Genomic DNA, 57671 nt, shown 5'->3' on the forward strand with positions numbered 1-57671 from the left:
TTGAATATTGATTTCATTTTATAGCTTGATAAATTTTCTAACAATTCTATATGGGATTGAACTAAACATTCAAAAATCTATTCAATAAATTCTAAATTTCAAAGAATTTGTAAACAAATAGCCACTATTTATTGCTCCATATTTAGCAATTTACACTCTCTAAAGTGATTCAAAAAATAAAAAACTCAGCCCTCGAAGGGACTGAGCTTTTGAAAACTTATTTAAGAAATAATAAAATCTAAATTTCTCGTTTAGTTTATTTCCACTGATATCCCACAGATACAGCACCACCAATATTGCTACGACTATCTGCGGAAGCGCCCATTTTCCAGACAATTTTATTGCTATCAGTAATCGCACTGATGCCTACGGCAACTGCAGTTTCACCACGATAACCAGAAAGACCCGCACTCATCATGCTCATACCTGCTTCAGTCGGTTGCGGTAAATTCCCTACAGCCATTGCACCTGCAATTCCTGCATAAGTATCATTACGTAAATCTTCCATATTTTTATTGGTGTTATAGAACGCTTGTTCTAGATTCGTTACTCGAGCATCAACAGCACCTAAAGCATCTCCTACATTGTGATAAGTTCCACCAGCAACATTATAAGTAGGTGCAGCAATTGTACCATCTGGATTTAGCGCTGAACCTCCACCTAAATATTGCGATACATGGCTGTTGGTTTGGTGCAGTTGTGAGCCATTGACTGCATCCGTAGAATCTTTACTGATTGTCCCATTGGCCAAACCACTGACTTTATTGGTGGTACCATCAATAGCAACTTTACCCACATTGACCTGATTCGCCATCACCTGATTGGCTGTGACTTGGTTTGCGGTTACTTGATTGGCTGTTACAGAGTTCAGTTTAATATCATCCGCCAAAGCCACTTGATAGTTATTTGAACCATTTGCATTGGTAGTACTGCTCACTACAGTATTTTTACCTGCAGATACACTGGTTTTAGAACCTGCAACCTGCCCCTGTATTGAAGCAATCGCATCATGTACATTGTCCTTACCCGTGTTACCAATGTTGCTGGTGCTGATCGTACCATCAGCATTGACTTTAGCATTTCCACCTAAGGCTGTTGCGACACTTTCAGCAGTACCATGCAACTGGCTACCATTGACTGCTTCACTTGAAGTTGCACTGACTTCACCATCTGCCAAACCAGTAATTTTATTGGTTTGTGCATCTGCTTTAATCCCACCGACTGTCACAGAATCAAAACTCACATCCGCTTTGGTCGCCACTTGATAGTCTGTTGAACCATCTGCATTGGTGGTTTTGGTCACTGTGGTATTTTTACCTTGAGAAATTGTACTTTTTGAACCCGCCACTTGTCCCTGTAAAGAAGATATGGCTTGGTTGGTCGCATACAATTGTGAACCGTTGACTGCATCTGTACTGCTTGCACTGAGTTGCCCTGCTGCAACATTGATGATTTGTCGTTCACCACCGACTTTCCCCACACTCACGACACCATTGGCTGCTGACCCTACGCCTGCAAAGGCATAATCTTGACCAAGAATCGTCACTTTAGACTCTGAAGTCGCTGCTCGATCAGTAGATTCATGACCTAACGCAACACTGTTGGCTTGAGTTGTGGTGATATTACTACCGAATACAGACGTATTGTTTTGAACCACCTTATTGTTATTGCCAATCGCAATTGCATTTTCACCTGCTGCACTCGCGCCTACACCCATGGCTACAGCATTTTTACCTGTGGCTCCATCATTGTTGTAGTTACCAGCTTGTGTTCCACCATCATTGACACTGACATAGTGGGTTTTGCTGTCTGCAATGGCTTTATTGGTTGCATAAAGTTGTGAACCATTCACCGCATCTGTACTGGTCTTACTGACCTCACCTGCAGTCAACCCTGTTATTTTACCGGTTGCACTGTCGGTGATCACCGTGCCCACTGTGGTCTTGTTAAAGTTGACTTCTTTGGCTGTTGCAATGTTATAAATGCTTTGACCGTTGGCACCTTTGCTTTCGGTCACAATCATGTTGTCACCTTGAACCACTTCGGTTTTTGCTGTCGCTGCCGATTTACCTACTTCAGTAATCGCTTGATTTGTTGCATAGAGTTGTGAACCGTTGATTGCATCTGTGCTACTTGCACTGACTTCACCCGCAGCCACATTGATGATTTGACGCTCAGCACCTGCTTTACCGACACTGACCACACCATTGGCAGCAGAACCTGTACCTGCAACCGCATAATCTTGACCATTGATGGTCATTTTGTTGACAGCTGTTGCAGTACGATCTGTCGATGCGTTACCCAATACAACACTGTTGGCTTGCGTGGTGGTGACAAAATTGCCCAGTACCACAGTCTGATCCTGATCAATTCTGTTTACAGCACCTACAGCTGTAGAAAAATTACCTGCAATCGCATTGCCTGCACCTAATGTTGTACTAGCACCACCAGACACTTCACTGCCTTTCCCAACGACTAAGCTATCTAGACCTAGTGCACGAGCACCATAGCCCATCGCAATACCAAAGTTGCCGGAAGCATTCGAGATATCCCCCAATGCGATAGAAGAAGTTCCTTTTGCAGAGGTATCTGTGCCAATTGCGACTGAATTTAAACCCGTTGCAGCATCATTGTTATAGTTTCCTTTTGTATTTCCATTGTCGTTGATACTGACATAGTGGGTTTTGCTGTCTGCAATAGCTTTATTGGTTGCATAAAGTTGTGAACCATTCACCGCATCTGTACTGGTCTCACTGACTTCACCCGCAGTCAAACCTGTTATTTTACCGGTTGTACTGTCGGTGATCACCGTGCCCACTGTGGTCTTGTTAAAGTTGACTTCTTTGGCTGTTGCAACGTTGTAAATACTTTGACCGTTGGCACCTTTGCTTTCGCTAACAACGATGTTATCACCTTGTGCAATTTCGGTTTTTGCTGCCGCTGCCGATTTACCTACTTCAGTAATCGCTTGATTAGTTGAGTACAATTGTGAACCGTTGACTGCATCTGTACTGGTTGCACTGAGTTGCCCTGCTGCAACATTGATGATCTGACGTTCACCACCGACTTTCCCCACACTCACGACACCATTGGCTGCTGATCCTACGCCTGCAAAGGCATAATCTTGACCAAGAATCGTTACTTTGGATTGGGAAGTCGCTGCGCGGTCAGTCGATGCGTTACCCAATACAACACTGTTGGCTTGCGTGGTGGTGACAAAATTGCCCAGTACCACAGTCTGATCCTGATCAATTCTGTTTACAGCACCTACAGCTGTAGAAAAATTACCTGCAATCGCATTGCCTGCACCTAATGTTGTACTAGCACCACCAGATACTTCACTGCCTTTCCCAACGACTAAGCTATCTAGACCTAGTGCACGAGCACCATAGCCCATCGCAATACCAAAGTTGCCCGAAGCATTCGAGATATCCCCCAATGCGATAGAAGAAGTTCCTTTTGCAGAGGTATCTGTGCCAATTGCGACTGAATTTAAACCAGTTGCAGCATCATTGTTATAGTTTCCTTTTGTATTTCCATTGTCGTTGATACTGACATAGTGGGTTTTGCTGTCTGCAATGGCTTTATTGGTTGCATAAAGTTGTGAACCATTCACCGCATCTGTACTGGTCTCACTGACTTCACCCGCAGTCAAACCTGTTATTTTACCTGTTGCACTGTCGGTGATCACCGTGCCCACTGTGGTCTTGTTAAAGTTGACTTCTTTGGCTGTTGCAATGTTATAAATGCTTTGACCGTTGGCACCTTTGCTTTCGGTCACAACCATGTTGTCACCTTGAACCACTTCGGTTTTTGCTGTCGCTGCCGATTTACCTACTTCAGTAATCGCTTGATTTGTTGCATAGAGTTGTGAACCGTTGATTGCATCTGTGCTACTTGCACTGACTTCACCCGCAGCCACGTTGATGATTTGGCGTTCACCACCGACTTTACCGACACTGACCACACCATTGGCAACAGCCCCCGTACCCGCAACGCTATAATCTTCACCATTGATAGTGATTTTATCCACGGCTGTTGCAGCACGATCCGTCGATTCATTACCTAATACAACACTGTTGGCTTGAGTGGTCGTGACTTTGTTACCCAGAACTTGGGTATTTTCCTGCTCTACTTTATTAGCATTACCCAATACTGTACTGTTTTTGGCATTGGTGATTGCATTGTTATAACCTGCTGCTAAAGACTGAGTACTGTCAGTTATTTTGTTAAAAGCACCAATGGCAGAACTATATTCACTTGCAGTTGAGATATCATTAGCTACACCAAGACCTAAAGCACGGCGTCCTTGAATCTTATTGTTGGCACCTAAAACAGAGGATCGCTCTCCCTCAGCCTCATTCCAAACACCAAATGCGGATGACCATTGACCTTTAGTTTTATTTTCTGCGCCAACTGCAATTGAGCGATAGCCTTCAGCATTGTTATAGCTTCCAACAGCAACACCGGAAAAGTCTTTTGCAATATTATTGGAACCTAAAGCTACAGCCTCATTACCTGTAACAGTGTTATTGCTACCAATTGCAGTACTTGCTACCGCAGTATTGCTGAGGACATTACTGTTACCGATTGCGATACTATTTGCTGCATCCGTAGTTACACTCCCAATGGCAACGGCATTATCCCCACTGGCTTTCGCACCTACACCGATTGCCAATGAATTTTTACCCGTTGCTCCATCATTGTTGTAGTTAGCACCTTGCGCACTATTGTCATTGATACTGACATAGTGGGTTTGGCTATCAGCAATCGCTTTATTGGTTGCAAATAACTGTGAACCATTCACCGCATCTGTACTGCTTGCACTCACTTCACCAGCAGCCACATTGATGATCTGACGTTCACCACCCGCTTTACCGACACTTACAATACCATTGCCAGCAGAACCAGTTCCAGCAATTGTATAGTCTTTACCGTTAATGGTCACTTTATTAACGGTTGTTGCAGCACGATCAGTCGACTCATTGCCCAGCACCACACTGTTATTTTGCGTCGTCTTAACGCTATTGCCTAGAACAAAAGTATTGCTATTGGCAACAGTATTACTAATACCCATCACAGCAGAAGTTCTACCTGTAACAGTATTCGCCTGACCAAAGACATAAGCAACACTGCCGTTCTGAACCGTATTGTATCGTCCAACAACCCCTGATGAGTCACTCGTTACATTGTTATCAGTCCCTAGTGCTGTACTGCCATTTGCTAAAACCTGATTTCCTAGTCCAACCGCTGTAGCATTAATATTTGCCACATTATTACCATTACCAAGTGCAAGCGTACCAGCACCTGAAACTTGGTTACCAAATCCTAAGGCTGCTGCACCACCGCTGGTTAATGTATTGTTGTTTCCAATGGCAAGACTTGTACCACTTGAGGTTAATATCTGATTTTCATTCCCTAGAATGCTACTATTTTGCTGTTCAGAACGATTGTTTGCACCAAAAACATGCGCATTGTTTGCTAAAGCAACATTATTGGTGCCTATAGCAGTTGAACCACCATTTGAAGCGGTAGCACCACTACCAATCGCAATACCACCATAATTTGAAGTCGCATTTGTTCCTATAGAAACGCTATTCTCATTTTCTGCTTTTGAACCAATCCCAATGGCAATCGAGTTTTTACCCTTTGCGCCATCATTGTTGTAGTTAGCACCTTGCGTACCATTGTCATTGACACTGACATAGTGGGTTTCAGCTGCGGCTTGTGCCGCTTTAAGTTGTGCAATATTAACAGCATCCGTATCTGCTGTACCTGCCGCGACATTAGTAATTTGACGATAGATTTTTTTATTCGCATCACCTACTGAAACAGCACTCATTGCACCTGAAAGTTTAGCGATATTAGAACCTGCAACAGTTATACCTTTGCTACTGGGATCATATCCTAAGGTACCAGCATCCCGGTTCGCTATGGAATATGTGCCTAGTGCCACCCCATCATTATAGGCAACAGCCTCTTGCCCTATAGCCGTACCGTTTCGCCCCATTACTTTTGCGGAACCACCTATTGCAGTACCAGTTGTTGTAGAAGAAGCGAAACTACCTATAACCGTGCTGCCTCCTTCAACACCAGCGCTTGCTCCTGTACCAATTACAGTTGCTATTGCACCTTTATTACTTGCTCCAGAACCAATGACGATAGAAGCTTGCGCACTTTCATCATTTCTTGCACCGCTTAAAGCTGGTGCATAATCACTTTGATCAATGGCACCACCAATAACAATTGAACCACCTGAGTTTTTTCCACCACTATAAGCACCATCACCAATTGCAATTGCACCTTTCATGGTCGTAGTCGTAGTACTGTCCTTACCTAATGCAATACTACTTGTTGCAGAAGCATTTGCGCCTTTACCTATCGCGATTGCATTGTTTGCATTGGCTTTAGCACTACTGCCTAGACTAGTGGCATCGTTGACGTTATCTAAATCTTGTCCTGATTGAACACCAAGTGCAATATTGCGAGAACCATTAACTTTTGTGCCAGACTGGCTACCAATCGCAATGTTATCATTACCATTTACTGTACGACCTGTCAGTGCCCCCAGAGCAAGGTTGCCACGCCCTGCTACTTCGTAACCTGCTCCCCAAGCCATTGCCACGTTATCGTTACCCGAAACCCCATTACCAGCATTCAGACCCATAGCAGTATTTCGGTCCCCCGTCACACTACGACCAGATCCCTGACCATAAGATACATTGGCACTGCCTCGTACAATACTGCCTGAATCTAAACCTGTTGCGACATTACCAGCACCAATGACATCATCCCCTGCTGTGCGACCTAAAGCAACGTTATGGTCACCTTTGACTGTTCCACCAGCCGATATACCAACAGCAAGGTTCGTTTCACCTGTAACGCTTACACCAGCACTCGCCCCCAATCCAATGTTGCCGCCCCCTGTAACATCACGACCCGCATAGTCACCTAAAGCGGTATTTCTTTCGCCTTTGGTATTAAAGCCACTGTTCGAACCAATTGCTGTATTCCAACGACCATCATTGTTGGCACCTGCGTTCATACCGATGAGTACATTTGCGTCTCCATCCGACACATTGCCACTACCTGCATTTAAACCAATGACAACCGCACGTCCACCCATCGCCTGCGCACCAGAACCAATGGCAATGTCATTTCCAACTGTTCCTGTAACTGCATCTACACCTACAGCAACCGAATTTTGACCTTTTGCTCCGTCATTATCGTAATTGCCCGATTGGGTACCACCATCGTTGACACTAATATAGTGATCAGGATTCGCAGCAAAGGACATACCAGATACAGTTAATGCGGAAACAGCCAATATGGCTCCGGCAACGACAGCTTTACCAGTAGAGCGTTTACCGCGAACCTTTGAAGTTTCAGAAATCGCGCACCATGTTCCTAGTGATTCGTTCCAAACGACTTTATATGTTTTATTCATTGATAATTACCGTAAGTTTTTAGCATATTTATGAGACATGGTTAACATTATTTATACTCATTGCAATGTTTTTCATAACGTATGCAAAAAAATCAGCTATATCCGAAAATGGTTGATTTTTTAGAATGAATAATTGACTTTTGGGTACAATTTTTGAAGCAAAAAACCGACTTTTGTTTGATCACCAATGATTTTCCATTTTTCAAAGCTTCTTTGAGAATCATCAACTTCTTATTATTTTGGCTTGAAAATTATCGTCATTTATGAGGAATAACATTTTAGACTTAACCTATTTATTATTTTGTGCCCCATCCAATGAGTTTGTGATTTTCATAGAGACAGAAAAACAAAAAAAGTCACAATTAATGATAATAACGCGATTGAAATCATCATCTTGTTTTGTATTTTCTGACCTCAATTGGTCATTATTTTTATTGAAAGTTAATTAAATTCATTCATTTTTCAAATCATCCTTATCGACAAAGATGAATACCTTGCTTCGCTACATTCTGATAACATAGCGCTATTTTTAAAATCCGATTTTATTGAGAGTTTGAATGTCTACGCTTACCACGTTAAAAGAGCTTCTTGCCCAACGTATTCTCATAATTGATGGCGCAATGGGCACCATGATCCAACGCCATAAGCTGGAAGAAGCAGATTATCGTGGTGAGCGTTTTGCGGACTGGGCATCCGATCTCAAAGGCAATAACGACCTTTTGGTGCTGACACAGCCAGACATTATCCAAGGTATTCATGAAGCATACCTGGATGCTGGAGCAGACATTATTGAAACCAACAGCTTTAATGGTACTCGTGTATCCATGTCTGACTATCATATGGAAGACTTGGTTCCAGAGATTAACCGTGAAGCTGCCCGTATTGCCAAACAAGCTTGTTTAAAATATTCAACACCCGATAAACCACGTTTTGTAGCAGGCGTATTGGGTCCTACATCACGCACCTGCTCGATCTCGCCCAACGTGAATGATCCTGCTTTTCGTAATATTACTTTTGATGAACTCAAAGAAAATTATATTGAAGCCACATATGCACTAATTGAGGGTGGCGCAGACATTATTCTGATCGAAACCGTATTTGATACCTTGAACTGTAAGGCAGCGATTTTTGCAGTAAAAGAAGTATTTAAACAGCTTGGTCATGAGCTGCCATTGATGATCTCAGGTACCATTACAGATGCTTCGGGTCGTACGCTAACAGGTCAAACAGCAGAAGCTTTTTGGAACTCTGTGCGCCACGGCGACTTGTTGTCAATCGGCTTTAACTGTGCTTTAGGTGCAGATGCCATGCGTCCGCATGTCAAAACGGTTTCAGACGTCGCAGATGTTTTTGTATCAGCGCATCCAAATGCAGGCTTACCCAATGCTTTCGGTGGCTATGATGAAACGCCTGAACAAACTGCTGCATTTTTAAAAGAGTTTGCTGAAAGTGGATTGATTAATATCACTGGCGGCTGTTGTGGTACAACGCCAGACCATATCCGTGCGATTTATCATGCAGTTAAAGACATCAAACCTCGTCAAGTACCTGAAACCAAACCTGCTTGTCGTTTAAGTGGTTTAGAGCCATTTAACATTTATGATGACTCTTTATTTGTCAATGTCGGTGAACGTACCAATGTCACCGGCTCTAAAAAGTTCTTACGTTTAATTCGTGAAGAAAACTATGCCGAAGCTTTAGATGTTGCTCAACAACAAGTCGAAGCTGGTGCACAAATTATCGACATTAATATGGATGAAGGGATGTTGGATTCAGAAAATGCCATGGTGCATTTTTTAAATCTGGTGGCATCCGAGCCTGAAATTTCTAAAGTTCCCATCATGATTGACTCGTCAAAATGGGAAATCATTGAGGCAGGCTTAAAATGCGTGCAAGGCAAGCCCGTTGTAAACTCGATTTCTTTAAAAGAAGGTTATGACGAGTTTGTCCATAAAGCACGCCTATGCCGTCAATACGGTGCAGCGATTATTGTCATGGCGTTTGACGAAACAGGTCAGGCGGATACAGCTGCGCGTAAGCGAGAAATCTGTAAACGTTCTTATGATGTCTTGGTCAATGAGGTCGGCTTTCCTGCTGAAGACATTATTTTTGACCCGAACGTGTTTGCCGTAGCAACAGGGATTGAAGAGCACAATAACTATGCTGTGGACTTTATAGAAGCCACAGGTTGGATCAAACAGAATTTACCGCATGCCATGATTTCTGGCGGTGTCTCTAACGTTTCGTTCTCTTTCCGTGGCAATGAACCTGTGCGTGAAGCCATTCACTCCGTATTCCTGTACCATGCCATTCAACAAGGCATGACCATGGGGATCGTCAATGCTGGTCAAATGGCGATTTATGATGACATTCCTCAACAATTAAAAGATGCGGTTGAAGATGTCATTCTCAATCAAAATCAGGGAGACTCTTCATCAGAAGCGGGGGCACAAGAAGCGACAGAAAAATTACTTGAAGTCGCAGAACAATACCGTGGTCAAAGTGCTGCTCAAAAACAAGTTGAAAACTTAGAATGGCGTAATGAATCTGTTGAAAAACGTCTTGAATATGCGCTTGTTAAAGGCATTACCACCTTTATTGATGAAGATACCGAAGAAGCCCGTTTAAAATCAAAACGTCCATTGGATGTGATTGAAGGTCCATTGATGGACGGGATGAATGTTGTTGGTGATTTATTCGGTTCGGGCAAGATGTTCTTGCCACAGGTGGTGAAATCTGCACGGGTGATGAAGCAAGCCGTTGCGTGGCTAAACCCGCACATTGAAGCTGAAAAAACTGGAAGCCAATCCAAAGGCAAAGTGTTGATGGCAACCGTAAAAGGCGATGTTCACGATATTGGCAAAAATATTGTGGGCGTGGTGCTTGGCTGTAATGGCTATGATATTGTTGACCTTGGTGTCATGGTGCCATGCGAAAAAATTCTACAGACCGCAATTGATGAAAAAGTGGATATTATCGGTCTATCTGGTTTAATCACCCCATCCTTAGATGAGATGGTGTTTGTCGCTAAAGAGATGCAGCGTAAAGGCTTTAAAATTCCGTTGCTGATTGGAGGAGCGACCACATCAAAAGCGCATACTGCGGTAAAAATTGACCCACAATATTCAAATGATGCAGTAATTTATGTAGCGGATGCTTCTCGTGCAGTGGGTGTTGCGACCACATTACTGTCCCAAGACATGAAGCCTGCATTTGTTGCAGAACATCGTGCAGAATATGAAAAAGTACGTGAGCGTATTGCCAACAAACAGCCCAAAGCTGCCAAGTTGTCTTATGCTGAATCGATTGAGAATGGGTTAAAAATTGATTTTGCGACTCATCCGCCGGCAAAACCAAACTTTATCGGTCTACAAACCATTACCAACTATCCGCTTGAAAAATTAGTCGATTATTTTGACTGGACGCCTTTCTTTATTTCATGGAGTTTGGCAGGCAAATTCCCGAAAATTCTACAAGATGAAGTGGTCGGTGAAGCTGCAACTGATTTATATAATCAAGCTCAAGCCATGCTCAAAGACATTATTGAAAATAAACGTTTTGATGCTCGTGCAGTATTCGGGATTTATCCTGCCAATCGTTCGGCAGCGGACTCAGTTGAAGTTTATGATGAGTCTGGTGCAAATGTCACCCATACTTTCCATCATATCCGTCAGCAATCCGATAAAGTCACGGGGAAACCTAATTTATCCTTGGCGGATTTTGTGGCGACTCAAGCGCAAGCTCAGGATTACTTGGGAGGCTTCACGGTTTCAATTTTTGGTGCCGAAGAAATGGCACATGAGTTTAAAGCCAAAGGTGATGACTACTCTGCCATCCTTGCTCAGTCCTTAGGTGACCGTTTTGCTGAAGCATTTGCTGAACATTTGCATGAGCGTATTCGTAAAGAATTCTGGGGTTATCAAGCTGATGAACAACTGTCGAATGAAGAATTGATCAAAGAAAAGTATGTCGGTATTCGTCCTGCACCGGGCTACCCTGCTTGTCCTGAGCATTCTGAAAAAGCATCTTTGTTTGATTGGTTAGGTACAACAGATAAGATTGGTACTCAACTGACCAGCAGTTTTGCCATGTGGCCACCATCAAGTGTCAGTGGTTTTTATTATGCGAATCCTCAATCTGAATACTTTAATGTTGGTAAAATTGCATTAGATCAGTTGGAAGACTATGCAAAACGTAAGAACTGGACTTTGGATGAAGCAAAACGTTGGTTAGCACCGAATTTGGATGATTCGATTGCTTGAGTTTTTCTTTTTTAATCTCCCCTAACCCCTCTTTGAAAAAGAGGGGGGATGTCATGTGATTTAATGAATTACGTTACAGCTCCGCTCTTTTTTAAAAGGTAGGAACGCACTGAATTTAATACCATCATTAACTTCGCGCGAAGTCCCCCTTTTTAGAAGGGGGATTTAGGGGGATTCCAATTGTAGAGAAATCACATCAAGGACAACCCGAACCACTGCATCAATCTCCCCCATCACCTGCCTATTATCAAATCTCAGCACTTTCAATCCCAACTGTTCCAATGCGTGGTCACGAATCCGATCTGCCTCTAGCCCCTCATCTGTATAGTGCTGACTACCATCGCACTCAATCACCAAATTTGCAGAAGGACAGTAAAAATCCACAATAAAGTTTAAAATCGGTTTCTGCCGATAAAACTGTACACCTAAAATTTGCTTGTTACGGATTTTTGACCACAAAAACTTTTCAACATCTGTCATATTGTTCCGAAGATCACGGGAAGCTTGCTTCAAATTTTTATTATAAGGTTTCATTGTTCTAATTTACTTGATTAAACTATCCTCCCTCAATCTAAAAAGATTTCAACTAAAAAGGGAGGAATTGAATCACTAAAAATCAGCGATCACTTTCTAAAATTAGACAACAACGTATTGGTAATGGCTTTATTATTTTCAACTACTCTGGTCTTTTTGGCCTTAGCAGACTGGTCTTCTACACGTTCAATTTTAGTTGCTTTGAACTTACCATTATTTTCAACCACGATAAACTTAACTCGTTCGTTACGCTTCGGTTCACCCTCAGCAAGCGGAAAATCAGAAATATGAAAGAAGATATCCTGCTCAAGCCCACCAATAAATCCAAAGCCTCTTTCAGCATCGTATTGTTTAATTTTTCCTTGTTGGAATTCAGGCTTCATACATATTCCTCATCGTGGTACACAATCTGCATATTATAACCTGATCTTGATGAATAGATAAAATACGGCCTATCTGTCAACGAAACATAAAAAAATAGCCACAAAAAAGCCCGCTTTTCAGCAGGCTTTCAATCACACTTAAAATTTAATGGGCATGTCCTGCGCCTACATTACCTTTCGGCTTTGGGCATAACCAGATAATTAATCCTGCAAAAATAAACACCATCGCAAAAACCAAAAACACATGATTGACTGAAAGCGTTAAAGCTTCCTTATCCACCAGATTGGAAATCGTCCCCAAAGCCATTTCTGGACTAAAACCGCTATTGACTAAATTGCGCTGAGTTTCTTCGACATGCATGGTCGACACGATTTCACTCCGTGCCAACTTGGTGTGGTCATCCCAAATCGTCACAGCCAGAGAAGCACCAATTGCTCCCGCCATGGTTCGCATAAAGTTCATTAGGCCCGCAGCAGAAGCGACTTCATCCGGACGAACCACACCCAAGGCAATATTAGACAAGGGAATAAAGAAGAATGGAACAGCAAAACCTTGAATAATCTGTGGCCAAGCCAATGCCATAAAATCTGCATCAGTGGTCCAAAATGAACGCATCAAGGTCACGCCACCCAGAACCATCAAACCAAAACTCGACAATGCTCTTGGGTCATATTTGGTTGCCATTTTTGCCACAATCGGTGACATCATCAAACTACCGAAGCCCATCGTTGCAGTGAGATAACCTGCCCAAGAAGCGGTATAGCCCAAGTTGATCTGTAACCATTGTGGAATTAGAACAATACTGCCGAAAAACGCAGCAAAGGCAAACGCTAGCGAAATTGTAGCAATGGTAAAACCACGGTATCTGAAAATCTGTATATTGACGATAGGATGTTTTTCGTAATATTCCCAAATAAAAAAGGCAATAAATCCAACCACCAAAATCACAGCCAAGATACAAATAAAGGTATTATTAAACCAATCTCGCTCATGCCCTAGATCCAGCATGAGCTGTAATGCACCAATCCAGATAATCAGTAAAGTTAAACCTATCGTATCAATCGGCAATTTTGCAATCGGGGTTTCTGCTGTTTTCATCAAACGCATGACACCCAAAGCACAGATCACCCCCACTGGGATGTTGATAAAGAAAATCCAGTGCCATGACCAGTTATCACTGATCGTTCCTCCCAGAATTGGACCTAAAATTGGACCTACAACTGTGGTCATTGCCCACATCCCCATGGCTTGAGAATGCTTTTCAGGAGGAAAAATACGCATCAACAGTGTTTGGCTGAGTGGCATGATTGGACCACCAAACAAACCTTGACCAATACGACAGATCACCAACATCGCCAAACTATTGGATAAACCACATAAAATGGAGAATGTAGTGAAACCGATCAAACTGATGGTAAATACCCGCACAGCGCCAAAGCGCCCAGCCAGCCAACCTGTTAAAGGCACACAGATGGCTTCAGCAACGGCATAGGACGTGATGACCCAAGTTCCTTGTGAACTTGAAACCGCTAGGCTTCCCGTAATATGGGGTACAGAAACATTGGCAATGGTCATATCCAGTACGACCATAAAATTGGCAAGGGCTAAAAAGAATGCAGCGAGCAGCAAGCGCCCGCCCTTCAGCTCATTTTGAAATGTTGCTGTATTCATAAGCGACTACTTCGCTGATGAGGTATCAACCTCAGCATTCATGGACAAACCCACACGTAACGGATGTTCAGCCAATTCTTTAGAATCAAGTTTGATCCGCACGGGCAGACGTTGAACCACTTTAATCCAGTTACCCGTTGCATTTTGTGCAGGAATCAAAGCAAATGCAGAACCTGTCCCCCCAGAAAAACCAATCACTGTACCGTGATATTCAACATTTTTTCCATATAGATCAGAAGTTAAAGTTGCCTTTTGACCAACTTTGACATTTTTTAACTGGCTTTCTTTAAAGTTTGCATCGACGTATAGATCAGCAATTGGAACAATCTTCATCAAACTTGCACCAGGTGCAACACGCTGCCCAATTTGAATACTGCGGCGTGCCACAATGCCATCTAGCGGCGCTTTAATTTCAGTACGCTGTAAATCTAAAAGTGCCTGATCAAGTTTTGCCTGAGCCACCAAGACATCAGGTGTTGAACTCTGTGAAGTACCACGAATCAGAGCTTCGTTGGCATCCAGGTTACTTTGTGCTGCTTTTCGTTTCGATTCAGTTTGCGCAAGCGCAGCTTTTGCCACATCAACGCTGGCCTTGGCATTATTTAAAGCGCTTTGCGCTTTGCTAAATTCTTCCTTCGAAATTGCACCTGTTGCACTTAACTGCTGACGACGAGCAAATTCTTGTTGGGCCTGTTGATAAGCGACTTCGGCTTGTGCCACTTGTGCTTTAGCACTATTTATATCGTCCGTACTGACCAAAATTTGCGAGGACAATGAACTGCTATTTGCAGAACTTTGTGTATATTGACGTTTGGCTTTCGTCAGCGCGGCTTCTGCTTCAGCAACCGCAATCTTGGCATCACGATTGTCAATAATTGCCAATACATCGCCTTTTTTGACCTGCTGCGTATCACTGACTAAAACTTCCGCCACCTGTCCACTGACCATTGAGGTGATTTCAGCTGTTTCAGCACCGACGTAAGCATTGTCCGTTTCAACCGTATTACTAAACACTAAAGCCCAAATTGCATATAAGATTGCTGCTGCAACAACAATAATGGCAAAAATCTTCAGCATTTTTTTACGTTTTTGTTTGGCTTCCAAATCTGTGCGTGCTTCATTTTCATCATTTGGGGAGACATTCGTCGTTTGCGCTTCAGTCATCGCATATTCCTAGCTTACTTGGACCTGTCAAAACATCAGTGCACTGTAAGGATATAAACTGAACAATAGCTTAATCACTTTTTGGGGTTTTGCTTGATGGTTGAAGAAGTCAAGGTCTTAAAATTGTGGTGCTCAATTTTACAGGTAAAAATCATATTATGAGAATAAAAATATTACTCTAAAGTTTATCTTTATAAAATATACGAATGTTATTGATATCCATATTTTTTTCAAAAACAACTAAGCCATCCAAATATGCTTTCCGATGACTTATCTTGACATAAAGAATACAAAAGTGTACTGATTAGTACACTTTTACATCGTGATCAATAGGCATAGGATGCGATTGCAGTTGCGATCGCCTTACCTTCATTGTTGACCATGGTCATACGCATGGTGCAACCCTTGCGTCCCATTCTTAAGGTTTCAGCTTTTGCAATAAAATATTCACCACGCCCCGGGGCTAGATAATCTACACGCATATCCACGGTAGCCAGTCGAGAGACTTTTTTGAGTGTGTCGGGTAACTGGTCAGGTTCAGCTCGTTTATACAACTCCCCCATTGCAACAATTCCACCAATACTGTCCAAAAGTGTTGCAGCAACACCCCCGTGTAAAATTTGAAACGCAACATTGCCGATCAAGTACGGTTTCATTTCGATATAACCTTCAATTTCGTCATTGACAACACGCATTTGCATATTGTTATGCGAAAAATAAGGCGAACCATTAAACGCTTTGGTCAACTGATTAAGGACGACATTTAAATCTGCTTTCGCACCTAAATGTAAATTTCCAGTCCACTTTTTTTGTGATTCGCTCTGCGCAGAATCGGTTTTTGGAGAATCACTCATCATCATTTCGAAACCAATAATGAGAAAAAACGTCAGCTTTTTCCCAAAAAATATATGAAAGGGCTACAATATGTGCCTAGTTTAATACTGAACATCGAGATTGTTATGACTTATACGTTCAATCGTCCTGCTTTCCCAGCCACTCGTATGCGCCGTATCCGTAAAAACGATAAACTACGCGCGATGGTCAGAGAAACTCAACTCACAGCAGACCATCTCATCTATCCAGTATTCGTACTTCCAGGACAAAACCAGACCCAAGATGTACCAAGTATGCCAAATGTTCAACGCTTATCAGCAGATTTATTGCTGAAAAAGGCGGAAACATTATTAGAACTTGGCGTTTCAAAACTTGCCCTATTTCCAGTCACACCACAAGAAGACAAAAGTTTAACAGCTGAAGCGGCATGGCATGAAGACGGATTAGTTCAAAATACCTTACGTCTTTTGAAAAAAGAGCTTCCTGAAATGGTGCTGATCACTGACGGCGCTTTAGATCCTTATACCACGCATGGTCAAGATGGCATCATCGATGAAACGGGCTATGTGTTGAATGATGAAACTGTACAGTGCCTGATCAAACAAGCCTTAAGCCATGCTGAAGCGGGTGCCGATGTGATTGCACCAAGCGACATGATGGATGGGCGTATTGGTGCTATTCGCCAAGCATTAGAAAGTAACGGTTTTATTTACACCAACATCATGGCGTATTCAGCAAAATATGCATCAAGCTTCTATGGTCCATTCCGTGATGCGGTTGGCTCATCGTCCAACCTAAAAGGTGGTAATAAGTACAATTACCAAATGGATGTCGGCAATCGTGCAGAAGCTCTCCATGAAATTGCCCTCGATATTCAGGAAGGCGCCGATATGGTGATCGTCAAACCCGGTATGCCATATTTGGATGTTGTTCGTGAAGTCAAAGACACTTTCGGTATTCCAACTTTCGTTTATCAAGTCAGTGGTGAATATGCCATGCTGGCTGCTGCGATTCAAAATGGTTGGTTATCCGAGAGTGTCATTATGGAATCATTGATGTGCTTCCGTCGTGCCGGAGCAGATGGGATCTGGACCTATTATGCTGAAGAAGCGGCACGTCAATTAAAAAAGATGAAGTAAATTCACTCTCTTCTCGTTACCATACATAATATGATACGCATGAATGTCATCCCCTGTTGTCCAAGACAGGGTTGCATTTAAAACGTAACGTTTTTGCGACGAACATCTTCACTTATTGGTTGTGAACGCGTTCAGGGGATGACAATGGTTTTCTTGCGAAGTTTCGCTTCTCATTTTGCCGCAACAAAAGTAGGTCGAACCGAAGCCTAATCTGGATATATGAATCATTTTGGTATGACGTCATCGTACAGAAATATACTTTGGACGACCGTAAATTTCGAATTTCATTACATTTACAGAATACACAATGCATATTGCCATTATCGGTGCTGGAGTAAGTGGCTTACTCAGCGCACTTGAACTTATTGAACAAGGCTGTACAGTCACCCTATTCGATCAACAACATGCTGGGCAAGCGGCTTCTTGGGCAGGCGGTGGTATTCTTTCGCCAATGTACCCTTGGCGGTACCCTCGAGAAGTCAATCATCTGGCCCAATATGGCAAGCAACTTTATCAAGATTGGAATAAAAAGCTGCTTCCTCAAACAGGCATAGATTTCCAGATTCATGAAACTGGCATGTTGATTTTCGATGAAGCCGATTTTGAGATTGGACTCAATTACAAAGACCAATACCAAGAACCCATGCAGCATTGTGAATACCTAACCAGAGAAAAACTCAAACAAGTCAATCCCCAGATTTCAGAACAATTTCAACACGCGATCTACTTTCCTCAATTGGCCAATGTACGAAATCCTCGGCTACTCAAATCACTGGTCAGCTATTTAAAGCAACATCCTTTGGTTGAAATTCGAGAAAACACATGGATCGAGAAATTTAATATTCAAAATCAAAAGATTCAATCTGTTCAAACCACAAATGGTCAACATTTTTCAGCGGATCATTTTGTAATTGCGACAGGTGCTTGGTCGAATTGTTGGAGTGAGCAATTACAGGTATCAATTCCTGTTGAACCTGTTCAGGGACAAATGATGTTGTTTAAATCTCCTGAAAACTGGCTGCCCACCATGTGCATGAACAACGTCATGTATCTGATTCCACGCACAGATGGACATATCGTTTGCGGTTCAAGCATGAACCATCTTGGTTTTGACCATCGCCCAAGCATTACAGTTCAACAAAACATTTATAAAGCGTGTATTGAAATGGTGCCTGAATTGGCTAATTTTCCAATTGTGAAGCAATGGGCGGGTCTACGTCCAAGCTCGCCCACAGGCATTCCCTATATTGGAAAAATGCCTGATTTAAATAATTTATGGGCAAACTTTGGACATTATCGCAATGGTTTATGTATGGGACCAGCTTCAGCACGATTACTCAGACAATTGATTTTAAAACAGCAAACATTGGTCGATGCCAAAGCCTATTCAACTGAACGGTTGAAGCTCAGTGAAGGAGCTTGAGCGATCCTTTAATATGCCAGAAAATAGTTTTCAAATTGTGTGAGAACGATAATTTATATTTTTCTCCAGTCTGAATAGTGCATTTACCAATAGTTTTCAACAGCAATATTGCCTTCACCACGGCGATTCATGGTTAAACCACGGGCTTTAAGCGCCGCTTTGGTATCATCCACCATTTGTGGATTACCACACAGCATCACATGTGTGCTTTCTACATTGAATTGTAAGTCTGCGGCTTTTTCCAACGCACCATTTTCAATCAAAATGGGTAAACGATCATGTAAAGCAGCATGTGGATCACGGGTGATAACCGGAATAAATTTGAATCCGTCATGCCCTTCACCAAATTGTTCGGCGATCTCATGGATACGATCAACATAGGCCAATTCAGATGCTGTTCTTACGCTATAGACCAAATTGATTTTTTGGTATTTTGACCATGTTTCGAAGTCTTGTAACATCGAAATAAATGGGGCCAGTCCCGTACCAGTAGCCAGTAGCCACAAGTCTTGCGGAAGGGGCAATTGATAGCGGGCCAAAGTTAAGAATCCATAGGGAATTTTTTCCAAATACAGTTCATCACCCACTTTGAGATGCTTTAAATTTGATGTGAATGCACCATCAGGCACAACAATTGAAAAAAACTCCAGTGTTTCATCAAACGGTGAAGAAACCACGGAATATGCCCTGATCACTAAATCATCACCGACTTTTAAACCGATTCGAGCAAATTGCCCTGCGGTGAATTTAAAATGAGCGGGTCGAGTCATGGTGAAACTGAAAAGCGTATTCGTCCAACGATGAACAGATAAGACCTTTTCTATGCTAAATTTTTCAATTGACATAATTTCTTCGTGGCATGAAACATGGTCCTCATGGTAGCATGACTATATAATGTATGAATATTAAAATGTTAAGGCTCTACTTATGCGAATGACTTTACGCCAATTGGCGGTGTTTGTTGCTGTCGCTCAGGAAGGTACTGTAACCAAAGCCAGTGATGCAGTTCGGTTAACTCAAAGTGCAGCAAGTATGGCTTTGGCAGACTTAGAGGATGGTTTGGGTGCTCCTCTGTTTGACCGTTTAGGCAAACGATTACAATTAAATGATTTGGGACGATTTCTATTGCCTCAAGCCCTCGAAATTTTAGGTCGCTGTGAAGCTTTTGAACAAGCAGCCAAAGGTGAATTACAAAGCATTGACTTACGTATCGGGGCAACACTGACCATTAGTGATTACTTGATGCCCGATTTAATGGCTGATTTTCTACAAATTCAACCTCAGGCCCATTTACAGCTTCAGGTCGGCAATACGCGTCAAATGATTGAAGCGGTCAATCAATTTCAGCTTGATCTCGCTTTAATTGAAGGCTCATGCTTCTTACCTCAGTTACAGTGTATACATTGGCGTGATGATGAGCTTGCGGTATGTTGTTCACCTAGTCATCCCCTGGCTAACCTGCATCGTGATCTAAGACAATCTGACTTTCAGCATGTTGAATGGATTTTACGTGAAGAAGGTTCTGGAACACGTGAAGTATTTGACAATGCGATTCTTAAAGATCTTGAAGATGCCAATATCCGCTTAACTCTGGGGCATAATGAAGCTATTTTGAAGATTGTGGCGGGGGGATTGGGCATGTCATGTATCTCCAAATTGGCCATTCAACCTTTACTGGATAAAGGTCAATTGGTGATTCTAAATACTCCTTTCTGGCAACTGACTCGTCCATTGTTCATGTTGGTACACCGTCAAAAGTATCAAGGTCCTGGTTTAAGGGCATTCATGAAATTTTGTGAAAAAAAATAAATTTAAAGCTCCACGTGGAGCTTTTATTTTGCTTTTTGAATGGCTTAGTGACCAAACTGCCGCTCACATGGTATCCCGTCATGATCACCATCCATTTGAGTATTTGGACAGTTTCGAATAAAAAACACTGCTTCTTCATAGGAACTCATCTGGCTACAATGGGTTCTTCCATCACAGCGGTAAGGCGAGGGATGCGTGGAGGCGACCTTAACACTGTTCGGCGAAATGGCTGAGGTTGGCGCACTGTGTAAATGCAATGAATCACTTTTGCCATTTAAAGTATTTTCGGATTTTTCACTAAATTTAACAGTTTTGACATGACCAATGTCCTTACGTTGCTGTTCGATGACTTGTTTCTGCTGCTGTTCAAACAGTGCAAATTTTGCGTGTTGCTCGTCTTGGTAACTTTGATATTGGGTCCAAGCTGCAAAACTGAAATAAACAAATCCGAAAACCATCACCAAAATAACGATCGAAACAAATCCGAATTTTCTCCCCTCATTTTGGCTTCGCCTTAAAATATTTTTTTGCTTATCAATATCGACCTTTTTATTTTTTAAATCATTACTCATCGCTACATCCAAACGAATCATTTGATGAGCTTTAAACGTACCTTTATCATTGACCACAACGTATTTTATAGTTTCACCTTTTTTTGGCTGTCCCCCTTCTTTAGGAAAATCGACAATATAAAACGCCACGGTTTGCGCAGAGTGATGATCCAATAATAGCCCGTATCCTTTATCATCATGATACTCAATGATTTGCCCCAAATAAAACATAGCATTTCTCTTATAAATACTTATGAATCACAATATATTTTACTCATTTCAGAGACTTAGCGCGAGTAAGCCTCACGTTTCTGCTGTTTAATTGCATCTTTTTGTTGCTGTTGATATTGTTGTAACTTCATTGCACTTTCAATCTTGTACTGCTTGTAACGATCCATGGCATACATCACACAATTTACACCGATAAATAAAACAATGCCGATAATCACAATCCATGGATTCAAACGTATAACCGCTTCAGAAGCCGTTTTCTTCTTCGGCTGTGTACGTTTAGCATATAAGAATTGAATTTTGATGTTTTGATAGAATCGTTGCAAGCCATTCAAACCAATATGCTGTTGCAGTACTTTCTGATCAGTCAAATGACTCATACCCACTGTTTCGGATGTAATCGCCATAGGTAGATCTGCATCGATATCTGATTTTGGCTGCTGCTCTATTACTTGATGTTGCTCTATTGGCTGTTGTTGATCATGATTTTCATTTCTTTCAGGCATTTGATTAACATATGTAAAATCAAGCAAACCAACACGTTTCGCCTTTTGGACGGGCTGTTCCTTCTGAGTGACTTGAAAGGTATTAAATGATTCAACATTGCAATAATTCTCAACAGCGTCTAATTCATTTAGATTTTGCTTATTCTTTGTGAGTTCAATCTCTTCTGTTAAAGGCAGGTTTGGAAATACTGCCGTCGCCGCATTTGGCTGAATATCTTTAACATGAACAGGTGCGGTAATTTCTTGAGCTGATTGCCTAGGATTAATCCGCTCGAACTTCTCATTCTGTAGGGATGCTGATTGCGTTTGAATAATTTCATAGGCAAACTGTGATTGCAGTGCTGTTGCAGTGTTTTGTTCAGAGTGTCTGGCGATTGGGGAATAGCAATCATCTTCTGCGATCAGACGTCTTTTTTTATGTGCCTTTCGGGCTTTTCTTAAATTTTCATAGACATTTTCTTCATATAAATGCAGAACGGGTAAAGATCGGGTTGGGTCAGTAACATAGTTTTTATGATCCAGACGTACAATAAATTTAGCTAAAACTTCTCCATTCTGTTCAAGCACAACACACTTGATCCGCTCTCCAAGTTGTGGGAGAACAGTCTGGTTTGAAAAATCTTCTAATTTAAAAACAACTTGTTGATGATCGTTTTTTAATTCTATTAAACCCTTAGCAGATTTTTCATCATAGAAAATAACTATCCCCTTACGAAACATTTTTTTCTCATTTATTAGAATAAAAAAAGGAGGCCCCTATCGCCTCCTTTGATCATACTAAATTTTAATCTTTTTGCACACTACCAAAAATTTTATCACCCGCATCGCCTAAGCCTGGTACGATGTAGCCATTTTCATTGAGACCTTGATCGATGGATGCAGTGAAAATCGTGACATCAGGATGTGCTTCTTCAACACGTTTAATTCCTTCAGGTGCCGCAACCAATACCATCACACGAATATCTTTACAGCCACTGGCTTTTAATACATCAATTGCAGCAACCAGAGACGACCCTGTTGCCAACATTGGATCAATGATCATTGCCAAACGGTTCTGAACATCTGGAACTAATTTTTTATAATAGGTACGCGCTTGCAAAGTCTCTTCATCACGCTCAAGACCTAATACTGAAACTTTAGCACTTGGAATAAGATTTAAAAAACCCTCCAACATGCCAATACCAGCACGTAAAATCGGCACAACCGTAATTTTTTTACCCGCGATGCGGTCTACACTTACTTTGCCGTTCCAGCCATCAATCTCATGATCACATACGGGTAAATCTTTAGTCGCTTCATAAGTCAAAAGCATAGTCACTTCCTGAGCAAGCTCACGAAAGTTCTTGGTACTTATATCAGCACGGCGTAACAGACCAAGTTTATGACGGATAAGCGGATGACGGATTTCTTGAATTGACACAGGAGATTACCTAAAAGGATAAAAGTAAATTTCAGCTATTATAAATGTTTTTCATATAAGAGATAAGAAAAGCCCTCAACAAATGAGGGCTTTTTTTGTTAATAACTGACTTTCATCAGATTATTGCAAAATGATATGCAAAGGAGCAACGATTTGAGCACCATGCGCCAAAGCGATAATCGGATCTGGATAAATACCAAATACCAGTACCAACAAGGCAGCAAGAAGCACCATAATACCGCCTGCTTTTTGTCCCCAATGCTTATCTGCATCAATACGTGGTGTATCAGGTGGTGTCATATACAGAACGATCATGACACGTAGGTAGTAATACAGACCAATACCACTACCAATGATGATCATTGCCGCATAGAACCAGTGTTGTTGAGACACTGTAGTCATCACCAACATGAACTTACCGATGAAACCGGCAGTCAAAGGAATACCTGCTAGAGATAACATCATGACTGTCAAAGTTGCAGTCAGTACAGGGCGACGCCAGAACAAACCACGGTAATCCGCCAGTGACTCTGCTTCATCAACATTATTGTATGGACTGGACATCAAGGCAACGACACCGAAAGCACCAATGGTTGTAATCACATAAGTAAATACATATACACCAATAGATGTCAGGCTAAGGAATGAAGCACTCACTAAACCAAGAAGCAGATAACCAAAATGAGCGATCGATGAATACGCTAAAATACGCTTCAAGTTCACTTGACGTACTGCAAGTAAGTTACCTGCAAGGATTGAAAGAACGGCAATAACGACAATTACCGTTTGAATCGATTCAATGCCAATAACGCCTGAAGATAATAAATAGCGTACCAGCAATCCGATCATTGCAATTTTTGAAACAGTTGCAAGGAACGTCGCAATAGGTGCAGGCGCACCTTGATAAACATCTGGTGTCCATTTATGGAATGGCGCAAGAGAAAGTTTAAATGCAACAGCAGCAATTATCAGACCTAAACCAATAATAACCATTGGTGTTTCGATCAGTTGGTGATATTGCCCTAATGCCGACTGGATTGCCATAATCAGTTCTGGATTCTGAGTTTTAGTCAATTTCCAGAACAGATCATCAATTTGACCTGCAAATGAAAGAGAACCGACTGCTGAATAGACATAAGCCATTCCCATCAGCAACATAGCAGACGCTGTCGCAGAAAGTACAAGATACTTTACACCTGCTTCGAGCGATTTACCACGTTGATAGGTATATGCCAATAAGCCATATACAGGAATTGACATCAATTCAAGGCTGATAAAGAACGATGCAAAATGAGAACTTGCGACCATCAGCATTGCACCGGAAACTGAAATCAGCATCAGCAGGTACAATTCTTCACGGTTGTCTTTATAGGTTTCAATATAGGCATGGGACAATGTACAGCATGCCAATGCTGCAATTAAAATCATCACTTGATAGAACAATGTAAATGGATCAACCATAAACATGTTCATTACAGGTGCAGGGACAAATGCCTTGCCGAACAAAGTAAATAATATATTTGCCAAAGCAAGGTTTAAACCAATCACCGAAACCGTTGCGATCAGATTGTGATTACGTTTAATCGCAATCAGAATCATCACCACAACCGCTGTCAATGCAACAATAAAAACTGGTGCTAAAGGCATGAGATCCGAAAATGACATAGTGAAGTTCATGACTATTGGATCTCCACATTTTGTTGAGATACAACTTGCTGAGTTGTATCGACAATTTCTTGAACTGGAATATAGCTATTTGCTAACCACGCCATACTTGAGTTTGAAATATCAAGGAATGTTTGTGGATGAACACCTAACCAAAGTAAGCCGAGTGCGCACACCAATAAGATCACAGTTTCACGTGTATTCAAATCTTTTAACGGACTTTCATAATGTGGTTTCTGTGCTTCATTTGGTGTACCGAACAATGCTTTATGAATCAGGATCAGACCATAAAGACCTGCAAAAACTAGGCTAATCGCAGCAATAATTGTAAATGTTGGGAACTTCGCAAATGAACCCATAAGGATCAGGAATTCACCGATAAAGTTACCTAGACCAGGAATACCTACAAGCGCAGATACAAAGAACATCAAGAAGAATGGTAAATATTGGAACTGACCACGGATACCGCCCATCAAACGTAAATCACGAGTATGCAAGCGTTCATAAACCTGACCGCACATAATGAACAATGCAGCAGATGACAAGCCATGTGCCAACATCATGATCATTAAGCCCTGGAATGTCAGGATATTACCAGCATAAAGTGCAAGTAATACGAAGCCCATATGAGAGATAGACGTATACGCCAACAAACGTTTCATATCTGTTTGCTGGAAAGCACACCAAGCACCGTAGAAAATACCAATCAAACCGAAAATAATTGCAATATCAGCAAACTGTGCAGATGCTGCTGGGAAGAAAGGCATTACAAAACGAAGTAACCCGTATGCAGCAGTTTTAATCAGAATACCCGCTAGGTCTACAGAACCCGCTGTCGGAGCTTGCGCATGGGCATCTGGCAACCAACCATGCAATGGAAAGACCGGAAGTTTCACGGCAAAACCGATAAACAAACAGATCATCAATGCATAAGCATACCCAGCTGTGCGAGGATCAGCATCCAATGCATTGGCAACACCCATCAAGTGAGTATAACCAAATTCAATTCGACCATCCGCGCTATAACCAATGATCACCAGCCCCAATATGCCAACAAGCATGATGAGACCTGCAACTTGGGTATAAATAAAGAACTTGGTTGCTGCATAAACACGTGATTTGCCATCTGCACCTTTATGACCCCAAAGCGCGATCAAGAAGTAGATAGGAACCAGCATCATCTCCCAGAAGAAGAAGAACAAGAACATATCAATTGCAAGGAAAACCCCGATTACGCCGCCCAATGACCATAAAAGGTTTAGGTGGAAGAAACCAACGTTCTTTTGGATTTCGCCCCATGAACAGCCTACAGCAAGTACACCAAGTAATGCTGTTAAACCGACCATAAGAAGCGAAAGACCATCGACTGCCAAGTGAATGTTAATGCCCAGTGTTTTAATCCAAGGAACATAGAACTCAGCAGCCCAGGTTGGCGCTTTCGCGCCTAAGGCATAATCATATCCACCTTGTTTCCACAATATGAAGGTCAAGCCCAACGTAATGAGCATACCCACCAATGCGATATAACGAGGTAAATGTTTATCCAGTTTGTCGACTAACCAACACGCGAAGCCTGCAATAAAAGGTACAAGAATCAGTGCGGGTAAAATCCAATTGTTTGTGATTTCCATCTTATTTCCCCACTACCTGAATCACGATCAAGATCATCAGCAATACCACTACACCGAGTGACATACTTGATGCATATTCACGTAATGAACCTGTTTGACGGGTACTTGTAAATTTATTACCACCTTTCACGATTGCGGGTAATACAAGCCACAAGCCATCAATTGGATCACGACCTAAGATTTTCGCAATAAGCAAATAAGGTTGAACGAATACAAGGTTGTATAAAGAATCGAAACCAAATGCATTGCGGCAAATATTCGCAAGTCCGGCACCAAATGAAGTGGCAGCAAAACCTTTAACTGCTTTATAAGCAAATGCAAATAATACGACACCCACTGCTAATCCAGCCAATGCAATACCAACAGCGAGATGTTCTGCACCATGCATGCCTTCTTCGACTGCTTGTGATACTTCAAATGCAGGAATATGAGCCGCATTTAAAACATTCATGACTGGCGCTTTTAAGAAATAAGCCAAACCAGTTGAAAGAACAGCCAAGATACCTAAAGGCGCCCAATAAGTCGCACCTTTGATTTCGTGATAATGCGTTTTTTCTTCGCCGAAGAATACCACCCAGATTAAACGGAAAGTATAAATCGAAGTCAGGAATGCACCCGCAACACCGACCCAATACAATGAACCATACAATGCTACAGATTGACCTTGTGCCCAAACAGCGCCCAAGATTGCATCCTTAGAGAAGAAGCCGATCGTAATAAATGGAATTGCAGCAAGTGCACCGCCACCAATTGCGAAGCAAGCGAATAAGAATTTGTTTTTGTAGAACAAGCCACCCATTTTAAAGATGTTTTGCTCATGATGGTAAGCCAGAATCACCGCACCAGAAGACAAGAATAAGAGTGCCTTGAAGAATGCATGTGAAAGCATATGGAACAAACCTGCTTGATATGCTTCAGCACCTACAGCCATAAACATATAACCCAACTGACTCATTGTTGAGTAAGCCAAGATACGTTTGATGTCTGTTTGTACCAATGCAGCAAAACCTGCAACCAATAATGTCACTGCACCAGTAATCGAAATGAACTGCATCACTTCTGGTGTCATTTCAAACACTGAGAACATACGGCAGCACAGGTAAACACCTGCGGTCACCATCGTTGCAGCATGGATCAATGCAGATACTGGTGTAGGACCAGCCATTGCATCTGCCAACCATGTTTGTAATGGAATTTGCGCAGATTTACCCGCAGCACCCAAGAACAACATCAATGAAGTCCAAAGCGCAAGGTTATGATCAAGCGCTAAAACTTGTGAAGCATTGGCGACAATTGTTCCAATATGCAAGGTACCAAACTGTTGGTAAAGCAAGAACAATGCGATGAGTAAGAACACATCCCCCACACGGGTTACTGTAAATGCTTTGATTGCAGCAAAACCGTTTGCAGGGTTTTGATAGTAATAACCAATCAATAGGTAAGAACACAGACCTACGCCTTCCCAACCCAAGAATAACAACGCGAGGTTGTCACCCAATACCAACACCAACATGCTGGCAACAAACAGGTTGAAATATGAGAAGAATCGAGCGAAGTCTTCTTCTCCACGCATATACCAGGTTGCAAAGATGTGGATCAAGAAACCTACACCCGTGATCATGCCCATCATCAATAATGATAGACCATCAAGATGCAGACTTACGCCTGGCGCAAAACCGCCAACATTAAACCAAGTCCACAAATGCTGTGCTTGAGCAACTGAACCCTGTTTTACAAAGTCCATGCCTGCAATCAATGCAAATAATGCAGAGAGTCCAACAGAACCTGCACCAATAATGGCTGCTACATTTTCAGGAAGTTTATTACGTCCTGCCGCTAAAAGGACAAAACCAATGAGCGGAAATAAAATAGTTAAATATAAATAGCTCATCCGCGCATCTCACTAGCAGCATCTACATCCAGATGATGGAAGCGATGGTAGAACTGAAGGACGATCGCAAGACCGATACACGCCTCTGCCGCGGCAAGAGTAAGGATCAAAATAAACATAATTTGACCATCAGGTTGTGCCCATGCACTTCCTGCCACAACGAATGCCAATGCTGCTGCATTCATCATGATCTCAAGACTCATCAACATAAATAATAAATTACGTCGCACCATTACACCGTAAAAACCCAGTGCAAAAAGAATAGATGCAACGATCAAACCATGTTCTAAAGGAATGTTGCCCATTACTGTTTATCCTCTTCTGCACTTGGTTCACGTTTGCCTAAGTGGAATGCTGCAACCAGGGCTGCAAGCAATAACATTGCGGCAACTTCAACCAATAATAAATAGTGGGTAAAGAGTGCTTGACCAACAACTTTAGGACCAATGACTTGAGTTCCAAGTACAGCACCTTGCTGTACATGATCTGAACCCAAAACCCAAACCAAACACAAGCCCATTAAAAAGCTCATGAGTGCTGGGTAAGCCCAAGCATCTGAAGTCAACCATTTACGTTCTTGATCAACTGTATGTTGACCAAGATTGAGCATCATCACTACGAATACGAACAACACCATGATCGCACCGGCATAAACAATCACTTCAAGTGCAGCTGCAAATGGTGCACCAATCGTCAAGAACATTCCTGCAACGGCAAGTAATGAAACGATTAAACTTAATAAAGCATGTACAGGATTCGCGTTGGTTACAACACGAACCGTAGAAACAATGGCCACAAGAGCCATTAAATAAAATGGCCACATCATGGTAATAAGCTCCGTACATCTACAGGTGCGCTTTCACGCTGCGCCTGACCTTTTTCTTTACCGTCAATTGCCATACCAGTCACACGGTAGAAATTGTAGTCAGGATATTTACCAGGTCCTGAAATGAGTAAGTTTTCTTTCTCATATACAAGATCTTGACGTACGTATTCACCAAGCTCAAAGTCTGGAGTTAACTGAATTGCAGTTGTTGGACATGCTTCTTCACACATACCGCAGAAAATACAGCGTGAGAAGTTAATACGGAAGAACTCTGGATACCAACGTCCATCTTCTTTTTCAGCTTTCTGTAATGAAATACAGCCAACAGGACATGCAACCGCACATAAGTTACACGCAACACAACGCTCTTCACCGTCTGGGTCACGTGTTAGTACAATACGACCACGGTAACGTGGAGGTACGATTTGTTCGGCTGGAACTTCTGGATATAAAATCGTATCGCGTTTACGTGTGACATGGCTAAACACCATCCACAACGAACGAACAATTGATCCTACGCCAGCTAGAATTTTATACATTTTGTACTCCCTGCTGTCCTAGGCTTGATTCATCAGAATCACAGCACCAGTCACCAAAAGGTTGACCAATGCAAGTGGTAAACACACTTTCCAACCAAAATTCATCACTTGGTCATAACGTGGGCGCATTAAAGAACCACGAGCCAAGACAAACATCATCACAAAGAATGCTGTTTTCGCAATGAACCAGAACGCATCTGGAATGAATGGAATATTTAAATTAAAAGGTGCCAACCAACCGCCGAAGAATAAAGTCACGATCAGTGCTGAAATAAGAATGATGTTGACATATTCAGCAACGAAGAACATCCCCCATTTCATACCACCATACTCAACATGGTACCCCTCTGCCAACTCTTGCTCAGCTTCGGGTTGGTCAAATGGGTGACGATGTGTTACTGCAACACCAGCAACCACAAAGATCATGAAACCAATAAATTGTGGAACCACAAACCATACATCACGTTGTGCTTCTACGATTTCACGTAGGTTGAATGAACCGGCGATTGCAACAACCCCCATCAATGAAATCCCTAAGAAGACCTCATAAGAAATGGTTTGTGCTGCTGAACGCAGACCACCAAGCAATGCATATTTGTTGTTTGAAGCCCAACCACCAAATAACACGGCATAAACAGCGATACCTGCCATTGCCATAAAGAACAATAAGCCAATGCTCATATCTGCAACACCTAAATAAGGTGAAACAGGAATGACCATAAATGACAGTACCGCAGTTGCCATCGCAACTGCTGGCGCTAAACGGAAAGTCAGTTTATCAACGAACTTAGGTGTCCAGTCTTCTTTAAACATGATTTTCAACATGTCGGCAACGATCTGGAACATCCCGCCCGGACCTACACGGTTCGGACCGTAACGGTCTTGCCACAGACCGAGCAAACGACGTTCAATAAATGACATCAATGCTGCAAGCAGAACCACAACCAACAAAATCACAATGGCTTGGATGACTGAATAGGCAATCGGCCAGTCTTGTGCCCATGTCGGTAGGGCGCGTAAAGATTCATTCATGATTACACTCCTACCGTTACAGATACAGGTTCAGCAAGTGAAACGGTTGGTGCCTGTCCAACTGGATAACCGATATAACCTGTTGGTAAATACTCAATCACGTGCACAGGAAGACTGATTGTTGTCTCACCGGCCTGTACGGTCAGTTGTTGACCATCTTGTACATTCAAGCGTGCTGCATCCTGTTCACCTACTGCAAAAGCAGCTTCTGGAATACGTGACTCCATTGCCGGCGTTTTTACTGTAAATTCACCAGAAGCAAAAATATGATGCATTGGAACAAGACGGAAACTGTCTGGATTCGTTACAACAGCACTTGGCGCAACATAGCTCCGTGCAGGACGTTTGACTAAACGATCAAATAAACGAATACCAGAATCACCACCTTTCAGATGTCCACCCACTTCGTCTTGGTATTTATTCCAAGCTTGTGGAGAGTTCCAACCCGGTGCCCATGCAAACGGTACCAATGATGATGCGTTTTGTGGTCCAACATAACCTTCCATTGAGAATGTTAATGCGGTATCCACATCGACAGGTTGTTTCGGCTCATGTACGTTCAATGGCGCACGGATTGCCGTACGTCCTGAATAACGACGTGGTTCACGGGCAATTTTCAAACCATGAACACGATAGCCTGCATCAGGAGCAACATCTTGAATCGCTTCCAACGCTGGAACATTTTTCACGACAGATTCAATTACGTCATCCAACAAGGTCCATGAAATCGCTTTACCTTTGACACCCGTCTCAACGGCATGCAACCAACGCCATGATTCTTTAATGGCATATTCCGGTTTGTAGTAACTTGGATCATAAACTTGGTAGAAACGTTGTGCACGACCTTCTTGACTGACCACTGTACCATCGCCTTCAGCGAAACTCGCAGCAGAAAGAACCACATCTGCAGCATTAACAGTCTCGGTTTCAGAATGATCAAGAACAATGACGCTCTGCGCTTTTGCTAAAGCAGCTTGTACTTGCGTTGCTGGTAGACGGCGGAACAAGTCATTTTCAACGATAATGATTGAATCATAATCCTGTGCAAATGCTTGCTCTAAGCTTAAACCACCGAACAGTGCCAAGCCCATTGAGTTCACTTCAGGAACCGTCAATGTTAAACCGGCATTTTCACCTAAATTCTGTGCAACCTGCGCGGCAGCTTCCATAATGGCAGCGTCCTGCAAACTTGTTCCAGAGATGATCAATGGTTTTTTCGCTGCTTTCAATGTATCGGCAACAGTTTGAGCAAATGCTTTCGCATCGTCATCCAAACCAAGAATTGCATCACCTTTTACAGCAGCAGCAACAGCAAAACCTAAACGCGCAATATCGTTTGGAGAAGCAACAACTTCACCTGCCGCCACATCAGCTAAACGCGTTTGTGTAGCAGCCAAGATATAGATCGGAGAATTTTCATCCTGACCAATACGCTTAACAGGTTCAGCCAACCAATCTTGAGTACGTCGATCTGCCGCCATTTGCTTGGCTTTGTTTTTCGCAGCTTGGCGAACTGACAATGCCATACGCGGTGCTGTTTGAGTAAGGTCTTCACCTAAGATCAATACAGCATCATAGCTTTCAATCTCACGCATGCCCGGGTTATAAACACCCTCAGCCTGCATGATTGAAGCAGCCAACTCAACCAAGTTTTGCTCTTTTTGAGACATCCCTGTTGAGTAGTTTTGCTGACCAACCAACTCACGCAATGCATAATTTGATTCTAATGATGCGCGTGGTGAACCAATACCCAAGACTTTTTTGCCTTGAACATTTGCGATCACTGTATCGAGCGCCATATCTACAGAAACGGTTTCAACATCTGCGCCATTACGGAACTGTGGTTGACGAGGACGATCTTCACGGTTTACATAACCCGTACCAAAACGACCTTTGTCACACAGGAAGTATTGGTTAACTTCACCATTGAAACGGTTTTCTACACGACGCAATTCACCATAACGTTCCCCGGGTGAAATGTTACAGCCTGAAGAACAGCCTTGGCATACGCTTGGCGCATACTGCATGTCCCATTTACGGTTATAGCGTGCAGAATGTGTTTTATCGGTAAATACACCTGTTGGACAAACTTCAGTCAAGTTACCCGAGAATTCAGACTCTAGCGTTCCTGATTCCGGACGACCGAAGTAAACACGTGATGCATTGGCATAAACACCAAAATCTGTACCGCCCGCATAATCATTATAGTAACGAACACAACGATAGCATGCGATACAACGGTTCATCTCATGCGCAATGAAAGAACCCAACTCTTGGTTATGGTGTGTACGTTTGGTAAAGCGATAACGACGGCGGTCGTGTTGTGTCATCACAGTCATATCTTGAAGATGACAGTGACCACCCTCTTCACAGACGGGACAGTCGTGTGGATGGTTGGTCATCAAGAATTCCACGATAGACTCACGGAAATCTTTTGCTTCTTTGTCTTCAATCGAAATATAGGTATTGTCAGATGCAGGTGTCATACATGACATTACTAAGCGACCACGAGTATCTTCCGGATTCGCATATTGAGTAACAGCACATTGACGGCAAGAACCGACAGAACCTAAAGCTGGATGCCAACAAAAATATGGGATGTCGATGCCAAGACTCAAACATGCTTGCAGCAAGTTTTCCGAGCCATTGACTTCGTACGATTTTCCATCGACATGAATTGTAGCCATAGTCGAATTCCTTAAGCTTGTTCTACGTTGCTGGCTTGAGCGATCGGACTTTTTGTCACTTTAGCTTCAAACTCGCTACGGAAATGTTTGAGTGCGCCCATCAGTGGCTCCATCGCACCTGGTGCATGGGCACAGAAAGTTTTACCAATCCAAAGCTTACGGGTAAGCTCTTGTAAATGATCGATATCTTCCTGTTTACCTTCGCCAGACTCTAATGCTTTCAGTGCTTTAACAGCCCAAGGTAAACCATCACGGCAAGGTGTACACCAACCGCATGATTCGCGCGCAAAGAATTCTTCTAAGTTACGGGTTGCAGAAACCATACACTGAGTTTCATCAACCACCATCAACAAACATGTTCCTAGACGGGAACCTGCTTTCATAATGCTTTCTGAGTCCATTGGAAGATCAATGTGTTCAGCAGCCAAGAAGTCTGTTGATGCTCCACCTGGTAACCATGCTTTAAGTTTTAGACCATCACGCATACCGCCTGCATGTTCTTCAATCACTTCACGCGCAGTTGTACCAAACGGCAATTCCCATAGTCCAGGGAAAGTTACTTTACCTGACGCACCATAGATTTTTGTGCCTGGATCTTTAGATTTACCCGCAGACAAACCGATATACCACTCTGGACCACGCAACATGATTGCAGGCAAGTTGTTATAGGTTTCTACGTTGTTCACAATCGTAGGACGACCCCATGCCCCTGCAACTTGCGGGAATGGTGGTTTAGTACGCGGATTGGCACGGCGACCTTCAAGAGAGTTAATCAATGCAGTTTCTTCACCACAGATATAACGCCCTGCACCGGTATGCACATGCAACTCAAAGTTCCAACCTGTACCTAAGATGTTGTCACCCAAATAACCTTTAGCGCGAACTTGCTCTAAAGCTTCATTTAAGTATTGTGCCGCTTCGATGTACTCACCACGAATGAAGATATAGCCTTGGGTTGCTTCCAGGGTGTAACCTGCAATCAACATTCCTTCGATCAATTGGTGAGGAAGTTTTTCCATCAACAAACGGTCTTTGAAGGTACCCGGCTCCATCTCATCGGCATTACAGATCAGATAACGTGGACCACCATCATTCGGTGCCATCAATGACCATTTAATCCCTGCTGGGAAACCTGCACCACCACGGCCTTTTACAGTCGCGGCTTTAATCACTTCAAGCACATCTTTAGGTGGCATAGACAGTGCTTTCTTAAAGCCTGCATAACCTTCTAAAGCTTCATAGTCATCAGCACTACGAACAGATTCTTGCTTACTCAAACGCCATGTTAATGGGTGAGTTTCAGGATTTCCGTCGCCATAAATTGGTTTTGGTTCGGTATTCATACATACTTCTCCAATAACTGTTTCACAGAAGTCACTTCAACCAAACCGTGAGTATCTTCATCAATCATTAGGGTTGGACCTTTGTCACAGTTCCCTAAACAGCAGATAGGCAATAAGGTAAAACGACCATCAGCTGTCGTTTGACCAAATTGGATACCCAACTCACGTTGGAAAGCTTCTGCTAAAGTTTCCGCACCCATCAAGAAACAAGCAATCGAATCACATAATAAAATTACGTGGCGACCCACAGGTTGACGGTAAATACGGTTATAAAATGTTGCAACACCTTCCAAATCCGCAGTTGTAATTGTCAATAATTGAGCAATTGCATGTAACTGCGCATCATCCACCCAACCATTACGGCGTTGCACACACTTCAATGCATCTAAAGATGCTGCACGTGGGTACGGGTAGTGACCAATGTGATGTTCAATCTCATGGATTTCTTCGCTGGTCAAAATCCCTTCAACATTCACACGTGGTTTTTTATCAGTCAAAATCATCATAATGCGTTTACCCCTTAGCGATCCACGTCAGCCATAACGACATCAATCGTCGCTAAATAAATGATCAAGTCAGATACAAGACTGCCGTTAATCACGGAAGGAATTTGCTGCAAGTGTGTGAAAGTTGGTGTACGAATACGTGTACGATAACTCATGGTTGACTTATCTGAAGTCAAGTAATAGTTAGACGCACCTTTCACCACTTCTGCCATTACAGATGCTTCACCTGCTGGCATTACAGGACCCCATGACACGCTCAGGAAGTGCGTAATCAAGGTTTCAATATCTTGTAAAGTCTTGTCTTTTGGTGGTGGAACTGCCAATGGATGATCTGCTTTATAAGCACCTGAAGGCATATTATCTAAACATTGTTTGATAATTTTAAGTGACTCTTCGATTTCACGATAGTGAACCATCACACGTGCATAAGCATCGCCTTCATATTCCAATGGCACTTCAAAATCGTAATTTTCATAACCGCTATAAGGACGATATTTACGCACATCAAAGTCGATACCTGTCGCACGTAAGCCTGTACCAGTCACACCCCAAGCCAATGCCGATTTCGCATCGTATTGTGCAACATTGCGGGTACGACCAACAAAGACAGAGTTTTTAAGTGCCGCAGTATGATATTCCTTCAAACGTTTTGGCATCCATTCGAGAATTTCACGAATCAATTTTTGCCAGTTGTTTGGAAGATCATGCGCTGTACCGCCGATACGGAACCATGCAGGATGCATACGGAAACCCGTAATCGCTTCAATGGCGTCATAGATTTTTTGACGATCCGCAAACATATAGAATACAGGGGTCATACCCCCAGCATCCTGAATCGCAGTACCGATATACAACAAGTGGTTATTGATACGGAATAATTCAGACATCATGACACGGATACATTGTGCTCGATCAGGAACGGTAATTCCTGCCAATTGCTCCACACCCATCACATAAGGCATGTTTTGCGCACAACCACCCAAGTAGTCTACACGGTCAGTATAAGGAATGAACGAATGCCAAGTTTGACGTTCAGCCATCTTTTCCACACCACGGTGGTGATAACCGATATCAGGCACACAGTCTTTAACTTCTTCGCCATCTAACTGCAAAATGACACGGAATGCACCATGCGCAGATGGATGGTTTGGTCCTAAGTTCAAGAACATGAAGTCTTCATCTGCATTGCCGCGCTTTAGACCCCAATCTTCTGGAACAAAACGAAGATGTTCTTGCTCGAAATCCTGTTTCGCTTTGTCCTGCATATACGGTGTATATTCCGTCGCACGTGCAGAGTATTCTTTACGCAACGGATGACCTTCCCAATAGGTTGGCAGCAAAATACGACGAAGCATCGGATGCCCTTCGAAATTGATCCCAAACATATCGTATGCTTCACGCTCGTACCAGTTGGCATTCGGCCAAATGTTGGTTGCCGTTGGAATGTTAATATCATTCTCATTCAACGCAACTTTAATACGGATATCACTATTGCGTTCCAATGAAAGCAAGTGATAGAACACTGTGAAGTCTGATGCAGGCAAACCATCACGGTGAGTACGCAAACGCTCATCCACCGCAGATAAGTCAAACAACATCACATAAGGACGTGGCACTGTACGTAGGTACATCAAAACTTCTTGTACACGTGCGCGCTCAACCCAGACCGTTGGAAAATCTTCAAACGTCGGTTGCACGTAAAAGTTCTCACCAAATTTGGCTTTGAGATCTTCTACAATCGCAAATGCTGGGCGGGAATCAACTGGAGTTGATTCTGGCATAGCAATTTCAGTTTCAGCCATTGGCTTGGCTTCCTATTTAATACAAATTCTGTCAAATTTCCTGATGATCATACCCTTCAGGTATGTCAAACATTCATCAGAAAAAATTACTCAATCTCATCCATAGAGCGTAAGTTTTTCACTGCAATACGTTCAGCGTTCTTACGGTCGCGTTCTGGCATCATCTTTGGCTTGTATACTGGCTGAAGATCATCACCAATTACCGCAGAAAGCGGACGACGTTCTAATTGAATTTGGTCTTGCAACAACATCAACGCCTGAATGAGTGCTTCTGGACGTGGTGGGCAACCTGGAACGTACACGTCAACAGGAATGATTTTATCTACGCCTTGCACAACAGAATAAATGTCGTACATACCACCAGAGTTTGCACAGGCACCCATTGAAATTACCCATTTTGGCTCAAGCATTTGTTCATACAAACGTTGAATAACAGGTGCCATTTTGACAAAGCATGTCCCTGCTACAATCATCAAGTCAGCCTGACGTGGCGAAGCACGGATAACCTCAGCACCAAAACGTGACAAATCATGCACACCGGTTAAAGTCGTTGCATATTCTACATAGCAGCACGAAGTACCAAAGTTAAAAGGCCATAATGAGTTTTTACGGCCCCAGTTCACAGCTGTATGCAACACGTCCTCTAAACGAGTCATGAATACATTTTTATTCACTTCTTCTTCAAGTGGATCTGTCACAATCTGACGATCTTGAAGCGGATATTGTTCAGCTTCTGGATTCGCACGGGTTAAGGTATATTTCATTCCCGAGTTACTCCTTGTTCAGAGACATGGTCGGTGTTTTATCTTTCACACGACCAGAAGATTGAGCTGGAATCGTTCCTGTAGGATCAGTCACCAACTCTTCAATTGAATTGAAGCGAGTAATTTCTGCAAGGTCCATATTCGGTGAACCAATTTTAGGTTTAATCCCTGCTATTTTACGTTTATCTGAAGGCGACCAGTTCAAGGCACCTGTAGATAATTCATAAATTAAACCAACGAGTAAAACTAAAATAAATACAGCCGCAGCTGAAAACCCGAACCAACCTACTTCACGTACAGATGTCGCCCAAGCGTACAAATACAGGGCTTCCAAATCGAATACAACAAAGAAGATTGCGACGAGGTAGAACTTTGCAGACAAGCGGATACGTGCTCCACCAGCACTAACCACACCTGATTCAAATTGCTCTTGCTTCGCACGTCCCCATGATTTACCCCCAAGGAGCAAAGGAACGGTGAGCATAAAGACACATAAAAATGTCACGCCGATCACGAAGGCAATGATTGCCCAATCGTATGGAGTAATGGCACTCATGCGGGGATAACTCCTGGCAGGCCTATTATTTAACAAAGAATGTATGTATTGGCCTTGCAAATACACCAAACACAAAATAAATCTGGTCAATTGTACCCGATTGATGTCATCTCTTGCTAGTTAATAGCTCTAAGTCTTTCGGATGATTTTTTAGACAAAACACATTATTTTTCATGATTCCACGCATTCGCACGTTCATTTATCGCTTTATCAAATTCCATTGCTATTTTTTATTAATTTTTCCGAAGTATATTTTGATGAGATGAATTAAAAATGACAAATCAGTAGCTTAATCCTTATTAAAATTTCTGAGACATCACTTTTATGCATCTATTTGGGTTTATTCAACAACAAATTTGCACGCATTCCGCAAAATTATATTTAAAATATTTTGTTACATTCTATGTTGAAAAGTAATATTTCAGCACTCAACACTTTTAATAAAAAATATCTTTATGTGATAAATAATGTCATTTAATCAAATCGCCACCCTCCACATAACAACCCCATTATCAAAATAGGTATCCTCAGGCTAAAATAGTTTTTTTATTTCTCTTTTCCAAAATATGAGACGCCTACTTTTGACCTACCTTGCTCTGCCAACATTTCATTTTATCAAGATTGATCCAATCCCACTTTTTCGCACAGCCAGGGGTTGAGATCTACGTATGATGTGTTTTCCCATGTATGCATTTCCTTATACCCGGACCTGTATTTGATTGATGCTGATATACGGGTCAGCATTTATATGCCCAACAACCATCCAACACTCGATCTGCTCGATCCCCTGCCCTTCAAGATATCTTTTCCAACTCTGCTTTAAAGATGAGCTCAATGACAAGATATTATGGATATGCCGTACCACTGAATTCAATTACAGCACCCATCAAAATGTTTGATGCTTTGATGGGTATTGAATAAACAATACTTGTTGTCGCAAACATAGACGAATTATCTACACAGCCTATACACATCAAACGTTTTTCCTGTGTATGCTAAATATCATTCACTTTAAATCAATAATTTAGGGGTTAAAACATGGAATTTAGCAGCAAACCAAATTATTTTTTATTTGCACAATTACTTGTCCGTCATATTGAAAATTATGTCAAAAAGCATCCTGATGCACAAAATGCGATTTTTGATCTTCGTGATGTTTATGAAATTTTCCGTCAAGACCTTGCTGCAACCACAACAAATCTGGAAGGTATCTTAAATATTGCAGATGAATATCGAATTGATACGATTCAAGGTGATCAGAAGATTATCAGTGGCTATAAAATTGATGCGGAACAAAACAGCTTGTTGATTGACTTTAATGCAGACGCTTTACAGGCATTGAGAGAAAATAAACCCATCATTGCCCCGGATGCAACTCTTCAGGAATAAGCTTCAAGGCTGAACCTCATCAGCCTGACTGATCTTTAAATAAAAAAACACCGAAATATTTCGGTGTTTTTTTCAGCTTTTAACCACACATAAATATATGGATTTATACTTTCTTTTTCTTAAACCGCTCAACAGGCCAAGACATGGTAAATCTTGCCCCACCGAGTTCAGGACTTTGATCGACCTCAATCGTACCGCCAAACCAATAAGCAATACGACTGACAATCGACAATCCCAAACCATAGCCACCGGAAGCGCGAGTTCGACTGTCGTCCAAGCGTGCAAATGCTTCAAATACACGCTTACGGTCTTCTTCAGGAATCCCTGGACCATCATCCTCTACACACACATATGCCATTTTGGTTTGATGATTGACACCACCACTCAAGCTGACTTGATGATCACAATAACGTACCGCATTACCCACGAGATTTTGCACAACCCGGTGTAAATAACGACGCTCTGCATCCACCACCACATCAGAAGAAAGTGGATTGAGATGAATGATCTTCTGAGTTTTCAACGCCTCAGTTTCTGTAGCAACCTGCTGTAAAACATCAATCAATGCGATTTTTTCAAAGTCCAAAGAAGGCGTACCCTGTTCCAACTTGGCATAAGTCATGATCTCATCAATCAAGGTATTCAAAGCCTCAATGTCTTTGTCGATCATTTCAACCTGTTGCAGACGATACTCATGATCTTCTTCATCTGCCAACATTTCCATGCCAAAACGAATCCGCGCTACAGGCGTCCGCAACTCATGCGATACCGCACGCATCAACTCCCGTTGAGCTTCGATCAAACGCTGAATATGATCAGACATGCTGTTATAGCTACTGGCAAGACTCGCCATCTCATCATGCCCTTCAACAGGAACACGCTGAGACATATCACCGGTTTTCATGACATCCAAAGCTTGATTGACCTGCTTCAACTTACGTTGCATTGGCACGATCAAACCGTACACCCCCAAGCAAAGCAAGAACATACTCAACAAAGTTATTCCGGCTGCAAGCTTGACTGGCATCCAGTTAAACATCGGAACAGGTCCGAGTACCAGTACATTGGTTGGTGAGTTTGGCAACGGAGAGACGATGGAAATGGTTGTGCCACGGACTGTTGCACTGTCACGCCATAAAATGACACTTTGATCGGACCTTAAACGACCGATTTGCTCTGAATCAAGATTGAGCTGAGATATTTTTTCAACACCCACATGGTAGGAAAAGTGCTGTTGAATTTTTTTGAGATATTCTTGTTCCTGTCCCGGATAATAAACCAGATAATCCAAAATAAAGACAGGTAATGCCTTCATCTGGCGTTCGCCAATTTGATCGACTTTGATATAAAGATAGTGTTTGGGATCATTGCGGATTCCCAACACTAAATAGGCAATTCCCTGTTCAGCATCATAACGCACAACGGCTTTCTGATTTTCAATACGTTTTTCTTCGGTACGTGATAAATCAACTTTTTGTGCATCCAAATAATAAATAGGCAATTCCAATAAATCAGAAGCGTCCGAAATCCAATCAAGACGTTGCTGTTCAGTTTGTTGACGTGCTACACCTTCGCTAATCACAAATGAAATGCCATCTGTTAAAGATTCGCGATATTCCTGCGCACGTTGGTAGTTAATTATTTGAACAAGCAAGTATCCAAACAATGCCACCAACACCACAAGAATAACCAGTCCAGCATAAATACGCAGGAATATACTGTGTTTAGACACGCAAACTCACCTTCGTTATGCCTGCCTTTCTATAGGCAAGCATGTTAGATGATTGACCCATCATTTATAAGCCAGTCTCTTTAACAAATAGATAACCTTTACTACGTACAGTTTTAATACGTTTTGGATTTTCTGGATCATCGCCAATTTTTGGACGAATACGAGAAATACGGACATCGATGGAACGGTCTTGACCATCGTATTCAATACCACGCAAACGCTCAAAGATGTCTTCACGGGATAAAATACGCCCTGCGTTTGACGCCAATAACCAAAGTAAATCATATTCAGCGCTGGTAAAATCAACCAACTCACCATTTAAGGTCACTGAACGACCGCCATTGTCAATCACAAGATCATCAAACTCAATGCGTTGAGCCACTTCATCTTCTGGTGCTTTGTCTGTACGACGCAATAAAGCACGGATACGTGCTAGCAATACACGAGGCTGAACAGGTTTAGCAACATAGTCATCTGCCCCCATTTCCAAACCAAGCACTTGATCCATATCTTCAGTACGTGCAGTCAACATCAAAATTGGTTGATGATAATGTGGACGAACTTCACGACAAACGGTTAAACCGTCTGCGCCCGGCAACATCACATCCAATACGACCAAATCTGGTTGCTCCGCAATAATTCGGCGAATTGCACGATTGCCATCCGGTTCTACCCCAACCTCAAGACCATTACGAATTAAATATTCTTGAGTTAAGCGAGCAAGACGCTCGTCATCTTCAACAATCAAAATCTTTGGTAACTTTTCTTCTTGGCTCATCTATTTGCCCCTATATTTAGTTTGGTCACTGCTACAAATCTCGCAGATTCAAGACACTATGTTTTGCAATATACACACGTTTACAATGTAAACAAGACCTCATTCACCAAACTGATACATGAGAGTATCAATTTGTTATATTTTTATTAACTATTGAATTGTAGACAGTTTTCCAAGTTTTCACACCTTTATGCAGCAATATTCCTAACACAATCAATACCCAGACTATTTTTTATACAAAATATTTCATTGTTCATATTCTGTTTAATCAGTTCATCGCTTTTTGAGTTATCCACATAGTTATCTATAAGCACTCTTGGTGGTCTTTGTTATGCTATGTCCTTGCCAAATAAGGCATATAACAAAAATGATTGTTCAAGGGAAAAAGACACGAATAAAAATTTACTGATTAGAGATAAAACATTCTTAAAATGTCAATATTGATCTGACCTTAAAATTACCGTATCTTGTGTTCTAAATTAAATTAAACCACTAAGTATTGTGTTTAGTCCTCAAACATCGTGACGAACAAAATTGCAACTCGTCCGGTTCAAATGGTCCATAAACATAACAATGATGATGACAATGGAGCTACGCTGACAATGAACGCCATTACAACCCCTGGTCAACTACAAGTGATTAAACGCACTGGTGATGTTGCCGCTTTTGATGCAGATAAAATCGCTGTAGCAATTGGTAAAGCTTTTTTGGCTGTTGAGGGCCAGCAAAGCGCAGACTCAAGCCGAATTCATGACCGTATTACACAATTAACAGAAATGGTTATGAACACTTTTAATCGTCGTTTACCGTCTGGTGGAACAATTCACATTGAAGAAATTCAAGACCAAGTTGAATTGGCGCTTATGCGTACAGGTGAACAAAAAGTTGCGCGTGCTTATGTGATCTACCGTGAGCAACGTTCTGAAGCACGCAAACAAACGGGTGCTCATCATCACCCAACCCTACAAATCACAGATGCGAATGGTCAGCTTCAGCCTCTAGATTTGGGCAAACTTCAAGCCACGATTGAAAAAGCCAGCGAAGGTTTAGAAGGTATTGATGTTCAAGCCATTGTCGATGAAACAGTTAAAAACTTATATAACGGTGTAAAACAGTCAGACATCTCAACCACCATGATGATGGCGACACGTACCCGTATCGAACAAGAACCAAACTACACTTATGTGACGGCACGTTTACTTCGTGATGATTTAGTGGCAACTGGTTTAAAATTCTTAGGTTTAGCGACAGATACCGAAGAAGGCGATGCGCTTGAAACTTACCTGAAAAAAGGGATCGAGCTGGAACTTCTTTCACCAGAACTTTTGAACTTCGACCTTGCTAAATTGGCAGCAGCGATTAAACCAGAACGCTCAAACCAATTTACCTACTTAGGTCTGCAAACCCTGTTTGACCGCTACTTCATTCACTCAAACGATGTACGTTTCGAACTTCCACAATTGTTCTTTATGCGTGTCTCTATGGGGCTTGCATTAAATGAAGAGCAACGTGAAGATCGTGCAATTGAGTTCTATGACTTATTGTCTAGCTTCGATTATATGGCGTCTACACCGACACTGTTTAACTCAGGTACCTTACGTCCACAATTGTCGAGCTGTTACCTCACCACAATTCAAGATGATCTTTATGACATCTATGGTGCTATGCGTGACAATGCCCTACTGTCTAAATGGGCGGGTGGTTTAGGAAATGACTGGACACCAGTTCGTGCGTTGAACTCATACATCAAAGGCACAAACGGTAAATCTCAAGGTGTTGTTCCTTTCCTCAAAGTTGCCAACGATACTGCTGTTGCAGTCAACCAAGGCGGTAAACGTAAAGGTGCCGTATGTGCATACCTTGAAACTTGGCACTTGGATATTGAAGAATTCCTGGAGCTGCGTAAAAACACAGGTGATGACCGTCGTCGTACACACGATATGAACACTGCAAACTGGGTTCCGGATTTGTTTATGCAACGTGTGTTTGAAGATGCGGAATGGACATTGTTCACACCATCTGAAACACCTGATTTGCATGACCTTACAGGAACTGAGTTTGCTGAACGTTATGCTTACTATGAAAGCGTTGCTAAAGAAAACAACATGCTGCATAAGAAAATCCGTGCGAAAGACTTATGGCGCAAAATGTTATCAATGTTGTTTGAAACAGGTCATCCGTGGATCACATTCAAAGATGTATGTAACTTACGTTCACCACAACAACATGTTGGCGTAGTTCACTCATCTAACTTATGTACAGAAATCACTTTAAATACCAATAAAGATGAAATCGCAGTATGTAACCTAGGTTCAATCAACCTTGTTCAACATGTTCAAGGCGGTAAACTTGACCGTGAAAAACTAGCACGTACTGTAAAAACAGCAGTTCGCATGCTCGACAACGTGATTGACATCAACTACTACGCAGTTGAACAAGCACGTAATTCAAACCTGAAACACCGTCCAGTCGGTATGGGTATCATGGGCTTCCAAGATGCTTTATATGAATTGGGTATGGGTTATGGCTCAGATGAAGCAGTCGACTTTGCCGACGAGTCCATGGAAGTGATCAGCTACTATGCGATCCAAACTTCTAGCGACCTTGCGATTGAACGTGGTGTTTATTCAACATTCAAAGGTTCATTGTGGGATCAAGGTATCTTGCCAATCGACTCTTTAGATATTGTTGCGAAATCTCGTCCAGAGCGCATGTTCGAAGTTGACCGTACCCAACGTTTGGACTGGGACACTTTACGTGCCAAAGTACAAAAAGACGGTATGCGTAACTCAAATGTGATGGCGATTGCGCCTACAGCAACCATCTCAAACATTTGTGGTGTTTCACAGTCAATCGAACCAACGTTCCAAAACCTTTATGTAAAATCAAACCTTTCAGGTGAATTTACAGTGATCAACCCGTACTTAGTACGTGCGTTAAAAGATCGTGGTCTCTGGGACGCTGTTATGGTGAACGACCTTAAACATTTCGAAGGTTCTGTACAAAAAATTGCCCGTATTCCTGATGAATTAAAAGCAATTTTTGCAACCGCATTTGAAGTGGATACACGTTGGATCGTGGATGCTGCATCACGTCGTCAAAAATGGATTGATCAAGCACAGTCATTGAACCTATACATCTCAGGTGCAAATGGTAAAAAACTTGACATCACGTATAAGATGGCTTGGTTACGTGGTCTTAAAACCACGTATTACCTCCGTGCATTGGGTGCAACATCTGCGGAAAAATCAACCATTAATACGGGTGCTTTAAACGCAGTAAAAGCAACCACTGTGGCTGCTCCAGTGGCGGCGGTTGCATCAGAAGCTAAGCCTGTAGCACCTGCTGAAGAAGAAGGCTTCTCTCAAGCAGCACCAGTGCCACAAGCATGCTCAATCGACAATCCAGATTGTGAAGCTTGTCAGTAAGTCATCCTCCCGCCCCTCCCTTTAAAAGGAGGGAGATTCCTCGAAGTAAATGGTGGGATGCAAGTCCCTCCCTTTAAAAAAGAGAGATCAGGGGATTGAATAAGTTTGAAATCATAAAAGGCTGAGCCATGTTCCATTTAAGTCATAACTATGAGTTAGGCATAATTGTGCTGATCTTGGCCTTTCTGATTTTTTATATCCCTGCGGTCTATGCATTTATTGCGATCCGCAAACAGCAAAAGCGTAATCAAAATAAGTAGTGTGGGTATCTGTTCTTTCGAACAAGAACAAAACAACTATCGGCAAAACTTAATTTTGCTTGCACAGAATAAGCGTATAGTAGTGACATCTTTTTTGTGAGATGTCGAACATAGATATTAACAACGAAGAGAGAACAACGATGTCTATCCTAAGTTGGGACGATTTTGAAGATGATGAACCGAAACAAGCTGCACAAGCTCACCAGCCTGCGCCCGTCGAACCGAAAAAAACGACTGATTCGCAAGTGGTATCTGATGCAAAGCAATCATCGCAGAATTTGGCAGCTGCACAATCCGCTGGAACCTATTCAGCAAGATCAACAAATCCAACCGATTCGTTGGCAAGAGCATCTCACGCCTTAGAAAAGTTGGATGTTGCACCGGGCTTGGAAGAGCTTGAAATGGGTGCGCAGCGCGTACAGGTTGATGATAAAGCCATGATCAACTGTCGCGCAGATTTAAACCAGCTTGTACCATTCAAATACGAGTGGGCTTGGCAAAAATACCTAGACGGATGTGCAAACCACTGGATGCCACAAGAAGTCAACATGAACCATGACATCGCACTGTGGAAGTCTGAAAATGGTTTGACTGAAGATGAGCGTACCATTGTAATGCGTTCTTTAGGTTTCTTCTCGACTGCAGACTCATTGGTTGCAAACAACCTGGTTTTGGCGATCTACCGTCATATTACCAACCCTGAATGCCGTCAATACATCTTGCGTCAAGCATTTGAAGAAGCGATTCATACGCATGCTTACCAGTACTGTATCGAATCTTTGGGTATGGATGAAGGCGAAGTCTTTAACATGTACCGTGAAGTTCCATCGGTTGCCCGTAAAGCAGCGTGGGGCCTGAAATATACACAGTCTTTGAGTGATCCTACTTTCCATACGGGTACTCCTGAAAACGATCAGATCTTACTACGTAACCTGATTGCATTCTATTGTGTACTTGAAGGGATCTTCTTCTACTGTGGTTTCAGCCAAATCTTGTCCATGGGTCGTCGTAACAAGATGAATGGTGTTGCTGAGCAATTCCAATACATCTTGCGTGATGAGTCGATGCACTTGAACTTTGGTATCGACATGATTAACCAAATCAAGATCGAAAATCCACACTTATGGACTGCCGAGTTCCAAGAAGAAATCATTCAAATGATTCTTGAAGGCACCATGCTTGAAATCGAATATGCGCGTGACACCATGCCACGCGGTGTATTGGGTATGAATGCAGCGATGATGGAAGAATATTTGAAATTCATCTGTAACCGTCGTTTAGCACAGCTTGGTCTTCCTGAGCAGTTTGCTGGTGTAAACAACCCGTTCCAGTGGATGTCTGAGATGATGGACTTGCGTAAAGAGAAGAACTTCTTTGAAACGCGTGTGACTGATTATCAAACTGGTGGTGCGTTGAGTTGGTAAGGTAGACCGTCGTTGAACGACACATCAGTTGTCATAAACGACACAACACCTGTCATGGAACGACATGACAGGTGTCATACACATAGTATTATTTTTTAAAATTTTCAAAATAAGGAATATGTTCAGCTTCTTCTGGAATTAAAGGCTCATCATCATGCCTTAAAACTATTCTTTCAATATCATTAATACCAACTTCCCAAGCATTTTTAATTACAAGTTCTTTCTTCTTAATTAAATATTTTTCAAACTCTGGATATGGGTAAAATTGACCATTAAAAAATACACCAAAACTTAAACTATATGAGCCATACTTTTTATATTCCTTTTCAAAATTACTCCAATTCCGATCTGTAGGCGGTGTCATCTCATGAATACGACTACACATAGTAATTAATTTATGTTGATCATTAGCCATAATATTTTCCGTAAGTAAAACTCTATAATTATAAGGTTCTTCTTTAGACACCCCTCTTATTATGGAGAATCTCAGTCTTTCTAAGCTATCAACCTGACCTAAATTCTCATATAAGTCCATGAAGACATCCTCTCCCCCTTCTTTTTTAAAAATTAAAAGAATAACAGGAGGTTTATTTTCAAAACACATGAAAGCTAAACCATGCCATGCTGCCTCATCCCATAATTCAGGTTTAATCAAAGTCGTTACAGCAATTTGATCATGACTTATAGATTCTAAATTTCCAAAATCAGGAGTTTTTTTATGATCTCCCATTTGAATTTTCTCAGTTTTATTTTGTAGCACTTTTGGGCTACCTTGATCCCAAGACAACTTTCTAATTAACTCAAATTTAGTTCCCTTATTACCATTAAGTATGTCTAAAACATTTTTATGGGAATCTCTTCCCATGACATTGTATGTCGCACCAAAACATGTACTAAATGCAATAGACCTTGTAATAGATAAATCAGTTATGAATGAGGCTTCTACAAATTTTTCAATATCTAGAACATGATAAACTTTAATCAAACATTCAATAACAAACTGAACAAACCACTCAAAAACTATTTTTTGATTATTTTGATCTAAATGCTCCCATGTAAAATTAGAACAGAAAATATCCACATATATTCCCTTGGAGGATTTACTAAATTCATGAGATATGGTGCTATTTTCATCATCACCAATAATATTAATTTCTAATGAGCTAATTTTTGTAAAAACTTTATCAATTGGATTTGTAGAAAAGAAATTTTCGATTGTAGTCAAAATAGATTCAGACAGTTCAATATATGGGGAGCGATTTGGAAATTGAATTTTAAATTCACATCCCGACACTCTAGTAGTGTAGGTAATAGACTTTCCTAATGTAGGTAAAATTTGAGATGTAGGATGTCTAGTATCTGTATCTCGACACAAAAATAATGTTTTCACAAACTCATCTAAAGAGGTTTGCTGAAATTCTTCTTTTAACTTATCTTCATATCCTAAAATATATAGGAGAGCACTATTAGAAAAGAAAAGTTGCAATTTTTCTAAAAAATCAGGTAAATATTCGAGCTCAGCAAGTTGATCAAACCTACAATTTAATAATAAATGAGCTAAACACCCATCAAATCGTATTAACTCTTCCTCATCTATGTAATCATCTTTTATTGCATTTAAGCTAAGTAGTGCTAGTTCTGCCCAACGTAATGATTGAGGAATTCTACCTAACTCCAACTCTTTCCACGCAAGTTGCCAATAGACTTTTATAGCTGAGGGTAAAATTAATTTTTCTTTATGAAAATAATTTGCTAGAAGTGATGCTGAAAATAATAGACTTCCTCTACTTGCCCATCTAAGACCAACCCTTGAATATGCTTCAGATAATAATAGATTTGCATAAGTCATTTCATCATACGTTTCTTTTTTATTTAGACCTGAAACAGACTTCCCTAATAACTTAATAGCTTGGTATGGCTTATTATCGTCTAAACGCTTCAATCCACGTTCAAGTTGTAGTTTTGCTGTCTTTGTCTCACTATCACGCAAACCAGATTGCTCTGTAAAGTAATCTAAAAGTTCTTCATATTCTTCATATTTATCAAAAATAATATCCAATTCCTGAAATAAATTATAAAATTTTTCAAAAGGAAAACCTATTAGATTACTTCCCAATCGACACGTTTCAAGTGTCTTTTTTAATAACTCTATACAATATTTTTCATCTGGAAACTTAACAATTAGCTGTAATAAATCCAAGTGAATAGATGCCATTAATGAGTTACTTGGACGACTTAAATCTTTTGATAATCTATCCAATACATCAATGGTATTATTATAGATACAATCAATATCTACACTAGGATGTATATCTTTTAAATAGCTATACCTCCCATAGTAAATTGTCAATAAGTTTACTATTTTCTCCCAACTTTCTGAGTTAGTATTTTCTGCAAGATTTTCAAAAGTTAATTCTAAATTACTCTCAAATAATGAATAATCTTCAAACCACCAGTGTGCAGCCCAAGCATACTGATAACTTGCCTCTAATGATTGCTGAGATGTTCCAAATTTTTTAGCAACTCGAACAGCCCGATCAAATAAACTTTGGGTATCAATTATAGGTTTTTCTAATTCTTTGCTTAGAATAGCCACCTCTAGGAAATAATCTACCTGCTGAGTTGTAATTTTTGAAGCATCAATTTTTTCTGTAATTAGTTTATTCAATCTATCTAATTCTTTTTGTTTCTGATAATCATCAGCACTTAATTCAATTTCTCTTTTATAAGATGTAGGAATACTTAATGTATTGATTGCTAGAAACTCTAACTGATTCTTATAAATTTGGTCCAATATCCAACTTAAATCTAAAATACGTACATCAATTGAATATTGCTTGGTTAACTCATCCTCTAATTTACTTCTTTGATCTGCTTTAATTGATTGATTTGTTATACAAAAAACTTTTACATACCCCATGCCCGTTTCAACAATTTTTTTTACATCTTTTTTACACTTGGCTTTCCAATCTTTTTGAGTACTTACAGCAAAAGCCCAACGTTCATTGTGAGATTGCTCATTAACTCCTTCAAGCCACAATAATTGATTCTGTGAAGAAACAGGAAAGGTCTGAGTATCTGTTTTTCCATCACCACCTGCAACAGGTCCTGTTTGCTCTAAAAGGTTTGGGCAAATAATTTTTTCACATAATTTTTTTGCAAATGTCTCAAATTCTAATTCTTGACTACGTATATTAAGTGTAGCTAAATAATGCTCCAATTGGACTCTATCGAGAACTCCTGTTTCAACAACAATAGAGCTAGAAAACTCTTCTGGTCTCCTATTTTTTAAAAACTCTTTAGCAGAAAAATTATCAGGCAAAGTCATTAAATACTCACTTTATAAAAAATTTTAAGATTTCATCAAAAATAATCATCATAACAATTTATATTCTTTTTAAAGCTATTAAGGACCAAAACAACTCTTTGTACGATCTCTAATATTCGAAAATAAATTAAATTTATGTATCAATCAATAGCTAAAAACTGTATCAATTTTCCAAAACTCTTACTAACCTATAATGAGTAATATTTTATTGATTTTAAATATCTTATTAAAAAATATTGTTGTTATAAATTTCAATAGAATGGTAATAATACTAAAAAATACCTTTAAATTTCATAGTATTAAAAAAAAACTCAATTGATCTTTCACAAAATTTGACTTATTTTTAAACTATTCCAAATTTTTTCGGGCAATGTGACTATGGTAGATAAAAATGAGATTCGACGAAAATTCGAACTTAGTGGACTCTCAATAGCTGATTGGGCTCGTCAAAATAATTTTTCACCAGATCTTGTGTATAGCGTACTTAAAAGTAAGCACATTCCCATTCGTGGAGAAAGCCATAAGATCGCAGTCAAATTAGGTTTAAAAGAAGAAGTTAATGTTCCTATATTCAACTTTGATACAAATAAGGAGACAAATTAACGAAAAATTAGTCATGCATAAATAAAAAACGGATCTTTTTTAAAGATCCGTTAGTTCTACATTACACGAAGATAATATAGAGAGTCAGACCCCTAGTATCTTCTGTGTAGAACCATACGTCAAGCCTTTCACACCAGTCTTTTTTTAGGTGTGTAGGGTTTTCTTATCCTTAGAAAACAAAACTCTATGGATACATATGCTTCAAAAACATGGAGATATAATATGTCTTATCCTATAAGCCACACACAACAACATATACAGCAACTCATTTTTGAACAGATCCATTCAGCATTTAATCAAAAACCCAATATTGCTGGAACACTACATGGTCAGCGTCGTATTTATCAAGGCTGCTTAGAACGTCGAACTTCTCTTTTTCCCAGCCGTAAAGCTGGTGGTTCAGTTGCTTTAGAAAGCTTTCTGGAATTGGCTTATGCTGTACAACTAGAAAGTCATCCTGCGGTTGAATCTTATCGAACACAGGCCTTAAAAATTCCGATTGGGCAAAATTTGGAACTTTATCCTGACTTTCTGATTCGTACTCAAAAAGGTGATTTTGAAGTCCATGAGGTTAAACCATCCATTCAACATCTATCCCTAGAAAGTCTTCAACGCTTTGAGAGACTAGCTTCCATTTTGGCGTCAATAAATATCCCTTTTAAGTTAGTTGATGCAAATACATTACCCCAACGCCAATCCCTAACACAGTTATTGCATCTTTATTCTCGTGGCCATCTTCAGGACTGGACATCACTTGAAATTGAATTGGCACAACACCTTTTGATTCGCTATGAATTGGATGATCTAGAACAAGCGTATAGCATTTTAGAAAAAGACCAATTGTCTCCACAACTTGCAGACTATTTGCTTTTCCATCAAATCATTCAAATTAAAAACGCCAAAAATAATCATCTTATGCTGGGAGTAGATCTATGAATACTTCCCTTCCTATTCCTAATATTGGTACTCGTTTTTTATTTCACGGTTCACAGTTTGAAATTAGCTTTATCGGTCATGGTATATGCCGATATTCTGCGATCGCTGGTGGTCGTATATTTCAAATTCCATATCATCAGTTTGAAGAATGGTATAAGTCTGGTCAGATTGAATATGATTTTAATACATCAAATTTGTTAGTTAATCCTGAGATGACAACAAAAAGAATACGTAAACTTAGGTATATACAAGCAGCTCTATCTAAGCTGCCACGTCCAACTGCAGTTCAACCATTAACGATATTAATTCAGCAGATTGCCAAAGAGATTCAAGACCAGATACCACCAAGCCCTAGATCTGTTGCACGATGGATTCGAGTATATCTACTAAGTAATCAGTGCACAGAATCTCTTGAAAAGAAAAAATCAGGTAATCATTATGTTCGATTCTCTTTAGAAATCGAACGTCTAATCCATCAAGCCATCCAAGAAATTTACCTCTGTTCAGAGCGACGAGATGGTAAAGATGTACTGGCATTTATTGTTGGAAAAGCCATGGAACATGGCTGGACATCACATAAAATCCCTTGTTTACGAACGATTGAACGTCGTATCAATCGTTTGGATCCTTATGTAGTCATTAACGCCAAAAAAGGATCTCGTACTGCAAGAAAATTACTCAAAGCTGCTGGACAATCCATCATCAGCCCAACCGTAATGGCTTTGGTGGAAATTGATACCCATTATCTGGATATCATTATTATTGATGATATAACAGGAGCCATTTTAGGTCGTCCATTTTTATCATGTGCGATTGATATTTACACTCGAGTCATCGTTGGGATTTACGTCAATTTATACCCACCAAGTGCATTGACCACAATGTGTGTGATTCGGGACATGATTACCCGACCCCAAAGAGGTTTACCTGGTGGTGTGCCGAGCCAAATTATTCCAGACAATGGCGTGGAGTTCAAAAATAATTCTTTTGGTCGACTATGTGAAACTTTAAAAATTACCATTACGCCATCGCAGATCGGCACGCCAAATAATAAACCGCATATTGAAAGTTTCTTCAGAACATTAACTGAAGGTTTAATCCAAAAATTACCTGGTACAACTTGCTCGAACCCCACAGCGAGAGGAGATTATAACGCCAGTAAAAATGCCAAAATGACACTTGCAGATGTTCAAAAATATGCAGAGCAATGGATCAATGAGATTTATCACACAGATCCTCATTCTGAGACCAATCGTATACCTATACTTGCTTGGGAAGACGCCACAAAAATAGTTAAGCCAACTTCGCTTTCAGATGATGAGGCATCTGTACTATGCCGAAAACCTTACGAACGTAGCATTAACAAGGGACGTGTCTTAATCGACTACTTGTATTATTTTTCCCCTGCTCTAGCAACCTTTGAACAACAGAAGCTCACCAAAGTGATTGTACTTGTTGATGAAATAGATTTAGGGCATGTATTTATCGTTGATCCGAATGATCCAACTAATCTCATCAAAGCTGAATGCACCAATACTAGTTATGCACAGGGTTTGACTATGTATGCTCATCAAGAAGCACAAAAAATCAAAAAACAGATGGCTCAGGCAGATCTTAGACGTTTAGGTGAAAAGGCTAACCTACTTGCCCGTTGGCATTTACTGAAACAAATCCAAGAAGATTTACAGAGGAAAAAGCCTAAATTACGCCAACTAGTAATAGATTTTCCTGAAGAAATTAAAAATCTTTCAATGCCAATCAAGCCATCCCCAATCGTTGCGGAAGAACAGCAAGCCACCGATGGCTATACCGCATTCTCTTCAATGGAGATCTAAGATGAATCATTCAATATCTATTCTTGAACGAGTTGCTCACATTAATCGCTTTATTGTACGCCATCCAGAATTTAATCACGCATTTCATGGCATCACTGAATGTATGCAAAAAAGTCAGACCTACCAAGAGCCTATTGGCAGTATTTTACACGCCGACGGTGGTCATGGTAAGACTTTGCTTTGTAGAGCCATAATCAAACAAATGCCATCTTATACAACTATCGTTGAGGGTTATGAAAAAACTATTATTCCAGCATTTTATGCTCAGGTTCCATCTCCAGCATCAGTCAAATCAGTGGCCAGTATGCTGCTCAAGGAACTAGGAGATCCTAATCCAGCATCTGGAAATACCACTCAAATCTCGTTGCGACTGTGTCATTTACTGCGCCAATGTGAAACTAAACTAGTTTTTCTGGATGAATTTCATCACCTTTTCCGTTTTCAAAAAACAACTACTAAATTAAATATTGTGGTATGCGATTGGATTAAATCAATCGTTAATGAAACACAAATTAGCTTCTGCTTGGTTGGTCTATCACAGTTTGTTCCCTTATTAGAAATGGATTCACAGCTAACCCGACGATTTCAATATCACTATCCCTTGCATGCTCTGACACTAGGTTCATCTACATCATACGGCTCGATTTTTCCATTTCTTGCTGAAGTAGAAAATCAAATCAAAACCAGATGTGAAGTCTCTTTTGATCAAAGTCTAAACTCGCCCTTAATAACTACACAACTTTATGCTGCCACTGCTGGCAATCCAGCCTTTATCATGACACTTATCAAAGATAGTGTGCTAATTGCCCTTAAAGATAATCGAGAAATCATTACAACTCATGATTTCAGCAGCGCATGGTTACAGGGAACGACAGCTAAAGTCAGTTTGACCAAAAGTGATCCTTTCAAGATGTCACGTAATATTTTGGCGAGTCAGATGAGGATTGCTCTATGAATTCTTATTCTTTATTAATTAAACCTATCCCCTATCCAGATGAAAGTGCGGCCAGTCTTTTAATTAGAGCAGCCGAGGCCAATGGGTTTTCTAGTGTTTATTCTCTTTGTAAAATTCAGTCAAGCAGTCCTGCCACAACACTCAGTAGTCATGTAACTCATCAAAAGAGATTTAGAAAACTACTTCAGTTACTAGGCTTATCTGATGAATATACATCATTAGCATTTGCACTAAGTGGCTCTACTCAAGCTATGCCAAGAAAATATTCTAAAATTATTTTAAAGCACAGTTTCTTTCGCAAAGATGTTCAGGCTTTTTGCCCTAAATGTTTAAGTGAACAATCTTATTGGAGACGTCATTGGTTACTGCGCCCTTACACTGTGTGTTTGAAACATGGCACACAGTTGTATGATTGCTGTCCAAAATGTAAAAAAGCTCTCAATATTAGTCGGAATAGAATTGATTTTTGTCATGATTGTGGGCAAGACTTACGAATATTACCAGCCAACTCAAAGAATTCTGAAGTAATACAGTGGTTCATGGATACCATATACCATGGTGATCAAAAAATTATTAACCAACTATCCGATTATTGGTTAGCTTTAGAAAAATTCGACTGGAAATCTAATAATATCGATGCCGATCATCAACGCATTCAAATGGCATATGAATACTTAACAAACCCCGAACAATCTAAGAAAACACTTATCCATATCATTAATTCAAGAGTTTCTAAAGCCCATCCTCAAATTCAGGCTGTCTATTTTAAAAAACAAAGTTCAATACTACGTGAATATGCAAATTCTATATTGGCCAATTGCATTCATGTTGCTCAACCAGCAACAAATCATCTAAAACAGTTTTTTTCTTTGGACCAAACAAGGACCATTCTAGATATTTCCTATCCTAGATTGAAAACCTTAATTCAAAAAGAAAAATTAGCCACCTTAAAAAATGCTAAAGGGCTTATATATATTAGTAGTATTGATGTTGAACGGCTCCTGTTAGACGAATCACATAAAGTACCTTTACTATCTCCACGTGTACAAAACGTTCCAAAAGACAATCTTCTCACACTTCCAGAAATTGCAAGCCAATTGCAAATTCATAAGGAAATAGTTCGAGACCTTGGTGTCAAAGGTTGGTTAAAGCTTGATAAAAAGAAAGTAGATGGAAATGTAAAGAATGTAGCACTACCAGAAATCATCGAAGAATTTAGCAAAAAATATATTTCTGTTGGAACCTTAGCTCGCCGGTTGAATGTTAATTCTACAAATCTAGCCGATAAGCTAAAGCATTTTGGCATTGAGCCTGTAGGAGGCCCTCACATTGATGGATTGAGAACAAACCTTTATCAACAAACTGATATTGAATGCATTACCACCGAAATGATCAATGACCTCAAAATTTATGAAACATATACCGGTCGCCCCTCAAAAAAAAGATTAAAAATGGTTCATTATGAATCAGATCCGACTTTATATTTTTCATTAAGACATACAAGTTCGAAATTACATATCAGCCCATCAAAAGTAGCTGTACTTGTTCAAAAGGGTATCTTAAAAAAAGATGAACACTGCCACTCAGTTATTAGAGTAGAAAAAGCTTCTGTATCTATTTTGATAGAAGAGCTCAATCGTCAAGACTTTATTTCTCTAGAGGATGCTGCAAAAAAATTAGGATGTGCCATCAATTGGTTACATATTAATTGGATTAAAACAGGCTACCTAAAACTGCATGATTTTGTGTACTGGAAGTTTGTAAAGACGGACGATATAAACCAAGTAAAAGCTCTTCAAAAAGAATATATGACAGCAATCGAAGCTAGTAAGGTTTTGAGCATGCACCGCACTCACATCATTAATCTCAAAGCTCAAGGAAAAATTGATTCCATATCTTTTGGCGAATCAAATTCCTTAAATTTATATCGAAGAGAAGATGTATTAAAACTACTTAAAAAGCAAAATGATGGCTACAGCTTTACCTAGTATACTTTTTAAATCAATTGTTTAGGAATATACTAAGATTTTCCTTATCTCATACATCATAAGATAGTACCACTACCTGAAATCCAACTTTTTATAGAAGTTAAGATGGCTTCGCACCCAAGAATTATTTGGGTGCGAATTTAATCTAAACATCTATCAAATGAGACAGTATTAAGTATGAACTCAACGATTAGTATTTGCTTCTCGTTCCTCACGACGCTTTTTTAGGTGTGCAACGACTTGATCATGTGGCACAGCTGGGCGTGGGTCAGTAGATGCCTTTTCTATTTTAGCTCTAAACCATGCGTTATATTCTGCTTCGTGGTCGGAACTATCAAATTCAGACACAATAGGGTCAAAAACGGTGCTCATGTGCTTATCTCATATAAGATTAAAAA

General features: G+C 40.9%; 41 protein-coding genes (1 of these 41 running past the window's edge). 13 read left to right on the plus strand and 28 right to left on the minus strand.

Going from position 1 to position 57671, the window contains the following annotated elements:
* Positions 1-256 precede the first annotated feature (256 nt).
* Positions 257-7447, minus strand: coding sequence for a YadA-like family protein (locus tag IMO47_RS19125; RefSeq protein ID WP_196077620.1), 7191 nt, complete (start codon positions 7445-7447; stop codon positions 257-259).
* 557 nt (positions 7448-8004) lie between these two features.
* On the opposite strand from IMO47_RS19125, the gene metH reads away from it, so the two are divergent.
* Positions 8005-11709, plus strand: coding sequence for a methionine synthase (gene metH / locus IMO47_RS19130; protein ID WP_196077621.1), 3705 nt, complete (start codon positions 8005-8007; stop codon positions 11707-11709).
* A 165-nt stretch (positions 11710-11874) separates the two neighbouring features.
* On the opposite strand, the gene IMO47_RS19135 is transcribed toward metH, so the two are convergent.
* The 5 genes from IMO47_RS19135 to IMO47_RS19155 form a co-directional block, all read right to left on the minus strand.
* Complete coding sequence (locus tag IMO47_RS19135) at positions 11875-12243, minus strand: endonuclease domain-containing protein (protein WP_196077622.1); 369 nt, start codon at positions 12241-12243, stop codon at positions 11875-11877.
* A gap of 89 nt (positions 12244-12332) precedes the next feature.
* Positions 12333-12626, minus strand: coding sequence for a cold shock domain-containing protein (locus IMO47_RS19140; RefSeq protein ID WP_196077623.1), 294 nt, complete (start codon positions 12624-12626; stop codon positions 12333-12335).
* Between the two features lie 145 nt (positions 12627-12771).
* Positions 12772-14298 carry a DHA2 family efflux MFS transporter permease subunit gene (locus tag IMO47_RS19145; protein WP_196077624.1) on the minus strand — a complete coding sequence of 509 codons (1527 nt, stop codon included), beginning with the start codon at positions 14296-14298 and terminating at the stop codon, positions 12772-12774.
* A 6-nt stretch (positions 14299-14304) separates the two neighbouring features.
* Positions 14305-15462 carry an HlyD family efflux transporter periplasmic adaptor subunit gene (locus IMO47_RS19150; RefSeq protein ID WP_196077625.1) on the minus strand — a complete coding sequence of 386 codons (1158 nt, stop codon included), beginning with the start codon at positions 15460-15462 and terminating at the stop codon, positions 14305-14307.
* Between the two features lie 326 nt (positions 15463-15788).
* Positions 15789-16322 carry a thioesterase family protein gene (locus IMO47_RS19155; RefSeq protein WP_004827972.1) on the minus strand — a complete coding sequence of 178 codons (534 nt, stop codon included), beginning with the start codon at positions 16320-16322 and terminating at the stop codon, positions 15789-15791.
* A gap of 99 nt (positions 16323-16421) precedes the next feature.
* On the opposite strand from IMO47_RS19155, the gene hemB reads away from it, so the two are divergent.
* Both hemB and thiO read left to right on the plus strand, forming a co-directional pair.
* Positions 16422-17435, plus strand: coding sequence for a porphobilinogen synthase (gene hemB, locus IMO47_RS19160; protein WP_196077626.1), 1014 nt, complete (start codon positions 16422-16424; stop codon positions 17433-17435).
* A 307-nt stretch (positions 17436-17742) separates the two neighbouring features.
* Positions 17743-18858: a glycine oxidase ThiO gene (thiO, locus tag IMO47_RS19165; RefSeq protein ID WP_196077627.1), complete on the plus strand. Its 1116-nt coding sequence runs from the start codon at positions 17743-17745 to the stop codon at positions 18856-18858.
* An 83-nt stretch (positions 18859-18941) separates the two neighbouring features.
* On the opposite strand, the gene IMO47_RS19170 is transcribed toward thiO, so the two are convergent.
* Positions 18942-19703 carry a ferredoxin--NADP reductase gene (locus IMO47_RS19170; RefSeq protein WP_196077628.1) on the minus strand — a complete coding sequence of 254 codons (762 nt, stop codon included), beginning with the start codon at positions 19701-19703 and terminating at the stop codon, positions 18942-18944.
* Positions 19704-19785: 82 nt separating this feature from the next.
* Here IMO47_RS19170 and gigC point away from each other — a divergent pair, with 82 nt between their 5' ends.
* Positions 19786-20667: a LysR family transcriptional regulator GigC gene (gene gigC / locus IMO47_RS19175; protein ID WP_196077629.1), complete on the plus strand. Its 882-nt coding sequence runs from the start codon at positions 19786-19788 to the stop codon at positions 20665-20667.
* 44 nt (positions 20668-20711) lie between these two features.
* Here gigC and IMO47_RS19180 read toward each other — a convergent pair whose 3' ends face one another.
* The 16 genes from IMO47_RS19180 to IMO47_RS19255 form a co-directional block, all read right to left on the minus strand.
* On the minus strand, positions 20712-21449 hold the full coding sequence (locus IMO47_RS19180) for an excalibur calcium-binding domain-containing protein (protein WP_196077630.1): 738 nt from the start codon (positions 21447-21449) through the stop codon (positions 20712-20714).
* 56 nt (positions 21450-21505) lie between these two features.
* Positions 21506-22675, minus strand: coding sequence for a hypothetical protein (locus tag IMO47_RS19185; protein ID WP_196077631.1), 1170 nt, complete (start codon positions 22673-22675; stop codon positions 21506-21508).
* Positions 22676-22739: 64 nt separating this feature from the next.
* Complete coding sequence (gene upp / locus IMO47_RS19190; RefSeq protein ID WP_196077632.1) at positions 22740-23375, minus strand: uracil phosphoribosyltransferase; 636 nt, start codon at positions 23373-23375, stop codon at positions 22740-22742.
* Between the two features lie 120 nt (positions 23376-23495).
* Complete coding sequence (nuoN, locus tag IMO47_RS19195) at positions 23496-25052, minus strand: NADH-quinone oxidoreductase subunit NuoN (RefSeq protein ID WP_196077633.1); 1557 nt, start codon at positions 25050-25052, stop codon at positions 23496-23498.
* Between the two features lie 2 nt (positions 25053-25054).
* A complete protein-coding gene (gene nuoM, locus IMO47_RS19200) occupies positions 25055-26665 on the minus strand; it encodes an NADH-quinone oxidoreductase subunit M (RefSeq protein WP_196077642.1) in 1611 nt (536 codons plus the stop codon).
* A 7-nt stretch (positions 26666-26672) separates the two neighbouring features.
* Positions 26673-28562, minus strand: coding sequence for an NADH-quinone oxidoreductase subunit L (nuoL, locus tag IMO47_RS19205; protein ID WP_196077634.1), 1890 nt, complete (start codon positions 28560-28562; stop codon positions 26673-26675).
* Positions 28559-28867: an NADH-quinone oxidoreductase subunit NuoK gene (gene nuoK, locus IMO47_RS19210; RefSeq protein WP_004827952.1), complete on the minus strand. Its 309-nt coding sequence runs from the start codon at positions 28865-28867 to the stop codon at positions 28559-28561. The genes nuoL and nuoK overlap by 4 nt, the downstream gene beginning before the upstream one ends.
* Complete coding sequence (gene nuoJ, locus IMO47_RS19215; protein WP_171066809.1) at positions 28867-29385, minus strand: NADH-quinone oxidoreductase subunit J; 519 nt, start codon at positions 29383-29385, stop codon at positions 28867-28869. The genes nuoK and nuoJ overlap by 1 nt, the downstream gene beginning before the upstream one ends.
* Entirely contained in the window at positions 29385-29927 is a 543-nt protein-coding gene (nuoI, locus tag IMO47_RS19220; protein ID WP_196077635.1) for an NADH-quinone oxidoreductase subunit NuoI, read from the minus strand. Before nuoI ends, nuoJ begins: the two co-directional genes overlap by 1 nt.
* Positions 29928-29945: 18 nt before the next feature.
* Positions 29946-30959, minus strand: coding sequence for an NADH-quinone oxidoreductase subunit NuoH (gene nuoH / locus IMO47_RS19225; protein ID WP_004827946.1), 1014 nt, complete (start codon positions 30957-30959; stop codon positions 29946-29948).
* Between the two features lie 2 nt (positions 30960-30961).
* A complete protein-coding gene (gene nuoG, locus IMO47_RS19230) occupies positions 30962-33646 on the minus strand; it encodes an NADH-quinone oxidoreductase subunit NuoG (RefSeq protein ID WP_196077636.1) in 2685 nt (894 codons plus the stop codon).
* Between the two features lie 11 nt (positions 33647-33657).
* Positions 33658-34989 (minus strand): NADH-quinone oxidoreductase subunit NuoF, encoded by a 1332-nt coding sequence (gene nuoF / locus IMO47_RS19235; RefSeq protein ID WP_196077637.1) that lies wholly within the window; start codon positions 34987-34989, stop codon positions 33658-33660.
* The gene (gene nuoE / locus IMO47_RS19240) at positions 34986-35495 is read right to left on the minus strand and encodes an NADH-quinone oxidoreductase subunit NuoE (protein WP_004827939.1); all 510 of its coding nucleotides are present in this window, start codon (positions 35493-35495) and stop codon (positions 34986-34988) included. The genes nuoF and nuoE overlap by 4 nt, the downstream gene beginning before the upstream one ends.
* A gap of 14 nt (positions 35496-35509) precedes the next feature.
* Complete coding sequence (nuoC, locus tag IMO47_RS19245; protein ID WP_196077638.1) at positions 35510-37297, minus strand: NADH-quinone oxidoreductase subunit C/D; 1788 nt, start codon at positions 37295-37297, stop codon at positions 35510-35512.
* A gap of 86 nt (positions 37298-37383) precedes the next feature.
* Positions 37384-38061: an NADH-quinone oxidoreductase subunit B gene (locus IMO47_RS19250; protein ID WP_004827935.1), complete on the minus strand. Its 678-nt coding sequence runs from the start codon at positions 38059-38061 to the stop codon at positions 37384-37386.
* Between the two features lie 7 nt (positions 38062-38068).
* A complete protein-coding gene (locus IMO47_RS19255; RefSeq protein WP_196077639.1) occupies positions 38069-38617 on the minus strand; it encodes an NADH-quinone oxidoreductase subunit A in 549 nt (182 codons plus the stop codon).
* Between the two features lie 1038 nt (positions 38618-39655).
* On the opposite strand from IMO47_RS19255, the gene IMO47_RS19260 reads away from it, so the two are divergent.
* Positions 39656-40006, plus strand: a complete 351-nt coding sequence (locus IMO47_RS19260; protein WP_196077640.1) for a hypothetical protein — start codon at positions 39656-39658, stop codon at positions 40004-40006.
* Positions 40007-40109: 103 nt separating this feature from the next.
* Here the strand turns inward: IMO47_RS19260 and bfmS are convergent, their stop codons facing one another.
* Together bfmS and bfmR are read right to left on the minus strand one after the other, a co-directional pair.
* The gene (gene bfmS / locus IMO47_RS19265) at positions 40110-41738 is read right to left on the minus strand and encodes a sensor histidine kinase BfmS (RefSeq protein ID WP_198426932.1); all 1629 of its coding nucleotides are present in this window, start codon (positions 41736-41738) and stop codon (positions 40110-40112) included.
* A 64-nt stretch (positions 41739-41802) separates the two neighbouring features.
* Entirely contained in the window at positions 41803-42516 is a 714-nt protein-coding gene (gene bfmR, locus IMO47_RS19270; protein ID WP_004722855.1) for a response regulator transcription factor BfmR, read from the minus strand.
* 554 nt (positions 42517-43070) lie between these two features.
* Between bfmR and IMO47_RS19275 the strand changes: the two genes are divergently transcribed.
* The 3 genes from IMO47_RS19275 (at position 43071) to IMO47_RS19285 (ending at position 47628) form a co-directional block, all read left to right on the plus strand.
* Positions 43071-45944, plus strand: a complete 2874-nt coding sequence (locus IMO47_RS19275) for a ribonucleoside-diphosphate reductase subunit alpha (RefSeq protein WP_196077644.1) — start codon at positions 43071-43073, stop codon at positions 45942-45944.
* A gap of 128 nt (positions 45945-46072) precedes the next feature.
* A complete protein-coding gene (locus IMO47_RS19280) occupies positions 46073-46204 on the plus strand; it encodes a preprotein translocase subunit YajC (RefSeq protein WP_196077641.1) in 132 nt (43 codons plus the stop codon).
* Positions 46205-46344: 140 nt separating this feature from the next.
* Entirely contained in the window at positions 46345-47628 is a 1284-nt protein-coding gene (locus tag IMO47_RS19285) for a ribonucleotide-diphosphate reductase subunit beta (protein ID WP_100884588.1), read from the plus strand.
* 88 nt (positions 47629-47716) lie between these two features.
* Here IMO47_RS19285 and IMO47_RS19290 read toward each other — a convergent pair whose 3' ends face one another.
* On the minus strand, positions 47717-50956 hold the full coding sequence (locus tag IMO47_RS19290; protein WP_196077792.1) for a hypothetical protein: 3240 nt from the start codon (positions 50954-50956) through the stop codon (positions 47717-47719).
* Positions 50957-51334: 378 nt separating this feature from the next.
* Between IMO47_RS19290 and IMO47_RS19295 the strand changes: the two genes are divergently transcribed.
* From IMO47_RS19295 to IMO47_RS19315, 5 genes are all read left to right on the plus strand, one after another.
* Complete coding sequence (locus IMO47_RS19295; RefSeq protein ID WP_061516341.1) at positions 51335-51559, plus strand: DNA-binding protein; 225 nt, start codon at positions 51335-51337, stop codon at positions 51557-51559.
* A 222-nt stretch (positions 51560-51781) separates the two neighbouring features.
* Entirely contained in the window at positions 51782-52495 is a 714-nt protein-coding gene (locus IMO47_RS19300) for a TnsA endonuclease N-terminal domain-containing protein (RefSeq protein WP_196077477.1), read from the plus strand.
* On the plus strand, positions 52492-54330 hold the full coding sequence (locus tag IMO47_RS19305) for a Mu transposase C-terminal domain-containing protein (RefSeq protein WP_196077478.1): 1839 nt from the start codon (positions 52492-52494) through the stop codon (positions 54328-54330). The genes IMO47_RS19300 and IMO47_RS19305 overlap by 4 nt, the downstream gene beginning before the upstream one ends.
* A 1-nt stretch (position 54331) precedes the next feature.
* Complete coding sequence (locus IMO47_RS19310) at positions 54332-55285, plus strand: TniB family NTP-binding protein (RefSeq protein WP_196077479.1); 954 nt, start codon at positions 54332-54334, stop codon at positions 55283-55285.
* Positions 55282-57273, plus strand: coding sequence for a TniQ family protein (locus IMO47_RS19315; protein ID WP_196077480.1), 1992 nt, complete (start codon positions 55282-55284; stop codon positions 57271-57273). The genes IMO47_RS19310 and IMO47_RS19315 overlap by 4 nt, the downstream gene beginning before the upstream one ends.
* A gap of 183 nt (positions 57274-57456) precedes the next feature.
* Here the strand turns inward: IMO47_RS19315 and IMO47_RS19320 are convergent, their stop codons facing one another.
* Both IMO47_RS19320 and IMO47_RS19325 read right to left on the minus strand, forming a co-directional pair.
* Positions 57457-57645: an antitoxin gene (locus tag IMO47_RS19320; RefSeq protein ID WP_196077481.1), complete on the minus strand. Its 189-nt coding sequence runs from the start codon at positions 57643-57645 to the stop codon at positions 57457-57459.
* A gap of 9 nt (positions 57646-57654) precedes the next feature.
* On the minus strand, positions 57655-57671 hold the end of the coding sequence (locus tag IMO47_RS19325; protein WP_196077482.1) for a hypothetical protein. It continues 1228 nt past the right edge of the window; only the last 17 of its 1245 coding nucleotides appear in the window; its start codon lies beyond the right edge, outside the window; its stop codon occupies positions 57655-57657.

The sequence above is a fragment of the Acinetobacter sp. Res13-Abat-PEC15-P4-01 genome (assembly GCF_015676285.1).
In the GTDB taxonomy this organism is placed as follows: domain Bacteria; phylum Pseudomonadota; class Gammaproteobacteria; order Pseudomonadales; family Moraxellaceae; genus Acinetobacter; species Acinetobacter nematophilus.

Bases quoted from the DNA above. Each gene is read 5' to 3' on its own strand.
- IMO47_RS19275 (WP_196077644.1), top strand. From the start codon at position 43,071: ATGGTCCATAAACATAACAATGATGATGACAATGGAGCTACGCTGACA.
- IMO47_RS19125 (WP_196077620.1), bottom strand. From the start codon at position 7,447: ATGAATAAAACATATAAAGTCGTTTGGAACGAATCACTAGGAACATGG.
- nuoH (WP_004827946.1), bottom strand. From the start codon at position 30,959: ATGAATGAATCTTTACGCGCCCTACCGACATGGGCACAAGACTGGCCG.
- IMO47_RS19295 (WP_061516341.1), top strand. From the start codon at position 51,335: ATGGTAGATAAAAATGAGATTCGACGAAAATTCGAACTTAGTGGACTC.
- IMO47_RS19185 (WP_196077631.1), bottom strand. From the start codon at position 22,675: ATGTTTCGTAAGGGGATAGTTATTTTCTATGATGAAAAATCTGCTAAG.
- IMO47_RS19280 (WP_196077641.1), top strand. From the start codon at position 46,073: ATGTTCCATTTAAGTCATAACTATGAGTTAGGCATAATTGTGCTGATC.
- IMO47_RS19305 (WP_196077478.1), top strand. From the start codon at position 52,492: ATGAATACTTCCCTTCCTATTCCTAATATTGGTACTCGTTTTTTATTT.
- IMO47_RS19250 (WP_004827935.1), bottom strand. From the start codon at position 38,061: ATGAAATATACCTTAACCCGTGCGAATCCAGAAGCTGAACAATATCCG.
- nuoG (WP_196077636.1), bottom strand. From the start codon at position 33,646: ATGGCTACAATTCATGTCGATGGAAAATCGTACGAAGTCAATGGCTCG.
- metH (WP_196077621.1), top strand. From the start codon at position 8,005: ATGTCTACGCTTACCACGTTAAAAGAGCTTCTTGCCCAACGTATTCTC.
- IMO47_RS19320 (WP_196077481.1), bottom strand. From the start codon at position 57,645: ATGAGCACCGTTTTTGACCCTATTGTGTCTGAATTTGATAGTTCCGAC.
- IMO47_RS19290 (WP_196077792.1), bottom strand. From the start codon at position 50,956: ATGACTTTGCCTGATAATTTTTCTGCTAAAGAGTTTTTAAAAAATAGG.
- IMO47_RS19180 (WP_196077630.1), bottom strand. From the start codon at position 21,449: ATGTTTTATTTGGGGCAAATCATTGAGTATCATGATGATAAAGGATAC.
- IMO47_RS19155 (WP_004827972.1), bottom strand. From the start codon at position 16,322: ATGATGATGAGTGATTCTCCAAAAACCGATTCTGCGCAGAGCGAATCA.
- bfmR (WP_004722855.1), bottom strand. From the start codon at position 42,516: ATGAGCCAAGAAGAAAAGTTACCAAAGATTTTGATTGTTGAAGATGAC.
- IMO47_RS19255 (WP_196077639.1), bottom strand. From the start codon at position 38,617: ATGAGTGCCATTACTCCATACGATTGGGCAATCATTGCCTTCGTGATC.
- nuoN (WP_196077633.1), bottom strand. From the start codon at position 25,052: ATGAACTTCACTATGTCATTTTCGGATCTCATGCCTTTAGCACCAGTT.
- IMO47_RS19300 (WP_196077477.1), top strand. From the start codon at position 51,782: ATGTCTTATCCTATAAGCCACACACAACAACATATACAGCAACTCATT.
- IMO47_RS19260 (WP_196077640.1), top strand. From the start codon at position 39,656: ATGGAATTTAGCAGCAAACCAAATTATTTTTTATTTGCACAATTACTT.
- nuoJ (WP_171066809.1), bottom strand. From the start codon at position 29,385: ATGTGGCCATTTTATTTAATGGCTCTTGTGGCCATTGTTTCTACGGTT.
- nuoK (WP_004827952.1), bottom strand. From the start codon at position 28,867: ATGGGCAACATTCCTTTAGAACATGGTTTGATCGTTGCATCTATTCTT.
- IMO47_RS19285 (WP_100884588.1), top strand. From the start codon at position 46,345: ATGTCTATCCTAAGTTGGGACGATTTTGAAGATGATGAACCGAAACAA.
- IMO47_RS19310 (WP_196077479.1), top strand. From the start codon at position 54,332: ATGAATCATTCAATATCTATTCTTGAACGAGTTGCTCACATTAATCGC.
- nuoI (WP_196077635.1), bottom strand. From the start codon at position 29,927: ATGTATAAAATTCTAGCTGGCGTAGGATCAATTGTTCGTTCGTTGTGG.
- nuoE (WP_004827939.1), bottom strand. From the start codon at position 35,495: ATGATGATTTTGACTGATAAAAAACCACGTGTGAATGTTGAAGGGATT.
- nuoC (WP_196077638.1), bottom strand. From the start codon at position 37,297: ATGGCTGAAACTGAAATTGCTATGCCAGAATCAACTCCAGTTGATTCC.
- nuoF (WP_196077637.1), bottom strand. From the start codon at position 34,989: ATGAATACCGAACCAAAACCAATTTATGGCGACGGAAATCCTGAAACT.
- IMO47_RS19170 (WP_196077628.1), bottom strand. From the start codon at position 19,703: ATGTCAATTGAAAAATTTAGCATAGAAAAGGTCTTATCTGTTCATCGT.
- IMO47_RS19145 (WP_196077624.1), bottom strand. From the start codon at position 14,298: ATGAATACAGCAACATTTCAAAATGAGCTGAAGGGCGGGCGCTTGCTG.
- IMO47_RS19135 (WP_196077622.1), bottom strand. From the start codon at position 12,243: ATGAAACCTTATAATAAAAATTTGAAGCAAGCTTCCCGTGATCTTCGG.
- gigC (WP_196077629.1), top strand. From the start codon at position 19,786: ATGCGAATGACTTTACGCCAATTGGCGGTGTTTGTTGCTGTCGCTCAG.
- IMO47_RS19150 (WP_196077625.1), bottom strand. From the start codon at position 15,462: ATGACTGAAGCGCAAACGACGAATGTCTCCCCAAATGATGAAAATGAA.
- IMO47_RS19140 (WP_196077623.1), bottom strand. From the start codon at position 12,626: ATGAAGCCTGAATTCCAACAAGGAAAAATTAAACAATACGATGCTGAA.
- nuoL (WP_196077634.1), bottom strand. From the start codon at position 28,562: ATGAGCTATTTATATTTAACTATTTTATTTCCGCTCATTGGTTTTGTC.
- IMO47_RS19315 (WP_196077480.1), top strand. From the start codon at position 55,282: ATGAATTCTTATTCTTTATTAATTAAACCTATCCCCTATCCAGATGAA.
- thiO (WP_196077627.1), top strand. From the start codon at position 17,743: ATGCATATTGCCATTATCGGTGCTGGAGTAAGTGGCTTACTCAGCGCA.
- hemB (WP_196077626.1), top strand. From the start codon at position 16,422: ATGACTTATACGTTCAATCGTCCTGCTTTCCCAGCCACTCGTATGCGC.